General features: G+C 62.8%; 64 protein-coding genes and 2 tRNA genes (2 of these 66 cut by a window edge). 41 read left to right on the top strand and 25 right to left on the bottom strand.

Going from position 1 to position 54,008, the window contains the following annotated elements; genetic code table 11:
* From N5D20_RS05325 to N5D20_RS05290, 8 genes are all read right to left on the bottom strand, one after another.
* Positions 1–216: the 5' end (the start) of a PFL_4669 family integrating conjugative element protein gene (locus N5D20_RS05325; RefSeq protein WP_011871436.1), read on the bottom strand. It extends 564 nt beyond the left edge of the window; 216 of the gene's 780 nt are visible here — the first part of the coding sequence; it begins with the start codon at positions 214–216; its stop codon lies off the left edge, out of view.
* Positions 217–547: 331 nt separating this feature from the next.
* Positions 548–1,798, bottom strand: a complete 1,251-nt coding sequence (locus tag N5D20_RS05320) for an STY4528 family pathogenicity island replication protein (RefSeq protein WP_011871435.1) — start codon at positions 1,796–1,798, stop codon at positions 548–550.
* A 3-nt stretch (positions 1,799–1,801) separates the two neighbouring features.
* A complete protein-coding gene (locus tag N5D20_RS05315; RefSeq protein ID WP_009876573.1) occupies positions 1,802–2,362 on the bottom strand; it encodes a DUF2857 domain-containing protein in 561 nt (186 codons plus the stop codon).
* A gap of 15 nt (positions 2,363–2,377) precedes the next feature.
* A complete protein-coding gene (locus N5D20_RS05310) occupies positions 2,378–4,042 on the bottom strand; it encodes a ParB family protein (RefSeq protein ID WP_009876572.1) in 1,665 nt (554 codons plus the stop codon).
* Entirely contained in the window at positions 4,035–4,295 is a 261-nt protein-coding gene (locus tag N5D20_RS05305) for a hypothetical protein (RefSeq protein WP_009876571.1), read from the bottom strand. Before N5D20_RS05305 ends, N5D20_RS05310 begins: the two co-directional genes overlap by 8 nt.
* Positions 4,279–5,154 carry a ParA family protein gene (locus tag N5D20_RS05300; protein WP_011871433.1) on the bottom strand — a complete coding sequence of 292 codons (876 nt, stop codon included), beginning with the start codon at positions 5,152–5,154 and terminating at the stop codon, positions 4,279–4,281. The genes N5D20_RS05305 and N5D20_RS05300 overlap by 17 nt, the downstream gene beginning before the upstream one ends.
* A gap of 42 nt (positions 5,155–5,196) precedes the next feature.
* Positions 5,197–5,409: an AlpA family transcriptional regulator gene (locus tag N5D20_RS05295; protein WP_009876569.1), complete on the bottom strand. Its 213-nt coding sequence runs from the start codon at positions 5,407–5,409 to the stop codon at positions 5,197–5,199.
* A gap of 118 nt (positions 5,410–5,527) precedes the next feature.
* Entirely contained in the window at positions 5,528–6,274 is a 747-nt protein-coding gene (locus N5D20_RS05290) for a hypothetical protein (RefSeq protein WP_011871432.1), read from the bottom strand.
* A gap of 725 nt (positions 6,275–6,999) precedes the next feature.
* Between N5D20_RS05290 and N5D20_RS05285 the strand changes: the two genes are divergently transcribed.
* From N5D20_RS05285 to N5D20_RS05235, 11 genes are all read left to right on the top strand, one after another.
* Positions 7,000–7,323: a helix-turn-helix domain-containing protein gene (locus N5D20_RS05285; RefSeq protein ID WP_009876567.1), complete on the top strand. Its 324-nt coding sequence runs from the start codon at positions 7,000–7,002 to the stop codon at positions 7,321–7,323.
* A 4-nt stretch (positions 7,324–7,327) separates the two neighbouring features.
* Entirely contained in the window at positions 7,328–7,822 is a 495-nt protein-coding gene (locus tag N5D20_RS05280; protein ID WP_009876566.1) for an arsenate reductase ArsC, read from the top strand.
* A 10-nt stretch (positions 7,823–7,832) separates the two neighbouring features.
* On the top strand, positions 7,833–8,903 hold the full coding sequence (gene arsB / locus N5D20_RS05275; protein ID WP_011871431.1) for an ACR3 family arsenite efflux transporter: 1,071 nt from the start codon (positions 7,833–7,835) through the stop codon (positions 8,901–8,903).
* Positions 8,904–8,905: 2 nt separating this feature from the next.
* Positions 8,906–10,138, top strand: coding sequence for an MFS transporter (locus N5D20_RS05270; RefSeq protein WP_009876564.1), 1,233 nt, complete (start codon positions 8,906–8,908; stop codon positions 10,136–10,138).
* Positions 10,135–10,557: an arsenate reductase (glutaredoxin) gene (gene arsC, locus N5D20_RS05265; protein ID WP_009876563.1), complete on the top strand. Its 423-nt coding sequence runs from the start codon at positions 10,135–10,137 to the stop codon at positions 10,555–10,557. Before N5D20_RS05270 ends, arsC begins: the two co-directional genes overlap by 4 nt.
* The gene (gene arsH / locus N5D20_RS05260) at positions 10,550–11,272 is read left to right on the top strand and encodes an arsenical resistance protein ArsH (RefSeq protein WP_011871430.1); all 723 of its coding nucleotides are present in this window, start codon (positions 10,550–10,552) and stop codon (positions 11,270–11,272) included. The genes arsC and arsH overlap by 8 nt, the downstream gene beginning before the upstream one ends.
* Positions 11,273–11,671: 399 nt before the next feature.
* Positions 11,672–11,747: transfer RNA gene (locus tag N5D20_RS05255), tRNA-Gly, on the top strand.
* A 66-nt stretch (positions 11,748–11,813) separates the two neighbouring features.
* Positions 11,814–11,887: transfer RNA gene (locus N5D20_RS05250), tRNA-Cys, on the top strand.
* A 376-nt stretch (positions 11,888–12,263) separates the two neighbouring features.
* Complete coding sequence (locus N5D20_RS05245; RefSeq protein WP_279914228.1) at positions 12,264–12,962, top strand: abortive infection system antitoxin AbiGi family protein; 699 nt, start codon at positions 12,264–12,266, stop codon at positions 12,960–12,962.
* A gap of 66 nt (positions 12,963–13,028) precedes the next feature.
* Positions 13,029–14,144 (top strand): site-specific integrase, encoded by a 1,116-nt coding sequence (locus N5D20_RS05240; RefSeq protein WP_279914227.1) that lies wholly within the window; start codon positions 13,029–13,031, stop codon positions 14,142–14,144.
* Between the two features lie 118 nt (positions 14,145–14,262).
* Complete coding sequence (locus tag N5D20_RS05235; protein ID WP_279914226.1) at positions 14,263–14,934, top strand: hypothetical protein; 672 nt, start codon at positions 14,263–14,265, stop codon at positions 14,932–14,934.
* 55 nt (positions 14,935–14,989) lie between these two features.
* Here N5D20_RS05235 and N5D20_RS05230 read toward each other — a convergent pair whose 3' ends face one another.
* The gene (locus N5D20_RS05230) at positions 14,990–15,256 is read right to left on the bottom strand and encodes a hypothetical protein (protein WP_279914225.1); all 267 of its coding nucleotides are present in this window, start codon (positions 15,254–15,256) and stop codon (positions 14,990–14,992) included.
* Between the two features lie 406 nt (positions 15,257–15,662).
* Here N5D20_RS05230 and N5D20_RS05225 point away from each other — a divergent pair, with 406 nt between their 5' ends.
* Complete coding sequence (locus N5D20_RS05225; RefSeq protein WP_279924992.1) at positions 15,663–16,076, top strand: hypothetical protein; 414 nt, start codon at positions 15,663–15,665, stop codon at positions 16,074–16,076.
* A gap of 119 nt (positions 16,077–16,195) precedes the next feature.
* Here N5D20_RS05225 and N5D20_RS05220 read toward each other — a convergent pair whose 3' ends face one another.
* The gene (locus N5D20_RS05220) at positions 16,196–16,849 is read right to left on the bottom strand and encodes a hypothetical protein (RefSeq protein WP_279914223.1); all 654 of its coding nucleotides are present in this window, start codon (positions 16,847–16,849) and stop codon (positions 16,196–16,198) included.
* A 190-nt stretch (positions 16,850–17,039) separates the two neighbouring features.
* On the opposite strand from N5D20_RS05220, the gene N5D20_RS05215 reads away from it, so the two are divergent.
* Positions 17,040–17,258 (top strand): hypothetical protein, encoded by a 219-nt coding sequence (locus N5D20_RS05215; protein WP_279914222.1) that lies wholly within the window; start codon positions 17,040–17,042, stop codon positions 17,256–17,258.
* 8 nt (positions 17,259–17,266) lie between these two features.
* Here the strand turns inward: N5D20_RS05215 and N5D20_RS05210 are convergent, their stop codons facing one another.
* The 9 genes from N5D20_RS05210 to N5D20_RS05170 form a co-directional block, all read right to left on the bottom strand.
* Positions 17,267–17,485 carry a hypothetical protein gene (locus N5D20_RS05210; protein ID WP_279914221.1) on the bottom strand — a complete coding sequence of 73 codons (219 nt, stop codon included), beginning with the start codon at positions 17,483–17,485 and terminating at the stop codon, positions 17,267–17,269.
* A complete protein-coding gene (locus tag N5D20_RS05205; RefSeq protein ID WP_279914220.1) occupies positions 17,478–18,176 on the bottom strand; it encodes a hypothetical protein in 699 nt (232 codons plus the stop codon). The genes N5D20_RS05210 and N5D20_RS05205 overlap by 8 nt, the downstream gene beginning before the upstream one ends.
* The gene (locus N5D20_RS05200) at positions 18,173–18,565 is read right to left on the bottom strand and encodes a hypothetical protein (RefSeq protein ID WP_279914219.1); all 393 of its coding nucleotides are present in this window, start codon (positions 18,563–18,565) and stop codon (positions 18,173–18,175) included. The genes N5D20_RS05205 and N5D20_RS05200 overlap by 4 nt, the downstream gene beginning before the upstream one ends.
* A gap of 7 nt (positions 18,566–18,572) precedes the next feature.
* Positions 18,573–19,061, bottom strand: a complete 489-nt coding sequence (locus N5D20_RS05195; RefSeq protein WP_279914218.1) for a hypothetical protein — start codon at positions 19,059–19,061, stop codon at positions 18,573–18,575.
* Complete coding sequence (locus N5D20_RS05190) at positions 19,058–19,297, bottom strand: hypothetical protein (RefSeq protein ID WP_279914217.1); 240 nt, start codon at positions 19,295–19,297, stop codon at positions 19,058–19,060. The genes N5D20_RS05195 and N5D20_RS05190 overlap by 4 nt, the downstream gene beginning before the upstream one ends.
* On the bottom strand, positions 19,294–19,620 hold the full coding sequence (locus tag N5D20_RS05185) for a hypothetical protein (protein WP_279914216.1): 327 nt from the start codon (positions 19,618–19,620) through the stop codon (positions 19,294–19,296). The genes N5D20_RS05190 and N5D20_RS05185 overlap by 4 nt, the downstream gene beginning before the upstream one ends.
* Positions 19,617–19,889 (bottom strand): hypothetical protein, encoded by a 273-nt coding sequence (locus N5D20_RS05180; RefSeq protein WP_049417593.1) that lies wholly within the window; start codon positions 19,887–19,889, stop codon positions 19,617–19,619. Before N5D20_RS05180 ends, N5D20_RS05185 begins: the two co-directional genes overlap by 4 nt.
* Before the next feature lie 15 nt (positions 19,890–19,904).
* Positions 19,905–20,153, bottom strand: coding sequence for a hypothetical protein (locus N5D20_RS05175; protein ID WP_279914215.1), 249 nt, complete (start codon positions 20,151–20,153; stop codon positions 19,905–19,907).
* Positions 20,154–20,227: 74 nt separating this feature from the next.
* Positions 20,228–20,377: a hypothetical protein gene (locus tag N5D20_RS05170; protein ID WP_185749965.1), complete on the bottom strand. Its 150-nt coding sequence runs from the start codon at positions 20,375–20,377 to the stop codon at positions 20,228–20,230.
* A 719-nt stretch (positions 20,378–21,096) separates the two neighbouring features.
* Here N5D20_RS05170 and N5D20_RS05165 point away from each other — a divergent pair.
* Positions 21,097–21,636 (top strand): DUF4124 domain-containing protein, encoded by a 540-nt coding sequence (locus tag N5D20_RS05165; RefSeq protein WP_125894680.1) that lies wholly within the window; start codon positions 21,097–21,099, stop codon positions 21,634–21,636.
* 39 nt (positions 21,637–21,675) lie between these two features.
* Here the strand turns inward: N5D20_RS05165 and N5D20_RS05160 are convergent, their stop codons facing one another.
* The 3 genes from N5D20_RS05160 to N5D20_RS05150 form a co-directional block, all read right to left on the bottom strand.
* On the bottom strand, positions 21,676–21,840 hold the full coding sequence (locus N5D20_RS05160) for a hypothetical protein (protein ID WP_279914214.1): 165 nt from the start codon (positions 21,838–21,840) through the stop codon (positions 21,676–21,678).
* A gap of 121 nt (positions 21,841–21,961) precedes the next feature.
* Complete coding sequence (locus N5D20_RS05155) at positions 21,962–22,516, bottom strand: hypothetical protein (RefSeq protein ID WP_279914212.1); 555 nt, start codon at positions 22,514–22,516, stop codon at positions 21,962–21,964.
* A 225-nt stretch (positions 22,517–22,741) separates the two neighbouring features.
* The gene (locus N5D20_RS05150; RefSeq protein ID WP_049423629.1) at positions 22,742–22,972 is read right to left on the bottom strand and encodes a hypothetical protein; all 231 of its coding nucleotides are present in this window, start codon (positions 22,970–22,972) and stop codon (positions 22,742–22,744) included.
* A 68-nt stretch (positions 22,973–23,040) separates the two neighbouring features.
* Between N5D20_RS05150 and N5D20_RS05145 the strand changes: the two genes are divergently transcribed.
* From N5D20_RS05145 to N5D20_RS05025, 25 genes are all read left to right on the top strand, one after another.
* On the top strand, positions 23,041–23,571 hold the full coding sequence (locus N5D20_RS05145; protein WP_049423631.1) for a hypothetical protein: 531 nt from the start codon (positions 23,041–23,043) through the stop codon (positions 23,569–23,571).
* A 73-nt stretch (positions 23,572–23,644) separates the two neighbouring features.
* Positions 23,645–23,803 (top strand): hypothetical protein, encoded by a 159-nt coding sequence (locus N5D20_RS05140; protein WP_221740461.1) that lies wholly within the window; start codon positions 23,645–23,647, stop codon positions 23,801–23,803.
* Positions 23,804–23,978: 175 nt separating this feature from the next.
* Positions 23,979–26,393: a DUF5906 domain-containing protein gene (locus tag N5D20_RS05135; RefSeq protein ID WP_279914211.1), complete on the top strand. Its 2,415-nt coding sequence runs from the start codon at positions 23,979–23,981 to the stop codon at positions 26,391–26,393.
* Between the two features lie 342 nt (positions 26,394–26,735).
* Entirely contained in the window at positions 26,736–27,380 is a 645-nt protein-coding gene (locus N5D20_RS05130) for a hypothetical protein (protein ID WP_197574851.1), read from the top strand.
* Positions 27,377–29,302, top strand: coding sequence for a phage terminase large subunit family protein (locus N5D20_RS05125; protein ID WP_279914210.1), 1,926 nt, complete (start codon positions 27,377–27,379; stop codon positions 29,300–29,302). The genes N5D20_RS05130 and N5D20_RS05125 overlap by 4 nt, the downstream gene beginning before the upstream one ends.
* Entirely contained in the window at positions 29,299–29,616 is a 318-nt protein-coding gene (locus N5D20_RS05120; protein WP_197578046.1) for a hypothetical protein, read from the top strand. Before N5D20_RS05125 ends, N5D20_RS05120 begins: the two co-directional genes overlap by 4 nt.
* A gap of 79 nt (positions 29,617–29,695) precedes the next feature.
* A complete protein-coding gene (locus N5D20_RS05115; RefSeq protein WP_279914207.1) occupies positions 29,696–29,911 on the top strand; it encodes a hypothetical protein in 216 nt (71 codons plus the stop codon).
* A gap of 1 nt (position 29,912) precedes the next feature.
* Positions 29,913–31,403 (top strand): phage portal protein, encoded by a 1,491-nt coding sequence (locus N5D20_RS05110; RefSeq protein ID WP_279914206.1) that lies wholly within the window; start codon positions 29,913–29,915, stop codon positions 31,401–31,403.
* Between the two features lie 2 nt (positions 31,404–31,405).
* Entirely contained in the window at positions 31,406–33,382 is a 1,977-nt protein-coding gene (locus tag N5D20_RS05105; protein ID WP_279914205.1) for a prohead protease/major capsid protein fusion protein, read from the top strand.
* A gap of 22 nt (positions 33,383–33,404) precedes the next feature.
* Entirely contained in the window at positions 33,405–33,770 is a 366-nt protein-coding gene (locus tag N5D20_RS05100; protein ID WP_049442274.1) for a DUF2190 family protein, read from the top strand.
* A gap of 79 nt (positions 33,771–33,849) precedes the next feature.
* On the top strand, positions 33,850–34,281 hold the full coding sequence (locus N5D20_RS05095) for a structural protein P5 (protein ID WP_279914204.1): 432 nt from the start codon (positions 33,850–33,852) through the stop codon (positions 34,279–34,281).
* On the top strand, positions 34,278–34,616 hold the full coding sequence (locus tag N5D20_RS05090; RefSeq protein ID WP_279914203.1) for a hypothetical protein: 339 nt from the start codon (positions 34,278–34,280) through the stop codon (positions 34,614–34,616). Before N5D20_RS05095 ends, N5D20_RS05090 begins: the two co-directional genes overlap by 4 nt.
* A complete protein-coding gene (locus N5D20_RS05085) occupies positions 34,613–35,104 on the top strand; it encodes an endopeptidase (protein ID WP_279914202.1) in 492 nt (163 codons plus the stop codon). The genes N5D20_RS05090 and N5D20_RS05085 overlap by 4 nt, the downstream gene beginning before the upstream one ends.
* Positions 35,101–35,424, top strand: coding sequence for a hypothetical protein (locus N5D20_RS05080; RefSeq protein ID WP_279914201.1), 324 nt, complete (start codon positions 35,101–35,103; stop codon positions 35,422–35,424). Before N5D20_RS05085 ends, N5D20_RS05080 begins: the two co-directional genes overlap by 4 nt.
* Before the next feature lie 55 nt (positions 35,425–35,479).
* The gene (locus N5D20_RS05075; protein WP_279914200.1) at positions 35,480–35,899 is read left to right on the top strand and encodes a hypothetical protein; all 420 of its coding nucleotides are present in this window, start codon (positions 35,480–35,482) and stop codon (positions 35,897–35,899) included.
* A gap of 13 nt (positions 35,900–35,912) precedes the next feature.
* Positions 35,913–36,713, top strand: coding sequence for a hypothetical protein (locus tag N5D20_RS05070; RefSeq protein ID WP_279914199.1), 801 nt, complete (start codon positions 35,913–35,915; stop codon positions 36,711–36,713).
* A 71-nt stretch (positions 36,714–36,784) separates the two neighbouring features.
* Positions 36,785–37,435, top strand: a complete 651-nt coding sequence (locus N5D20_RS05065) for a hypothetical protein (protein WP_279914198.1) — start codon at positions 36,785–36,787, stop codon at positions 37,433–37,435.
* Positions 37,428–41,177 carry a Laminin subunit alpha-2 gene (locus tag N5D20_RS05060; protein ID WP_279914197.1) on the top strand — a complete coding sequence of 1,250 codons (3,750 nt, stop codon included), beginning with the start codon at positions 37,428–37,430 and terminating at the stop codon, positions 41,175–41,177. Before N5D20_RS05065 ends, N5D20_RS05060 begins: the two co-directional genes overlap by 8 nt.
* Positions 41,177–41,593, top strand: a complete 417-nt coding sequence (locus N5D20_RS05055) for a hypothetical protein (RefSeq protein WP_279914196.1) — start codon at positions 41,177–41,179, stop codon at positions 41,591–41,593. The genes N5D20_RS05060 and N5D20_RS05055 overlap by 1 nt, the downstream gene beginning before the upstream one ends.
* 3 nt (positions 41,594–41,596) lie before the next feature.
* Complete coding sequence (locus N5D20_RS05050; protein ID WP_279914195.1) at positions 41,597–45,196, top strand: hypothetical protein; 3,600 nt, start codon at positions 41,597–41,599, stop codon at positions 45,194–45,196.
* 6 nt (positions 45,197–45,202) lie between these two features.
* Positions 45,203–46,201 carry a hypothetical protein gene (locus N5D20_RS05045; RefSeq protein WP_279914194.1) on the top strand — a complete coding sequence of 333 codons (999 nt, stop codon included), beginning with the start codon at positions 45,203–45,205 and terminating at the stop codon, positions 46,199–46,201.
* A 68-nt stretch (positions 46,202–46,269) separates the two neighbouring features.
* Entirely contained in the window at positions 46,270–46,515 is a 246-nt protein-coding gene (locus N5D20_RS05040; protein WP_279914193.1) for a hypothetical protein, read from the top strand.
* Between the two features lie 656 nt (positions 46,516–47,171).
* Positions 47,172–48,326: a hypothetical protein gene (locus tag N5D20_RS05035; RefSeq protein WP_279947548.1), complete on the top strand. Its 1,155-nt coding sequence runs from the start codon at positions 47,172–47,174 to the stop codon at positions 48,324–48,326.
* On the top strand, positions 48,316–48,549 hold the full coding sequence (locus N5D20_RS05030) for a hypothetical protein (RefSeq protein ID WP_043402219.1): 234 nt from the start codon (positions 48,316–48,318) through the stop codon (positions 48,547–48,549). Before N5D20_RS05035 ends, N5D20_RS05030 begins: the two co-directional genes overlap by 11 nt.
* 147 nt (positions 48,550–48,696) lie before the next feature.
* A complete protein-coding gene (locus tag N5D20_RS05025) occupies positions 48,697–49,488 on the top strand; it encodes a DNA adenine methylase (RefSeq protein ID WP_279914191.1) in 792 nt (263 codons plus the stop codon).
* A gap of 3 nt (positions 49,489–49,491) precedes the next feature.
* Here N5D20_RS05025 and N5D20_RS05020 read toward each other — a convergent pair whose 3' ends face one another.
* Entirely contained in the window at positions 49,492–50,157 is a 666-nt protein-coding gene (locus tag N5D20_RS05020; protein ID WP_279914190.1) for an SOS response-associated peptidase, read from the bottom strand.
* A gap of 359 nt (positions 50,158–50,516) precedes the next feature.
* Between N5D20_RS05020 and N5D20_RS05015 the strand changes: the two genes are divergently transcribed.
* Together N5D20_RS05015 and N5D20_RS05010 are read left to right on the top strand one after the other, a co-directional pair.
* Complete coding sequence (locus tag N5D20_RS05015; RefSeq protein WP_279914189.1) at positions 50,517–51,014, top strand: hypothetical protein; 498 nt, start codon at positions 50,517–50,519, stop codon at positions 51,012–51,014.
* Positions 51,015–51,084: 70 nt separating this feature from the next.
* A complete protein-coding gene (locus N5D20_RS05010; RefSeq protein WP_279914188.1) occupies positions 51,085–51,687 on the top strand; it encodes a hypothetical protein in 603 nt (200 codons plus the stop codon).
* A gap of 122 nt (positions 51,688–51,809) precedes the next feature.
* On the opposite strand, the gene N5D20_RS05005 is transcribed toward N5D20_RS05010, so the two are convergent.
* On the bottom strand, positions 51,810–53,657 hold the full coding sequence (locus tag N5D20_RS05005) for an AIPR family protein (protein ID WP_279914187.1): 1,848 nt from the start codon (positions 53,655–53,657) through the stop codon (positions 51,810–51,812).
* Positions 53,658–53,872: 215 nt separating this feature from the next.
* On the bottom strand, positions 53,873–54,008 hold the 3' end of the coding sequence (locus tag N5D20_RS05000; RefSeq protein WP_054171414.1) for an NUDIX domain-containing protein. The gene runs 269 nt beyond the window's last position; the window shows 136 of its 405 coding nt (coding positions 270–405); its start codon lies beyond the right edge, outside the window — the gene reads right to left on this strand; the stop codon is at positions 53,873–53,875.

Below are 54,008 nucleotides of genomic sequence, written 5' to 3'. Positions count from 1 at the left end.
CAACATCCACCAGTCGCTGTACGGGTCATCCTGTTCCGAGCCGCGCTTCATCTTGTTCATCACGGCGATGTAGCCGTTCAGGCCGACGATGCCGGGTCGCCCCTCGGCGGCGGCGCGGCCATGCCAGATGCGCGATGCGTGGTGGGTGTGAAGCGTCAGCGACATCGCGCTGCGCAAAGAGCCGAGATTGAGTTGCAGAGGTTCGTTGGTTGCCATGGTGTCCGCTCGCTTGGGAAAAGGAGCGGTCAGGATCGGCATGCAGCGGAAGGCAGTCAGTCAACAAACCGAAATGAACTGGTCCCCGGTTGTCGTGGTGGTGGCGGCCCGCAATGCGAGCTATCCCCAGGGGATAGCTCCATCAAACGCCACAGAGCGCTGCTCGCGCAGATGGTGGGTGCGCTCAGGAACCGGACGCCACTGCAGCACCGTGGACAGAAGCACCCAGCCTGTGTCTTTCGGTGTTACGCCTTGCATCACATCTATCCCCAGGGGATAGCTCTACTGACGGCCACGGGCGTCTGCTTCACGCCCTTGTCGCTCGTCGCGCTCAGCTACTGCGCAGAAGGTCGCGCAGCCGGTCGATGTGCTGCCGGGCTACCTCGGGCGGAACTACATTGCGCGGTGGCTCAGGCGGTGCATCTCGTGCAGGGGCAGGTGGCGGTGCTGACCCAGCTTGCCTGGCCCATGCGTTGAACTCGCCACGGATGGCACGTTGGATGATGCCGAACAGGTAGCCTGCCGGGTTGCGGATGGTGCTGCCACGACAGCGATCCGCCCATTCGTCCAGCACGGCCTGGCGTAGCGGGGCATCGACCTGCTGCAATGCCACCATGGCGCCGGCCTGCTGTTCATCTTTCAAGCCGAGAAAGCGATCAGGCAGACGAACTCCCGGCATCGCGCGCGCCTGCCCACGCTCACGCGCGGTAGTACGTACTTCATTAATACGACTACTACGTACAGTACGGTCCTGTTTCGGATTCCGAAGAGCGCCGTCTGCTGCGTGTTTTGGCCCTGCTTCGGAATCCGAAGAGGGCCGATCAGAATTCCGAAGAAGGCTCGGCGCCCCTTCTTCGGAATCGTGAACCGTGTCCTCCTGTGGATAACTCTCCTGCGACCCAATGCCTTGGCTTGCGAGGCGTTCGGCAAGGACCTGCAGCCGCGAGGGCAGCATGCGGCCAGACAGCAGCGGGTCTTCGGCGATCTCATTGAGCGTGTGCAAGCCCACGACCTGAACGGCCCTGGCCGAATGGCCCAGGGCTTGGCTGACGAGCTGCAGGTAGTCCGGGTCGAGCTGCATCGCCTCGAACGGGGTCAGGGGCTCATCGTGCAGGACGTAGAGGTTGCCGAGGATGCGCCCGGTCTTGGGGTCGCGCCTGCGGCGCACGAGACTCAACCAGCGCGTCAGGCGCAACAGCGTCAGCGCCCGTGCCACGGTCTCGTGGGAGGCCTGTCCGGCGCAGGGCATTGACGCGAGCCACGGGCGAAGTTGCTCATACGTCGGAAACGCCGTGACGCCATCCTCGTTGAGCATCATCCGGAAGACTTGCCAGGCATTGCGTTCCAGCGGCGTCAGGCGTCGGTCGAGGAACAGCCGTCGCGGCACGCTCTCGTGCCGATTTCCACTGAACAGGAAACCGTCGCCGGTTGCAGACACAGGAGACGTCGCGGATGCGAAGGCGGGAGCCGGTGCTAGTGGGCGAGGTTTCGGTGCAAGGTCTTTCAGCGCGCTGTCGAACAGATCAGCGAGGGCGACCGGACCTTGGCGTGGTGCTCGTGGTGCAGCGTCGTCCACGGCCATGATTCAACCCAGTCCCTGATCGATCCAGTTCTTGATCGCAGCCCAGACCACCGACAGCGGCAGCTCCATGCCTTCGGCGAGGTCCATTGCCGCATCAAGAACCGAGGTCTCATCCTCCAGCTCGACGTTCCTGCTGCTGGTCACGACCTTCCAGCGCCGCCACAGCTCGGTGTCCTGCTCCTCGTCCAGAACCGGATGGCGCCCCTTGCGTTTGGGCAGGCCGAGAACTTCGCGCCGAAGTGCGACTTCCTGATGTGTCAGCCCGTAGAAGCGGCTCACCATTTCGGTACTGGCACCCAGGCGCAGCATGCGATCGACGGTGGCGATCTCCTTCTCCACGTCCTGCGCCTGTTTGAGCAATCGCCGGAGCACTTCCCGGTTCACCGAGACAGAGCACCAGGAGACGTTGGCATTGGCCAGCACGCTGATCAGCGCCGGATGCTTGAGCGCATCCAGCTCTTCCTCGCCGAACCCCATCGCCTTGCAGCGACGCAGTTGCCCGTTTCGTAGGTCGTAGAGTGCCTGCGCGATGACGGCCTGGTTGAGTGGGTTCGGTGCGGACATGCAGGCCTCCCTCGCTCAGATCCCAGAACCGACAGCGCCGGCTTCCAGATCCAGCAGGCGCCGGGCCAGCCGCAGCAGACGAAACAGCTTGACCAGCGCGGTGTCGCTCAATCGCCGGGCCCCGCCGTCACGACGTTGACCCTGGCCGTGCAACAGCGCTGGCAGGTCTGTGATGAGTTGCCCGCTGTCCAAGCCGACGCCGGCTGGCTGCTGACCGGCCAGGGAAACCAGTAGTGCGAGCACGGCGCGTGCGAGCGGCGACGAAGCCTGGGCTGGGGCACGACACGTGAACCCGATGCCATCAGAACGATCCTCGACACACGCGTCCAGGTCGGCCTCGCCCGCGATCTCGCGCGCGAACTGCGCGATGTGGATGCGCAGGCGGTCGGGTGTGTCGAGGCCAGGGTCGATATACCAGATGTCCGAGATGGGATAGAGGCCACCGGCCTGCACGGGAATCGACTGCAAGACGTTGGCCGAGAAGTCGGGCGGCAGCGCATCGCCCAACTGGTCGGCGACCATGCGCTGGATGGACTGGAGCCGCTCCGTCGTGGGTGCCGGAGAGATGATGTGCTCGTCAAGCAGACCGCCATTCGCTGCCGCAGGGCTGGCTGCGGATGCCTCGCTCGGGGCCCCATCGTCCCGGGGCCTTGTCGGCGCGTCGGCAGAGTGGCCCGCAGAAGGTGCAGTTGTAGTGGGGGGCGGTGCCGGTTCGATCGGCGGCCGTGCGATGGCCCCAGGCTCGGGCAATGCCGGCGGCGCCGATGGCGGGGTTGGGTCGCTGACCAGGGCGCGGTGGCGGCTCTCGGATTCGGTCAGGTCCAAGGCGAGCACGTCGTAGTCGATGCCCAGCAGCTCGGACATCTGACCGATCAACTCGTCCTGCACACGCGGCGGCGAGAACTCGTCGGGCTGGACATCAAATTGCGACAGCGCCTCCAGAAAGAAGCTGTCGAAGTCCAGCGGCAGGGAGCGGCCTTTGGCATAGTGCTCCCACGTGCGTTCGCTGGCTTTGCGCATGACCGACAGCCGCTCGACCTGGTGGCGGCCGAGGCCCCCGTATAGGACGGTCGGGATCGCGGGCAGCAGGTAGCGCACCGCGTCAGCCATGCGGCTGATGTGCGACTGCTGGACTGGGAAGCCGTCGGCGGCCAGGCGGCGGGCCAGCTCGGACTGGCTCAGGGTGGTGCCGCTTTCAGCCTCATAGAACTCGCGGGCTTTCTCGACGCCCAGGGCGCGCTCGATGAACGTGAGGCCGCCGCGTAGTTCGTTCTCGGCGAGGTGCCCGGTCAGGGCGACGATCTCTCCGCGCGCAGGCCACGGCCGGAACAGGCACGATATGCGGAAGAAGCGTTCGTCCTTGGTCTCCGCCCAGAGTTCACGCAGGATCGCCAGCCTGGTGTTGCCGCCGTTGCGGATGATGTAGTGCGCCTCGCCAGGACGGCGTGTGATCGCTGGCGCCGCGTCCAGGCCGCGCTCTCGGATGGAGGCCTTGATTTCATCGTAGGCCGAGTTGCGCTTTTTGCGGGGGTCGTGGTCGTAGGGCCGCAACTGGTCCAGCGTCACGACCATCGGCGTGTCGGCGATCGGGTCGCTCAAGGCCGTGGCCGATGGCCCACTGCGCTCGAACCCGGCGGCAAGCAGCTTGCCGGCCATGTCCTGGGAGGTCATCTCAGCCATGACCACATCCCTCGGCGTTGACGGCCCGGGCCATGCGGGCCTCGCGCTCGGCGCGGCGGATCTGTGCACGGGCGTTGAGATCCGCCCGGTAGTCGCTCGCTGTTGAGCTGGTGTAGATGGCGGCGCAGCCGGCCTTGGTGAACTTGAGGTGTCCGCCCCGTGTGCGCTTGACGTGCCAGCCTTCGCTCACCGCAAACTCAATCAGGGCGCGCAGCCGTTTGTGGCCGCGGGCCAGTTCATGTGCGTTCGCCATGTGACCTCCCGGTTTCAATGGAACGAGGAGGACGGCCGGACACGAGGGCAAATCTGTCTTGCCACTGTGGGAACAGTTCGCCGGCGAGCGCGCGCATGGTGTCGAGCGCGGCGGGCGCAACTCTGCCCGGCGGCTGGCGATGCTCGACGCGATGCACCGGCAGGCCGCGGGTTGCGGCGCGCGGATAGGCCTCGATGGCCGGCACGTCGGTGCCCAGCACGCATATGCCGGCATGGTCCTGGAACAGGTCGCGCAGCGCCTGCTGGATCATCCGTGCATTCGCGGACACGGGGTGGACGCGATTGATGAGCAGGTGCAGGGATGGCGGTTCGATGCCGAGGTGCCGGTATGGCGCGATGTCCTCCAGCAACTGCATGGTGCCGCGTCGCAGTTCGCGGGCAGCGAGAATTTCCGGGGTCACGGGCGACAGCGCCAGGTCAGAGGCGAGCACCGCCATCTCCAACAGCACCGAGCGTGCACCCTGGGTGTCGATCAGCACCAGGTCATAAAGCGGCGCCAGCGCCGGCAGCAGGTGCCGCAGTCTCAGGCGTCCGTCTGGCGCGTGCAGTAGCAACGTGTTCAGTTCACCCCGGTGATCGTTCGAGAGCACCAGGTCCAGGCCCGCGATGATGGTGCGGGACACCAACTGATCGAGGGCGCGTTCGTTGAACGCCAGCAACTCATAGATACCGCCGGCAGCGCGGTGTGCCAGCTCGTAATAGGACGACAAGGTCGGCTGCACGTCGAGATCGAGCAGCAGCACACGCAGCCCCGCGTCCGCGGCGAGGCCGCCGAGGTTGGCGGCCGTAGTCGTCTTGCCTACGCCGCCTTTCGTTGAAATTATGGATACGACCTGCATGGCGCTCTCCGTTTGGCGATGGGAAAATCGAGGGGGAGCGGGTCAGGTCCGGTTGTTGAGGCGTTCGGCGATCCACTGGTCGATCTCGACCGAATCCCAGCCCACGGCGCGCACGCCCAGGCGCAACGCCTGCGGAAACTGGCGCTTCTTCATCAGGTTGTAGATGTGGGCGCGTTTGAAGCCGGACTTCGCTTCAACTTCATCGAGCCGCAGGATGCGGCGCTCGTGCGGTGGCAGTACAGGTATTTGCGACATGGCGGTCACTCCTGAACGCTCAGTAGCGTTTGTTGGCGTGACCTCTATTCAATAGACATGGCTGCGGAAAAACATTGCAAATGCAATCTCCGCGACTGCACATACAAGATGGAAGAATTCACGCGGCTGCGCTACGGACATTCTTCCTGGCATTGGCGAACTTGCCGTTCAAGGTTCGCTCCGTGATGCCCATGGTGCCGCCATAGTGGGCGAGCAATGCGGTGACGATGGCCTCCTGCGTCTTGAAGCTGGAGTACGGCACGCCGGATGGGGATTGGCTCAGCATCAGCGTCAGCATGCCGCCGATGATGTTCAGGTATGTAGTTTCCGCCCGATCACTGATCACGCACTGCTTGGGAGCCAGCAGTACGGCGGACTGCTTTAGCAAGACTTCGTGTTGCTGTTGCAGTTCGCGCATCTCGCGTCGGCTATGGTCCAGCGCGGCCTGCAGAGCCAGCCGTTCCAGCAGGATTGCCTGTCCTGTCTCGATGGTGATGAAGGGATGCACCATGCGCTCGCCGCGACTGAACAGAAATCCCGGCCGATGCTCGGGATAGTGGGTGCGCATCCACCGCTTCAGATCGACATGGCGGACGGTCAGATCGAGTGAACTCACCAGATCTGGGTCATTAAGTGTGATCCCGTTCTTGCCGAAGGGTAGTTCGGCGTTGAGGATACCGTCGTAGATGCGTTCCGAGTACAGCCGACACTCGTTCCATCGCGGGCAGTCCAACATCTGCGGCAGACAACGCGGTGATGCGATCGATGCGACGATCACCGCTTCGTACCGCAACAACCCAGCCCACCGTATGGCAGCTTCGATGGGACGATAGAACACCTTTGATAGTGGTGGCTCCTTGTGCATGTTTTCGTCTCCTTTCGGAAGCGCTACATCACCGGCTCCTTCTTGCCCCACCAAGGGGCTGTTTTTTCGTTATGCCTGTGGCTGATGCCTGGGGCGATGCCCTGGAACATGGACGGAAGAGATCATGGCACCCGTCACAGGTGGTTCTCTCTTGCTCGATATGCAAGAATTGACCAGTTGCCGGTCCGTCGAGTAATAAGGAAGAAGCACGCTCGACAATTGCGCTCACGGTGCCAGCGTCATGGGGTGCGTCAAGCACATCAAGACCGATTCGATATGGTCTGATATCCCCACGGTTTCACAAGGCGCAGGGGATTGCATCCGCTGCTCCACGTCCAGAGGGACCTGGAGAAATCCGCGCATGTCATGCTTGTTTCGGCATCCTGATATATCGACATAGCATCTTGCGGCGAAGCATTTTGCTTGGTTCAATCCAACGCACTTTGCGTTCACGCGCCTGCGGTGTGGGCCAAACATGGTCACATCGCATCAGGATGCAGTGCAGTTCTATCGCCCGCTAGGCATCCTGCCTTCCCTTGAACTAGTCCGTGGTGCGAGAAGGCATCCGCCGCTCTTGATAGAAGCATCTTGCTGCCGCGATGACTTTGATGGGCGTGATGCGCGGAACATAGTCCAAGAACTCGACGGCGGTATGCCGCGAAGCCATGAATGACTTGCCCGCTGATTCTTATCCATTAATTCAATAATTGTTGTACTATCGAATCATGAACGAAGATCAAGCCGTTTCCGCCCTGAGCGCCTTGGCGCACACCCAGCGCCTGCGTGTGTTCCGCGCCCTGGTCGTCGCCGGCCCGGAAGGACTCACGCCCAGCGTGCTGGCCGACCAGCTCGACGTGGCCCGCAACACCTTGTCCTTCCATCTGAAGGAACTGGCCCACGCCGGCCTCGTCAGCATCGAGCAGCAAGGCCGCAACCTGATCTATCGCGCCGAATACGACCACATGAACGGCCTGATCGGCTACCTGACCGAGCATTGCTGCCAAGGCGGAGTGTGCGAGGTTTCCGAATCCACCCGCTGCGACTGCTGACGCCATGACCGACACGATCTACAACGCATTGTTCATTTGCACGGGTAATTCCGCCCGCTCCATCCTTGCCGAAGGCATGCTCAACGAGCTGGGCAAGGGCCGCTTCCACGCTTATTCGGCGGGCAGTCACCCCAAGGGCGAGGTTCATCCGCTGGCACTTGCCACGCTGGAGCGGCTGCACCTGCCGACGACCGGCTACCGCAGCAAGAGCTGGGACGAGTTCGTGGCACCGGGTGCGCCGGTGTTCGACTTCATCTTTACAGTTTGCGACAACGCTGCTGGGGAGGCTTGCCCGCTGTGGCCGGGCAAGCCGGTGTCGGCGCATTGGGGCGTCCCTGATCCGGCAGCCGTCGAGGGCACTGAGGAGCAACAGCGCAAAGCGTTCCTCGACGCCGCGATCACGCTGCGCCGACGCATTGAACTGTTCCTGTCGCTGCCGCTCCAGCGCCTGGACGCCATGTCGTTGCAGCGCGAGCTGCGCGACATCGGCCGCCAGTAAGGGCGGCGCGATGACTACAGAAACCGAAGCGGCCGGTCACGCGCCGGCCGCATCTGCCATGAGCAGCTTCGAGCGCTATCTGACCCTGTGGGTGCTGCTGTGCATCGTTGCCGGCATCGCGCTGGGCCAGTTCGCGCCGGGCGCGTTCCAGGCCATTGGCCAGCTGGAAGTCGCCCAGGTCAACCTGCCGGTGGGCTTGCTGATCTGGGTGATGATCGTGCCGATGCTGCTGAAGGTGGACTTCGGCGCACTCGGCCAGGTCAGGCGACACTGGCGCGGCATCGGCGTCACGCTGTTTGTGAACTGGGCGGTCAAGCCGTTTTCGATGGCGCTGCTGGCGTGGATCTTCATCCGCCATGTCTTCGCACAGTGGCTGCCGGCCGGGCAGCTGGACAGCTACATCGCCGGGCTGATCCTGCTGGCCGCCGCGCCCTGCACGGCGATGGTGTTCGTGTGGAGCCGGCTGACCGGCGGCGATCCGGTGTTCACGCTGTCGCAGGTGGCGCTGAACGACACCATCATGGTGTTCGCCTTCGCGCCCGTCGTCGGCCTCCTGCTGGGCCTGTCGTCGATCATCGTGCCATGGGCCACGCTACTGGTGTCGGTCGCGCTCTACATCGTCATTCCTGTCATCCTCGCGCAGCTCTGGCGCCGGGCGCTGCTGCGCCGGGGTCAGGTTGCGTTCGACCGGGCGCTGGAACGTATTGGCCCGCTGTCGATCGCCGCGCTGCTACTGACGCTGGTGCTACTGTTCGCCTTTCAGGGAGAGGCCATTATCCGGCAACCGCTGGTGATCGCCATGCTGGCGGTGCCGATCCTGATCCAGGTGTTCTTCAATTCCGGGCTGGCGTACTGGCTCAACCGCAAGGTAGGCGAGAAGCACAGCATCGCCGGCCCCTCGGCACTGATCGGCGCGAGCAACTTCTTCGAGCTGGCCGTGGCCGCCGCCATCAGTCTGTTCGGCTTCCACTCGGGCGCGGCGCTGGCCACCGTGGTTGGCGTGCTGATCGAGGTGCCGGTGATGCTGCTGGTGGTGCGCGTGGTCAACCGCTCGCGCGGCTGGTACGAGCGCCAAGCGTAATCATGGACAACACCATCCCGCGCTCTCGCGGCTGGCTGATTCCCTCGCTCGGACTGACGCAGATCGTCGCGTGGGGGTCGATGTTCTACGCCTACGGCGTCCTGATGCAGCCCATGCAGGACGAACTCGGCCTGTCCAAGCCCGCCATCGTCGGGGCTTATTCGGTGGCCTTGCTGATCTCGGGACTGCTTTCGACCGCGGCCGGCAGCATCATCGACCGCATCGGTGGACGTCTGCTGATGGGAAGCGGCGCCTTGCTGGCCGCCGTCATGCTCGCGTGCCTCTCGCGGGTACACAACGCGACGGAGCTTTACCTCGTGTGGGCCGGTATCGGCGTGGCCATGAGCGCGACCTTGTACCAGCCGGCCTTCGCGGTCATCACGCAGGTCCATGGCAGCAACTATCGCCGGGCGATCACGCACCTGACGTTGTTCGGCGGTTTCGCCAGCACGGTATTCTGGCCGCTGACGCAAACGCTGTTGCAACACGTCGGCTGGCGCGAGGTCTGGTTGATCTATGCGGCCGCGAACCTGCTGATCTGCCTGCCCATCCATGCCAGCCTGCCAAAGGGACGCGGCCCGGCACACGGCACACCCCCAGCGCGGACGGAAACCCGATCCCGCAATCTCACCGCGGTCATGCGCGAACCGGTGTTCTATCTCGTCACGGCGGCTGTGACGCTGAATGCACTGGTGTTCGCGGCGATGTCGCTGCACATGATCCCAGTCTTGCAGGCACATGGCATCTCTGCCGCAAATGCGGCCTGGGTCGGTGCGCTGATCGGGCCAATGCAGGTACTCGGCCGTGTGGTGCAAGCCACGGTCGGCAAGCGGGCCAGCACGCGCCAGGTCGGCATGGCGGCCATCAGTCTGCTGCCGCTGTCATTGCTCCTGCTCTTTGCTTCCGAGCAGTGGCTGCCGGTGTATGTCGTGTTTGCCGCGCTCTACGGCATCGGCAATGGCGTCATGACGATCGTACGAGGCGCCTTGCCCGCCGAGCTGTACGGTCGGGCCGCTTATGGCGCCATCAGCGGCGCGATGGCGACACCCGTGCAGATCGCAGTGGCCGCCGGCCCCTTCGTGGCCTCGCTGCTGTATTCCGCCGGCAACGGCTATCCCGGCACGCTGCTGGCCCTGACCGGCATCAGCGCGGCGGGCGCGATCCTGTTCGGCTATGTGATCAGGCATCTGCGCCAGCAATCCATGCTTCTCTCGAACGAAGGCACCTCGACATGAGCCACATCACGATCTACCACAATCCCGATTGCGGCACGTCACGCAACGTCCTCAGCCTGATTCGCAACAGCGGCGAGGAACCGGCTGTCATCGAATATCTGAAGACACCGCCCGACCGCGACATGCTGAAGGCGCTGATCGCCGCGATGGGCATCCCGGTACGCGCGGTGCTGCGCGAGAAAGGCACGCCGTATGCGGAACTCGGCCTGGGAGATCAGAAGTGGAGCGACGAGCAATTGATCGACTTCATGCTCCAACATCCGATCCTCATCAACCGACCTATCGTGGTCACGCCGCTGGGCACGCGCCTGTGCCGCCCGTCGGAAACAGTGCTCGACATCCTGCCGCAACCGCAGCGCGGCGCGTTCAACAAGGAAGACGGCGAGCCGGTAGTGGATGTGGAGGGCCGTCGTGTCTGAATCCCGTCTCGACCTGCCGAACATCGACGCCGCATTGCTCCAGCCGCCGGACATGGAACGGCTACTGGCACCCGAACGTTCCACCCATGCGCCACGCTTCCTGCTGCTCTACGGCTCGCTGCGCGAACGCTCGTTTAGCCGACTGGCCGCCGAAGAGGCAGCCCGCGTGCTGCGGGCGTTGGGCGGCGAGACGCGGCTGTTCAACCCGTCGGGCCTGCCGCTGGTGGATGACGCGACCGAGGATCATCCCAAGGTCAGGGAACTGCGCGAACTCGCGCAGTGGGCCGAGGGTATGGTGTGGAGTTCGCCGGAGCGCCATGGCGCGATGTCCGGCCTGATGAAAACGCAGATCGACTGGATTCCGCTGTCAGTCGGCGCGGTGCGTCCGACTCAGGGCAAGACGCTGGCAGTGATGCAGGTGTCGGGCGGCTCGCAATCTTTCAATGCTGTCAATCAGATGCGCGTGCTGGGCCGCTGGATGCGGATGCTGACCGTCCCCAACCAGTCCTCGGTCGCCAAGGCGTATCAAGAATTCGATGAAGCGGGACGCATGAAACCGTCGGCCTACTACGACCGCATTGTGGACGTGATGGAGGAACTGATGAAGTTCACGCTGCTCACGCGCGATGCGTCGCCGTATCTGGTGGACAGGTATAGCGAGCGCAAGGAAAGCGCCGAGGCGTTGACCAAGCGCATGCAGCAGGCGGTAATCTGATAACCCCTGATTCCATTCGCCTATCGCCGCACGACGGCCTTGGCCACTGGAGGCCCCATTGCATCGCGACAGCATCGTAGGGCGGTGCGACTGCGAAAAGAGCAGTCCTTGGACTTCAATGGAAGTCGTTGGATGAACTTTGTTGCCGAGGGCGAAAAACAAGGCTATAATTGAGTTCTTCACTGATCACCACAGTGAAGAAAGTGATTGGGAAACAGAGACTTAGCGCTCTAGTGCATGACTCGTTTCCCGCTCCAGATTCTACAGTGCTCCGGTAGGGGCCTTGTTTTTCTCCCGCCACGGCAAGGCGGGGCACGTTGGGCCACAAGGCTTTACGCGCAGTCAGAAAAGTGAAATCGCTGGTGTGTTTTCCGGATTTCCGGTAGCATGTCGGCTTACGCGGGAATAGCTCAGTTGGTAGAGCGCAACCTTGCCAAGGTTGAGGTCGCGAGTTCGAGTCTCGTTTCCCGCTCCATGTTCCGACAGGCCCCATCTTGGGGTTTTGTCTTGTCAGGGCTCCGTTCCTGGCGCGCAGTACGTTGGCCTCATGGCAGAGTGGCTATGCACCGGATTGCAAATCCGTTTACAGCGGTTCGATTCCGCTTGAGGCCTCCAAATAAACCCCTGATTCGTCAGGGGTTTTTCTTTGTCTGGCGCTTGTCAGCGACCTGCTGTAGCCCCTGATCACGGCCCGAAATCATCGATCTGCCACCTGTTCTCGCGTGGCATACTCGCGTTAACATGTTCGTTGTGCGATTACGCGAGTTCGCCTTCAGCCAACGTGGGAGAGAGTGGCGCTTGGGAACTTGCTGGGTTGTGTTGTTGGTTGGTTCATATTCGTGTCCACCTCATCGCCATTGGGAACAACTTGCAGGAGGGGCGATGGAGCGTGGCTGCGGCAATGGAGCCGATGGATAGTTGACGTCTTATAGAACAAGGAAGAGTTGCCGTGGCGCTGAGTTCAAACTGTCTGATTCACTTCACTGATTCTATGAAGAACCTGCTCGGTATCATCGAGCATGGCTTCAAGTTGAAGTACTGCAAAGAGACGTTCTCCCTGCTTGGAAGGGAAGAGTCCTTGCACGTCCCTATGGTTTCGTTTTGTGACATACCGTTCTCGCAGATAAAAAACCATATCAATAGCTACGGCTGCTATGGCGTTGGTCTTAGTAAGGAGTGGGCGATTAGGAATGGTTTGAATCCTGTGCTGTATGTTCAGGATAACTCCATGTTGGCGAAGAGTTACTACGCCCTAATGACCTTCCTTCATGCCAAGGAAGAAGCGGGTGAGATCGATAAAGCTCCTCGTAGAATGGGTGTAGATATCGTTAGATACATCAAGAACTACGAAGGGATGCTGGCGAGGAAGAATCGGAAGCCCGTCCGATATCGATTCTCGGATGAAAGAGAATGGCGGTACGTTCCTGAGTATTCGGATAAATACGAATCCGTTTATATCCCTGAAGACTTTGTTGTGAAGACGGCAGTGAGGGCAAATGCAGATCTGCGCGGATTGAGCCTCACTTTTGAGCCGGACGATATTAGTTACATCGTCATCGCGCGCGATAGTGAAATAAGAACGGTTGCAGCTCATCTGAATGAAACGAAGTCAGATAGGTACACGGTCGCGCAGGCCCAGCGTCTTATGACAAGGATAATCACTAACGAGCAGATTCAAGGCGACTTCTAAGTTGACTGGCGGTGTCTTTATCAACCCATGTGTTGTTCGCGTGAGGCAACCCAAGAGTACGAGGAAATGGCTACTAAACGACGCCGTGGAGATTCCTGGCAATACACCATTCGGCGAGCAAAGCTTCTGGATCAGCCTGTTTACCTTAGCTTCCGATCGGAAGGCGAAGGCGACGAGTACGTGCGCCGCCTAGAGGCGCTGCTCGACCGTGGCATCGTGCCGGAGGAGTTAGTCAACACCAAGGCGGCGGCGAAGGATCTGCGCAGCCAAGTAAGCGAATATCGAAGCGCGCAGCACATCTCGGTCGATGATGAGCAGCTGCTGCCCGTCCTGCTCTCGCGATTGCCAATCGGCGTCACCTTGCCGCAGCTGACTTTTACGTGGGCGACCGAGTGGGTCACCACCATGAAGCGTGAGCAGAACCTCGCGCCATCAACCATCCGGCACTACGTGGGTGCCCTGTCGCGCGCCCTGGACTGGCTGGCTGCCCACGGCGCGCTGCCAATGAATCCTCTGCGACTCCTGCCTCGGGGTTACTCCACATACACGGCTGATGACAAGATCGCTGTGAAGCGCATAGATGGGGAGGCGAAAACCGACCAGGAGCGCGATCGCCGCCTGGAGCTGGGTGAAGAAGAACGCATCCGCGAGATCCTAGCCGGCGCAAAGCCGCCGGGGCGGCAGCGGCCGCTCGATCTGCCGCAGCGGGAGGCGCTGATACTGATGTTCGATATGGCACTGGAAACTGCGATGCGGATGCGCGAGATCTACACGCTCGAGCGCTCCCAGATCGATGTGACGCGACGCACGATATTCCTGGAGAAGACCAAGAACGGGAGCAAGCGCCAAGTGCCTATGACCTCGACGCTACTCGCCAGGATGGCCGCGTACGAGGGTGACTTCGGCGGACGGCTATTCCCGTTCTGGGAGGGCGAGCGTAGTCCACTGGCCCTACGCCGTGTATCCAGCAAGCTGTCTCGCCAGTTTGAGCGCATCTTCGTCGCGGCCGGGTGTAAGGATCTAGGCTTCCATGATCTGCGCCACGAAGCGACGAGTCGACTATATGAAAGGACCTCGCTGACGGACATCCAAATTGCGAAAATCACTGGGCATCGTGATCCGCGACAGTTGAAGCGGTACGCTAATCTCCGCGCCTCCGATCTGGCAGATCAGCTCTGGTAACGCGCCGACAAGAGGATCGCGAACATCAGGTCGCTCAGACAATCGTCTAAGCGTTTAACTCAGTGCCGGGCGGAGCCACCGCCTAGAATGCGCAGAAATTTCTCCGGGGGGGGAGCGAATGAAGGTCCTCAAAGCTTTGACCTGTATCTTGACAGCCAGTGTCGGTGTGGGCCTCGTCTGGTTGTCGGTTTGGCTGTACATGAACCGCGTTTTCGCAGATCCGACAGCATTGCCGCCCAAGGACGCTCTAGCCGCCCAGGCCGCCTGGGCGCAAGCCATTCTGTCGGTCTTCGCTGTCCTGGCCGCAGTCTGGGTGGCGCGGGGGCAGGCCAAGCAGAGTCAAAAACTAATTAGTGATGAGTTGGCTCGCGTACGAGAGAAAGAAGGGCGAGAATCAGCTGAGAGGCAGAGCTTGGCCTGCACGGCGCTTCAGAGCGTCTTCAATGAACTCACGCGAGTCATCGCGCTACTCTGCGAAGATGACTACGAAAAATGGGCTGAAGCTCTGATGTTGCTGCGGTCCGGTTCTTCTCAAGCGACCAAGGATTTTCAGCGAGTTGCTCCGGTGCTCAACAGTACACCGAGTGGCGCCCTTCACTGCTTCAATATTGAGCAGTCGCTTCAGAGGTTCGAAAACGCTATGGCAGAGTACTTCCAGCCTTTGGTGACGCGGGATGAATTCGGTAGGCTCGTATTCGGGGAAATCACCGATCCTGGCGTAGCAAAGGAAGTGGCCGCAAGAATCCAGGGCGATGAAATGGCACTCTTGGAACAGATTGCAAGGTTGTAGCGCCGAGCCGACTCTACAGCAGATGTACGCCCGGCACGCTTCATTGGAGGTCTGCTTAACCTTGCGATCGCTGCTGATCGGCCTGCTCGTATGCGCGAAGGTCCGGCAGTTTCGTGCGGCGCGACTTGCTTGCACGTTTCGTCGGGCCTGGCGCGGATGAGTTGGCTGCAGGTCGGTTGCCGATCGCCGATTTCTTTCGCTCGGCGGCCTGCCTGCGTCCTTCTGAGCGCAGGAATTCGATCAGGTCCTCGCGCAGCATGACCGTGTGCTTCTGATTCAAGCGCACAGCCGGAACTTCGCCTTTGTCGACAAGTTCTTTCATTGCCTCCAAGCCAAGTCGCATTATCCTGGCTGCCGCTTCAAGGCCGAGGGTATCCTCAGTGTCGCAGGCAGTACCCGTTTGACGTTCATTACCCATTGTCGGCCTCAGCAGAACAATTCTCCATGTCAGAATGTCGATTGTTCAAAAGCGGGGGTGGCGAATGAATAGCTGGATAGGATGGGTTGAGTGCGGACCACTGAGCTCCACCTGTGTTGTCGATTGGGGGCCGGTCACGACTTTGCTTGCAGTCCTGGTCGCTCTCGGAGTTGGTGTCGCGCCTGTGATTCGAGATCGTGCGCAGCGTACGCGGCTTGCCAGGATGGTAGCCAGAATATCTGTCAGTGAATTGGAGCTTCTCGAGCAGAGGCTTCTTGTTTCTGCTGGTGTCATTAAGAAGTCGGGCAACATGCTCGATCACTGGAAGCATAAGGAAGTTAAGAGGCTGCTCATTCAAGTTTCCGCAGATGGTGTTACCGCTCTGATTCCACACGTGCACAACATCAGCGAGGATTTGGAGAGGCGTCTTGCAAAATGCATAAGTCTTCTGCGCGCGTTCGAGCGTTCCACTGCAACTATTGAGAAGACAAGGCCGTCGCAGCTTTTTGTGATGGGTGAAGATGGGATCTACTACTCCGGCTTGGCGAAGGAGCTGGCGGAACTCAGACGGTCGCTTTGCACGTGGACCAAGTCTGAATTCGAGGACTTGGCAGAGTCGGTTAAAGACGGTGTCATCGAATCGATGAACCGTGCGGCAGAGGAAAGAGAGAACTTTCGAATGCATAACCCTCCAAGTCGTGACCATTTGATCGAGCCCTCGTAGCGAATGGTGGAGTTCGTTACTGTCCATAGGACCCCTCATCGACGCGTCCGAGGCAAGGCGTAGGCGCTTCGCTGGCTGGCGAAGCTCCTGCAGATATTGGAATTGGAGAGCTTCTCCAATCATGCGAACAGGTCCAATTGGGCCGGCAACGGCGGCGGTGGGGCAGCGACGGCCAAGGGCGCGGACCTTACGCGAATCAGACACTCTCCCTCGCCACGCATCTGCCACGGCCTGCCGGCGATGGGCACAAGGTCGTGGCAGCTACCACCACCGCCCACGCGGTCCTTGATCTTCACCTGGTAGTAGTCTCTGCCACCGAACTGTGTGTGGTGCCCCGGATGCGGCCGCACCGAGACGACAGTGAAAACCGGGATCAAGCGATGCCACTCGCTGGCCCGCACTTCATCGTCGTAGTGCCACGATCCATCCAGATCGCGGTTCATCGAGATAACCTGGTCGCCCGCTCTGAAAGGCTCCAAGTTCTCGACGTTGCCGTGCGCAGACTTGTGGATCGGAGGGAAGAAATCGCGGATGGCGAAGAACAACCCGCGGCCGTTCGCGTCGGTGAACTCGGCAATGGGGAAGTAGGCAACGGCGATGCCGCCTTCCTGAAGCAGGTAAAAGGCGGAGCCGCACCGGGTCGGCCCGGCCGCCTCCTGCTTCCGCAGCGACTGACGCGACCAGCCGCTTTCCAGCAGGTCCAGGACGACGCGCTCTGCGAGATCCATTCCGATCTCCCGGTGCATCACGCGATCACGTTGTGCTTCAGCCATGAGCGCACCTCCGCCAGCACCAGCGCAGCCCTGCGCGCGGCACGCGCCTCTGATAGCCCACAGGGTGGCCGTGCGGGCCGCAAACCCGGCCAGGGCGAACACGTGGACCATTGCAGCGGTGAGCAGGCCGTCCGCCATTGACCAATGAGCGGCTTACGGCGACCATCTCCGAACCAGCAAGGAGCGCGTGATGAAGCCAGAGATCCAGAGTGATTCGTTGAGCACCAGCTACTACGGCCAAGACATCTACGTTGAGGCTTCGCAGCCCGCAGGCGGGAAGGCATTTGTGCACCTCGTACAAGCCGGTGAGTTCCCTGAGATCAACAACCCCGACTGCGGCGAGCACGACACGCTCGAACAAGCCCTGCACGCCGGTCTGCGGTTCGCGACGTCCTTGATCGACAACTAGCGCTGTGCTCATGCGGCGTCCGCCGGCGGCAACGTGACTGGGTCTAGGTTGGTGACGATCAAGACGTAGAAGGGCGGCGGACTGACGCTGAGGCCGCACATGCGGACCTGCGCGGTGGTCTTCAGCACCGTGCCGCCGCCGGCGAACAGGTTGACCACGATTTCGTTGGGGCGCAGGCGGGAGACCTGTGGCGGCGGGAAGTTGAAGGAGCGGGAACCGTCAGCCATGTGCTGCCTCCCAGGCGATGATCGCCTCGGCAGCAAGCGGTCGCACGAACCATGCGGCTGGGCCATCTTCGGTATCACCCAGCCAGACCAGGCGCCAATCTGCGCCGGGGCCAGTGGGCTGCCACGCGCGCATCTCATCCCAGTAGCGATGGTCTCCGGTCTCCACGGCTTCTTCGGTGAAGTCGCCAAACGTAACCTGCAGGTCGAAACCCTGCGCAAGCAACAACGGTCGCAGCGATACCTCGCGACCGTCGGCCCACACCGGCACGTCCGGATGGCACGGGATCTCGCCGTCGGCATTGCGCGCCGGGAGTCGACTCGGGTGATACAGGCCGCGCCATGGGTCGGCCGGATCGGCGACGGTCCGCGCCTGATTCCTGACCAGCTCCAGCAGCTCGATCGCCTGCGCCAGCCGGGCGCGGGTGGTGTCGCAGAGTGGCATGTCGCCGTCCTGCATGCTGCTGCGCAGAGTCGACACGTACGCTGTTACAGCGGCTTCGAACACGCGCAGATCCTGCAAACGCGGCAGGCGGTGGTGGAGATCGCGCAGCGCGGTCTGGGCCTGCGCGAGGGTAATGGCCTTCGCCTGATTTGGCAGCCACACCGCCTCGACAGCGATCGCGCTGATCGTTTCGAATGCGTCGCGCAGAACGGGGCAGTTCGTGGGGAGAGTGACAAGTTTCTCGGTCATCGGCGGGCCTGCTCGAATTGGGCGTCGGTGTTGACGAACGCGCCAGCGAGCGGCGCTACCTGTGACGCCTGCTCGGCGCCAGCGGGGCGAAGGGGGAAGGGCGCGGCGTGGCGATAGCGGCGGTTGGGGTCCGATGCGAACTTGCCGCCTTCGATGCGGATCACCTGGTACTCAGGGAACGCCTCATCGGGCAGCGCTTCGCGTGCCTCTTCCATCAGCGCGACAAAGCGCGCCTGCCATTCGACCGGCATCGACTGCAGGGTGCGTCGCGGCACCACGTGATAGGCGGCGCGACTGAGGCCGAAGGCATGCCATGCCGGGCCATCGGAATTGGTGCTGCCGGGCCTGCCGGGCTCGATCACGGTAGCTGCGTGCGATTCGCTGCTCATGCGGGCCTCAGTCAATGTCATGGGCTGCCACGCGGTCTGCATAGCTGCCGTGGTTGGCGGCGTGACGGCTCATGAGCGGGCGAAGTGGTGTGTGCCCCAGCACCTCGATGTGCCCGCCCGCTGCGAGGAAAGCGTCCAGGTCCTCGGCAAGCTGCTGCCGGTCGAGTTCCCGGTGTCGGATCGTGGTCGCCGCGTCACTGACGCCTGTAAGCGGACCTGGCGTGCTGATCGGCTGCACCCGGACAGCTGTCGCGCGCAGCGGGGCGATCGCATGTTGCGTGTGGCTGGATAGACGCCAGATCCCGCGCACGCCCGAGCGGTGGCATATGGCCTGGCCGCTACGCGCCAACCCCTTCAGTGTGTAGCCGATGGCCTGGTGGGTGCTGTTGATGCGGCCAGCGGTCTTGATCTGCTCGACCGTGGCGCCTTGCGGGAACATGGACAGGACCCTGCGCACTTCGGCCGCGCGGCCGGTCTGCTGCGGGCGGGCGCTCATGCGCGGGCCTCCGCGAGCAGCTCGCGCATAGCCCAGCCGTGGTGCATGACTTTGGAGGAGCTGTCCGCGACAGCGTAGGGGTTCTCGGTCAGGACCAGTGTGTTATCCAGCGGATAGCTGCTGTGCCCATCCCAGTCTTCAACAACGGCCTGCAGGCCGAAGTGTTCGCGCAGCTCCTGCGCGTTGGCGTTTTTGCCGCACAGATGCGGCCCGTAGATCACAACAGAACGGCTCATGCGGGGATTCCTCGCGTGCGGCGCGTAGCGCGGTTGATGGGGGAGATCGACCGAACACGCACGCCCTGGCGGTCGAGCCAGCGGTGCGCGGCCTGTGCGGCCAGTCGGTTGAGGGGAAACGTGACGCCGCCGAGGGTGAGCGAGTGGTGCGATACCCCCACGCTCCGGCTGGCGCTGGCGGCGACCTTCAGGAGCGACTCGCGCGGTGCGGAGGTGTAAAGACCGGCCCATAGCCAGCCCTGGCACACCATCAGGACGAGCGACTCGCCCTGATGGCCGGTGGCGAATTGCTGTTCCACGGGCATCGTGGTCTGAACGCTCATGCCGTCAGCGCCAGGTCGCGCGCCTTGGCGATCTCGGCCTCAGCGGCAGCGAGGCCGAGATCGGTCAAGGTCGCCTTGCGCGGCAGCTGCGGGTCGTCGTACCGGATCAGCACGCGCTCATCCAGCCAGTTCATGACGCGGCGCGTGAACAGCTTCTCGGGTCGGTTGCGGGGCGCAAAGCCGTTGGCGGTACGGTGGAGTGTGTGATCCGAAGCGCCATGCGCTGCTAGCAACGCGGCTTTTTCCTTCGGCTTCAGTGGAGCGGCCATGGGCAGTTCTCCTGGTCAGGCGGCGATGGGCGTGGAGGGGGACGCTGCGGCGATCTCGGCCAGCACCTCGCCGCGATGGCGGGCGAGCAGGGAGATCGGGATGCGCAGGTGGGCAAGACTCGGATCGGTCCAGCGCAGCTCAGCCAATGCGGCCTTTTCCATCGGTACCGGACGGGTGGCGAGGCCACACCGGTGGCATTCGATATGCAGCAGCGGTGGGCAAGGAGCGCCCAGGCGGTGTCCGGTCGGAGCGCCTTGGGTCACCACGATTTGCGGTCGATGGCCGGGCCAGCACAACGGCACGGAATCGGGGAGCGGGCGAGCGGTCTGGCGCATGGTTAGCCCCTCACCGAGGTGCTGAGCGCCCAGCGCGCCTTGGCCGCATCACGGTCGCTGTGCGCCTGCTGGATCTCGGCGATGCGCAGCGGTACGACAACCGCGGCCAGCAGCGCGACAGCTGCCCAAGCGAGGCGGAGGCGCCGGTTCATGCGGCACCGCCCTGGACGCGGGCGATGGCTCGCTGGCAACGAGGGCACGTCACCGGCTGCGATTCGCACACCGTCCAGCCGACAGAGCGGCGACCAGGCTGTGCGCCGCACATTGCCTTGCCTGCGAATCCAAAGCTGCGGCGCACCTCGGCTGCGGGGACCGCGTGCAGATTTCTGCCCTGCCCGCGCTCTAGGCCGTTTGTGCACCTGCCGGCGAGTTTCGCCGCCACAACATCGACAGGAGCGCTCATGCCCGCACCTCGGCCGACATATCGCGTGAGCACGCTTCCAGGCGGAGGCTGGCGACGCCCATGCGCCGGGAGCGACGGAGTTGGTTGCGGCTGTGTTCGCCCTTGCTGCGAGCCCACAGGGTCCGGGCGGTGCTGTGATCGCGTGCTGCCACGGCCCGCAGGGCCTTTACGGCCAACAGGGGCAGCAGGCAGGGGCTTGGATCGGCGTAGCGATGAGACATGGCGCGCTCCTGTTCGAAGGAGGGCGCCGGCGGGTCAGTTGCCGAGGGGGCGGCTACTGCCGGTCAGGGGGGGGGGGGCCGGCAAGGCGGCGACCCGCCGGTCGCCCGCCGGTCGTTGGCCGGCGAGGCAATTTATCCCACAGCTAAATTGTCATTGCAATAGCTGTGAGCTAAATTTTCGTCAGGGGCTGAAAAAGGGAAGGGCACGCCTGATAATTCCTAGGCATACAGGGCCAGGGAGGCTGCGATGTTTAACAGGTTGGTGATGCTGGGGGTTGCGCTTGCAGTTTCACCTTGGGCTTCGGCAGAGGTGTTCAAGTGCAAGGGGGCAGCCGGGGAGACGGTCTACTCGCAAGCCCCGTGTTCCGCAGGCGCAGCGCCGATGAAGCTGCGCTCCAATCGAGCTTCAACAGAGAGTGCGGGCGAGGCTGCTAATCGTGCGGCGGTGTATCAGACGACAGAGCTTGCAGATGCTGGCATCTCCGAACGGAACTGCTTGTCCTCGGAGCAAAGTAGGATTTACGGCCCGGTCAACGCCCGTGGGCAGGATGTGTCACGTCAGATCGCTGCGCTAAACCGTGAACTGGCTACTGCAAGGAATAACCTTGCCGGCGCAACTTATGCGTCTGGGATAAGGTCTCAGATTGCTAGCCTGCAGCAGGCCCAGACAGCCGACAGAATCTCTGCAGATAGCCAGATGGCCGAGGCCAGGAAGCGATGCGGCGACGCTCGTGCTGAGCGAGAACGAGCCACGCGGGAAAAATACTCAGGTGCCGGCACGCCATAGGTGTGGGCGCGTTGCGCGCCCACTTGCTTTGATTCAGGGTCACGCGTCCTGGATGGAAACATCTCGGATGAAGCCAGCTTCATCCAAAGGAACTCCGTCCATGCAGCATTCTCTGGCGGCTTCCATCTCCCGATGCAGACGCACCAGCGCGTCGTTTTCAAGGCAATCGATGCCTGGCGTGTTGAATGTTGCCTGGTCGATCAAGCAGCCCAAGTTGTAGTGATCCCGGAGCCAGCGGATACGCCGGAGAATGCTGTCTCGCGTTACGTTATCTATGGCTGATGGCCTAGGTGCTTCGACTAAGCGAAGCTTGGGCTTTTGCCCGTCACGCCTTGCGACGCGTTGCGCGATCACCTGAGCCAATGCTTCGAGCGTCCCGGCGGCCGGGGGTTCCTTCTTCTGCTTCTCCATCCTTCTCCCTGAGCCTTTGTGCAAGCGCCTTGCTGAAGTCAATCAGGTTGTCGGGAGTTACCGTTGCCTCACCCCGCTGGTATAGGTACTCGTAGGCATAAGCCAGTGGCGTACCGTCTTCTTCATTGCTGAAGTCATCAATCCCAAGGTTGGCGAACGTTAGCCTCACGAGCCTGATCGCGGAGGCGATGATCTCAGGGTCGATTCGCAGATCCTGAGAACCAGCAGGGGCCCCAGCACTGGCGTCGTCGTCGGACCTCGGCTGGTCCAGCCAGCCATGGGATAGCCCGGCCGCGCGTTCGATCTTGCGCGCAACGTCATCCCCCATCTTCTTGCCGCTCAATAGCTGGTTCAGATAGGAAGGCGCCATGTCCAAGTGGATGGCGATCGCTTTTTGCGTCCCCAGCTGTGGTTTGAGCGTGGCGACCAGGGCCTGGAGGTTGAGGTGTCTGGCGGTGATGGCATCCATACGGCAAGCGTAGCTAGTAGCTAAACGTCGAAGTTGCGCTGTGTGCTTGACATTAACGTTTAGCTCGGGGCTAAATATTGGCCCTATGGACCTACTCACCTTCATTTCGGACCCCGAACGTAAGCGGCGCCTCGCTGCCTTGACCGGCAGTTCTGAGGGATACCTGTGGCAGTGCGCGACCGGTTGGAGGAACAAGAAGCCCAGCCCGATCCTGGCGCGAAAGATTCAGCTGGCGTCAGTGGAGATCGGTGGCGAGCTTGGCTGCGAGCCTTTGGCTCTTGCTGCGATCCGCCCTGACATCTGGCCGGCTGAGACGGCATGAATCGGTCTACATACAAGAGCCTTGCGCGCCGGGGCGAACAGGACCGCTACGACGCCGCCGATGCCGGATGCGGCGTCGTAGGTTCGGATCGCGGTGAAGCGCATGCGCTGCGGGAAGCTGATGATCTCTGCCATGGCGCCAATGTTGCCCCGGCCGCAATCAGCCTTCCCACGATGATCGTTGGCCCGTTTCAGGGGGACGCATGACCTGCCTCCGCTCTGATCTTTACTGGCGGGATGCCCTGCACAACGCAGTGGCCCGCGCCCCAGGCGGTCTGCAGGATGCGGCCGCACACATCAGCAAGCGTAGGGGCAAGTCGATCTCGGCAGAGACCCTGCGCAAAAAACTGCGAGGCATCGATGGTGAGTCTATCTCCATGGAGATGGCCGAGATCCTGACGGACTACCTGCAGCAGTTCGTGGTCACGCAGGAGATTGCCACCGACTGGGTGTGCTCCCTCGCAGGTCAGTACGACCTGATGGTGGATTACGTACCGCCGCCACCCGAGGGTGGTTGGCCGAACGAGCTGGCCGCGATCCAAGCAAAGCTGCTGGAGCTGCACAAGCTGACCGGCGCGCTGGCTGGCGCCGGTATCGACGCTATGGCCGACCAGCGCTTGACCGTCCCCGAGGCGGATCGAATCCAGGACCTATCGCGCGACGTGCGCAGGCTCTGCTACCGACTGGAGCGCAACGCCTGCCGTGCTGCTGGTAAGCAGGGGATGGAGGACTGACGTGGCAACCCACCACGCCCATCGATCCCGATATCGACGGCGTGGCATAGCCAGCGCAGCTGCGCGGCAAGCAATGGAACTGGCCGCCTTGGCGCTGACTGACGCGGTGCCCGGTTTGGTAGGTGAAGAAGCATTGGCAGAGCGCGAGCGCATTCGCCAGCGACAAGAGCAGCAAGACAACCGGCAGCACTGTCTGCCTTTGGGGAATCCAGATGTACCAAGCAAGCATTGATTCGGCCCCATCCCCCCGGGTGGCTTGTGAAAGGCCGCGTGCTCCCCGCGCTACTGAATCCGCCTTGGCATTGCGAGCCATTCGCGATACCAGCGATGGGTCCTCCCTGGACCTGACGGACGCGGGTATTCCGACGCGCATTTCCTGGGTAGATAGCGGCTCGGGAAACTACTGAATGTCTGAGAACTATGGGGATGTGCTGCAGCAGCTGCAGTCCGCTGGCCTGCTGATCACCGAACTGGACACCACCGGACGCATGGTCCGTTGTCGCGTCGAGGGCTCACGCGAGCGCCGCGGCTGGTACGCGCTCCACGAACTGAACACCTCGGCTGGCGAAGTGCTGGTCGTCGGCACATACGGCGTCTGGCACGGCAACGAGAACGGCGCAACCAAGGTCGATCTGCGCAAGCGCGACAAGACCTTCTCCGATGAACAGCGCGAAGCGCTGCGCAATCGGCTGGCCGAGGACCGCCGCCGTGCGGAATCTGCCCGTCAGACCCAAGCGAAGCGGGCTGCAGAGCGGGCGTCGTCCGCCTGGGCCAAGGCCAATGCAGTTGGCGAGGCTGATTACCTGGTCAGCAAGGGCGTGCAGGGTTTCGGCCTGCGCTATGGCACGACGGGCGCCGCACTTGTTCCGCTGCTGGACGTCAACGGGCAGGTGCACGGCCTACAGGTGTTGCGCAGCGCGAAGCTGGCGGCGGCAGGACGCAAGCCGGCCAAGGAGTACTGGCCGGCAGGCATGGTCAAGAAGGGCCACTTCCACCTGATCGGCGGAAGTCCCCAGTGGATCTTGCTGGTGGCCGAGGGCTATGCCACTGCGGCCACGTTGCACATGGCGACGGGCTACCCGGTGGCAGTAGCGTTCGACGCCGGCAACATGCTGGCCGTCGCCTCGGCACTGGCGAAGCGTTATCGCGGCATCAAGATGCTGCTGTGCGCCGATGACGACGTGCTGCAGAAGTGCCGACACTGCAAGAGCCGCCTCGTCCTTGCCGACCATCCGCAGTTCTGCCCCTCCTGCGCGCAGCCTCATGGCGCATCGAATGCAGGTCTGCTTGGTGCCGAGGCCGCAGCGCTGGACGTGGGTGGAGCGGTGCTGCATCCGGTCTTCGCAGATGAGTCGGGCAGGCGTGAGCGCTTCATCGACAGCGGCCGCAAGATCAGCGACTTCAACGATCTGCACGCCCAAGAGGGCCTGCATGTCGTGCGGGCGCAGGTCGAGGCCCGTCTCACGGAGCTGTCCTGGCGGGTGCCAGCAGAAAAACGCGCGCCTTCCATCACCAGCAACGGGGGCGAGGGGAATGATCGCCTGGCACCGATCCACTCGCTGAGCGAGTTGCTTGAGCGCTTCGCCCTGGTCTATGGGCAGGGCGGCACGGTGTTCGACCACAAAGAACACATGTTGGTCGCACTGGGCGACATGCGCGATGCCTGCGTGCGCAAGGAATTGCACCGGGCGTGGATGGAGCATTCGGATCGGTCCATCGTGCGGGTACGCGAAGTTGACTTCGACCCCTCGTGCGAGAAGCCAGGGGTGACATGCAACCTCTTTGCCGGTTGGCCGACCGTACCGCAAGAGGGCAACTGCGACCGGCTGCTGCAGCTGCTCTGGCACATGTGCGGCAACGAAGCCAACCAGAAGGCGCTGTACGACTGGGTGGTCAAGTGGCTTGCTTACCCGCTGCAGCATCCTGGCGCCAAGATGAAATCGACCATCGTCATTCATGGTCCGCAGGGCACCGGCAAGAACATGTTCTTCGATGAGTACATGAAGCTCTACGGTGACTATGGGCGCGTGTTGGACCAGGCGGCGCTGGAAGACAAGTTCAATGACTGGGCCAGCCGCAAGCTGTTCCTGCTGGCCGACGAAGTGGTCGCACGCACCGAGGTGTACCACCTCAAGAACAAGCTCAAGGCGTTGATCACGGGCGACCGCATCCGCATCAACCCGAAGAACATCCAGGCCTACGAAGAAGACAATCACGCGAACCTGGTGTTCCTGTCCAACGAGGCGATGCCGGTCGTGCTGGAGGAAGATGACCGGCGGCACGCGGTGATCTGGACGCCAGACAAGCTCAGTCAAGAGTTCTACACCGAGGTGCTGGCCGATATCCGCAATGGCGCCACGGCGGCGCTGCACCACTATTTGCTGCAGGTGGATCTGACCGGCTTCACCAATGGCACCAACCCGCCGATGACCCAGGCGAAAGAGGAGCTGATTGGCCTGAGTCAGGATAGCCCGCAGCGGTTCTTGGACGAGCTTTACGGCGACGACATCCCCGGGCTCAAGCCCATGCCGGCGCTCTCGAAGGAGTGGTACGAGGTCTATAAGGCCTGGTGTGCGCGAGAGGGCCTGCCGCGCCCGGCGCCGTCACCAAAGTTCATCAACGCGCTGGTGCGCAAGCGCCAGATCACCCATCCCGACCGGGCGCGCAAGCGCTACCAGATCGAGCAGAGCGTGAACGGACCTCACGGCTTCCTGATGCTCGGCAACTGCACCGTGCCTGACGGGAAGACAGAGGCAGCATGGCTGGGAGACCAGGTCGTGTCCTTCCGTCGCATGTTCTCCGACTACAAGGGGCGTGCGTGATCACTATACCCATCAATGTGCGGTGCGTGCGGGATGTGCGGGCCGATGTGCGGGCATTGAATTGCCGTGAATCTCTTGCAGCAGTAGGCGTGTGCGGGACGTGCGGGACTCGGCCTACATGGGCGGGCGCGGGCGCGAATGGGCGTCATGCCGTCGCACCACGATGCGCCTCGCGTGCGTATATGGGGGGGCGCACATCCCGCACACGCCGCACACGGCTTGTGCCACAGCCATTCAGTGGATATCGCATCCCGCACACGCCACCGCACAGCCCGCACATGCTCGCGCGCGCGCGTTTTTCCGCTTTAACGATCTTCGAAGGAAATGGAGTAGGGGGTAGCAATGGCTGAGGATGACGTGACGATCACTGGCAAAGAGCTGGCCTCCCTGATCGGCTGCAAGCCATCCTACGTGGTCGAGCTGAGGAAAAAGGGGAGGGTGGTGGTGGGTGCTGGCGGAAAGGGATTCCTGAAGACCGCCTCCCTGGAGCTCTACGCTCGTACCACAGATCCGGTCTATGCCGGCGTAGCCCAGCGCCACGCCGATGAGCGTGGCAGCTCGCTGGTGGGGAGTGGGGAGGGTGCCAATGCTCTCGCCCCCGACATCGATGACGATGAAGAGGATAGCGACGAGGACGATTCCAGGCCCTCACGGGCCGGCCGGCCGCAGACCCCGGATTCCGCGCGCAAGGCCAAAGCGCTGGCCGACAAGGCCGAGACCGATGCGCACATGGCCCACATCGCGCTGCAGAAGGAGCTGGGGTTGCTACTGCCGCGCGCGGACGTGGAGGCATTCCTGGCTGAGCACGCCACGACGTTCCGGGGAGCGATGGAGCGCCTCGCCGATACGCTGGCGCCGCAGCTCGCTGCGACACTGGATGAGGCCGGGTGCCGGCGTTTGGTCTGGGATGAGGTGAGCCACGCCCTGGAAGAGCTCAGCCAGGGCTTCCGCACGCTGGCAGCCAAAGCTGCGGAGGCTTCGGAATGATGCAGGCACAGCACTGCCTGGCATCGGTGTTGGCCCGCTCGCTGCAGCCGCGACGGCCCATGAGCGTGTCGCAGTGGTGCGATGAGCACATGCGCCTGTCCACAAAGAGCGGTAGCAAGCCCGGGCGCTGGGTGACCGATCGCAACCCGCCGTTGCGGGAGCCGATGGACAACATGTCTGCCCGCAGCCCGGTACATGACCAGGTCTGCATGTTTCCGATCCAGTTCGGCAAGAGCCAGTTAGCGACGAACGCGATGGCCTACTGGATGGACTATGCTCCAGGGCCGATGATGTATGCGCTTCCGGGCGAGGTGTCCATGAACAAGTGGATTGCCCAGAAGCTCAATCCGATGATCGAGGTCTGCGCTGCTGTAAAGAAGGCGCTGACCAGCACCGCTAGCCGCGACAGCGCCAACCAGCGCACGTTCAAGGATTTTGCCGGCGGCCAGCTGTTCGTGGAACACATGGGCAGCCCGCAGCGCCTGAAGTCCTCGACGGTGAAGTACCTGCAGGTGGATGAGATCGATGAGGCGCCGCAGCAGCTCTCCACTGGCGACGATCCGGTGAAGATGCTGGACGGCCGCACATCGTCTTTCCCGACCACCTACAAGCGGCAGTACATCAGCACCCCGGGCATCGCCGGACTTAGCCGGATTGCGAAGCTGTACGAAAAGAGTGACCAGCGCCGGTACCACGTGCCGTGTCCCCACTGCGGCCACTTCCAGGCGCTGCAGTGGAGTGGCCTGGTGTGGTCGCCCGACAAGAGTCGCGCGTGGTATGCGTGCTGCGAGTGTGGCGTCGCGATCGAGGAGCACTTCAAGACTGAGATGATCGCCAAGGGGCGCTGGGTCGCTGCCAATCCTGACTCGCCGATCCGCGGCTACACCATCAACTGCCTGTACTACCAGTTTGGCTTGGGTCCACGCTGGCTGGACCTGGTCAAAGAATGGCTGGAGGCGCAGGGCGATCCAGCTTCGCTCAAGACCTTCGTGAATGACCGCCTGGCCGAGACGTGGGAAGACCCCGCAATGCGGGCAGTCAAACACAACGTCATCAAGGATCGTGCCGAGCCCTATGCGCTTCGCTCGGCTCCGCAAGGTGTGCTGGCTATCACCGTAGGTGTGGATACGCAGGACAACCGTCTTGCTATTCACGTCGTCGGCTGGGGGCGGGGTATGACCGCCTGGACGCTGGACTATGTGGAACTGCAGGGCGATCCAGCCGAGGAAGCGGTGTGGGTAGCCCTGACCGATTTGCTCAACCGCGCAATCGAGCGCGAAGATGGCGCGCTGCTACGGCCGATGGCAGTGGCCATCGACGCTGGTGGCCACCGCACCGAGGCCGTAAAGAACTACGTCCGTCAGCGACGCATCACCCGACCAATGTGCATCTTTGGTGCTGTACCCAACAACGCTCCTGTGCTGTCCAAGGGCAAGCTGGCTGACGTCACCTGGAAAGGCAAGACTGACAAGCGCGGCATCACCATCAACCACGTGGGGACCGTTGCAGCCAAGCACTACCTCTACAGCCGTTTGTCGGCCGACGCCGAGCGCAAGCCCGAGAATCGCATGGTCCACCTCAGTGACCAGCTGCCCGAGGAGTTCTTCCCGGGCCTGGTGTCGGAGGTCTACAACCCAGTCAAGAATAGATTTGAGAAGAAGGTGACCCGAAACGAGCCGTTGGACACATGGGTGTATGCCTACGCGGCGACCCATCACCCAGAGGTCCGTATCAACCGCTTCACGCGTTCCGATTGGGACCTTCTGGAACAACGGCTGGCTGCGCCGCCAAGCGTGAGCGTTTCACGCGAAACGCCATCTGCTGCGTCGGAGGCCGACGCTCCCACTGATTCCCGTGAAACATCGAGTGTGCCTCGCCGGCAACGGCCTGCGCAGCCTCGCGGCATGGGGAGGCAGTGGTGAGCAGGAACACAGTCCGAAACAAGGTGCGAATCAGTGAGCTAACGGAGGAACTCGCGGTCGGCGCCGCGCTGCGCCTGCGATGTGACAGCGACGATATACGCAGCGTTGTGGAGGCCGTGGTGGCCTATCTTGTCGAGGAGTACCCAGCCCAGGATCTGTACATCCCCGCCAGCATGCAAAGCAGTGCCTACCCTGTGGATGAGATCCGGAAAGGAATGCAGGAACAGGAGTCAGTACGGTCGCTGTGTAGGAGGTTCAGGATCGACAGACGGACGCTGTACCGCTTGCTTGATGAGCCTTGCGCGAATGAGTAGGGGGTGCGGGTGAGTTCCCCGAGACTCACCCGCACTTGATCAGGAAACTGGCATCCATGATCTCGCGGATGCCTCACTGATGAGCTGGACCAAAGACGATGTGCTGAGGCTGAAGGCCGCCATCGCCAGCGGCCAGTTGTCCGTTCGTCATGGTGATCGTCAGATCACGTATCAGTCCGTCGAAGCAATGTTGACCGCATTGGACCGCATGGAGGCTGAGGTTGCCGCCACGACGGCTGGACGACGGAAGTCGGCCACGCGCCGTTACCGCTTCACGACGCTGAGGGGCTTCTGACATGGCGGCCTCGCTGCTCGACAGGGTCATCGGCGCCATTTCTCCGCAGGCAGCCCTGAAGCGTCACCGCGCCAGGGCGACGCTGGAGGCGGTACGTGCCTACGAGGGCGCCTCGCGCACTGACGGTTGGCGTGTTCGTAGGGCGGGAGCCAGCGCGAACACCGATCATCTGGCAGACGCCCGCGAGCTGCGCAACCGCGCTCGGGCACTGGTGCAGAACGTACCGTACTGCGCGCGGTCTCTCCAGGTGCTGGTGAGCGCAACGATCGGGACCGGCATTACTCCCAAGGCCGAAGGCCCAAACGCTGCCGCGCTGGACATCCTGTGGGGCCGCTGGGCCGACGTGGCGGACGCGGATGGAAAGTCGGACATCTACGGCCTTATGGCTACCGCGTATCGTGCGATGGAGCAGGACGGCGAAGTCATGATTCGCCGCCGCACCAGGCGTCAGTCGGACGGTCTCGCGGTCCCGCTGCAGCTTCAGGTGCTGGAAATCGACTGGCTGGACGGAAACAAGAACGGCTCTGCGCCGGGCGGTGGTCAGGTGATCAACGGCATCGAGTACGACGCGATTGGTCGGATTCGCGGCTACTGGCTATTCGGGGCGCATCCCGGTGAGGCTGTGCGTGGCTCTATGCGCTTGAGTAGTTCGTTGGTGCCGGCGTCGGACATCATTCACCTCTACAACCCTGTCCGCCCCGGGCAGGGACGCGGCATTACGCGCTTCGCACCGGTGATCGCGCGAGTGCGCGACCTGATGCTGTACGAAGACGCCGAGCTGGCGCGGAAGAACCTGGAAGCCCGACTTGGCGTGATCGTCAGTGGCGACATCGATTCGATGTCCAACGCGGACGATGACGGCCCTTCCCAGCTCGGCTCAGATCGTGACCAGGTCACCGACCTTGGCCCACTGCCCAGCGGTGGTGTTACCCACATCACCGGTGCCACCGCCTTCCAGACAGTCGAGCCTAAGCCTGCAGGCGGCTACGTTGAATACTGCAAGTTCAACGCGCACATCATCACTGCTGGAGTCGGTGTTCCGTACGAATCTGCCACGGGCGACATGCGCGAAGTGAACTTCTCCAGCGCCCGCATTCGGCAGATGGAGTTCCGGCGCGACTGCGAACAGATGCAGTGGCTGGTACTGGTCCCTCAGATGTGTAAGCCGATCTGGCGCTGGTTCGACGAAGCAGCCGCGCTCGGCGGCGGCGTGCGTTCCACGGGAAGCACTGCCGACTGGAGCACGCCTCGCTGGGACTACGTCAACCCCAAGCAAGACATCGAATCAGAAATTGCAGCGATGGGTGCCGGTCTCAACTCGCCCAGCGAAGCGCTGCGTCGGCGTGGCTACGACCCGGACGCGGTATACGCCGAGATGGGCAAGGACTTCAAGCGGATGAAAGAGACCGGCGCGCTCGAGCTGATGACCTTCCTTCAATCCAGTGGCGCCCGGACCGGCCTGGTCGACGCCTCAACAGCCAACGAGGAATGACCATGCCCCAGCCAATCCAGGCTCCACAGCAGGACGGTACGACGCGCCTCATGCCACCTCAGTTGCGTGAGGCCGAGTTGCAGCCAACCAGCTTCGATAGTGAGGCGCGCACGATCGAACTTCAGTGGACCGCTGGTACCCGTGTGCGGCGCTACGACTGGTGGAACGACACCTACTACTGGGAGGAGCTGGTCGTTGATGAAGCGGCCTGCAACATGGAGCGTCTGTCGTCCGGTGCTGCACCGGTCCTGGACAGCCATAACACTTGGGGCATCGGCTCTCAGATGGGCGTGGTGGATCGCGCCTGGCTCGCTAATGGCGAAGGCCACGCGCTTATTCGCCTCTCCGGTCGCGAGGAGCTGGCCGGCGTCATAGCCGATATCGGAGCTGGGATCATCCGCAACATCTCGGTTGGCTACACAGTGCAGCGCTATGAGATCGAGCGCGCCGTCAACCCCGGCGATCTGCCGATCTACCGCGCGGTGGAGTGGACGCCGAGTGAGATCAGCTTCGTCACTGTGCCGGCCGATCCGGCAGCAGGTACCCGCAGCAATCAACCCGCACAGGGAACCCCCTGTGTATTCACCCGTAGCGCATCGTCGCAGGAGCACACCATGCCTCAGCCCGCCGCCCGCGCCGCCGAACCGGCGGTCCAGCAGGAACCCATCAACAACGCCCCAGCTCCGGCAGCGCCGGCCGCAGCACCGGCACCGGAAGGTGATACGCGTGCAGCCGACATCGTGGAGCTGGCAACCCGCCACGGCCAGACCGAACATGCAGCTGGCTGGATTCGCGCTGGTCACTCGGTCGATCACGTGCGTGGCCTGATCTTGACCACGCTGGAGCAGCGCGACGCCGCTGCTGGCGGCAACATCAACCGTATCAGCGTCACCGAGGACGAGCAGGATCTGCATCGCTCCGCTGTGACGCATGCGCTGCTGCACCGAGCCCAGGTGATCGATCCCGCAACCAAGCGGATCTTCGCGCTCACCGGTGACAATCCGGTGCGCGGCCTGACCCTGATGGACCTGGCCCGTCGTAGCCTGGAGCGTTGCGGTGTTCGCACCGATGGCATGGCGAAGCTGGAGCTGGTGGGCCGCGCGTTTACCCAGAGCGGCAGCGACTTCCCGGTGCTGCTGGAAAACACGATGCACAAGGCACTGCAGGCTGCCTACGCTGTCGCGCCGGACACCTGGTCCCGCTGGTGCGTCACCGGCACGGTCAGCGACTTCCGCGAGCACTCGCGCTACCGCATCGGCAGCATTGGCAACCTCGACAAGCTGACCGATGCCGGCGAGTTCAAGAACAAGAAGATCCCGGACGGCGAGAAGGCAACCATCACCGCCGGCACCAAGGGCAACACCATCAATCTGACCCGCCAGGCGATCATCAACGACGATCTGGGCGCGTTCCTCGGCCTGGCCACGGCCTTCGGTCGTGCCGCAAAGCGGACCATTGAAGCCGACGCGTATGCGTTCCTCGCCAGCAATCCGAAGCTGGATTCCAACAAGACGCTCTTCCACGCCGACCACGGCAACATCCTGGCGGCAGCAGTGCCGAGCGTCACCTCGGTCGACGCGATGCGCGTCCAGCTGGCCCAGCAGAAGGACGTGGGCGGGAACGATGTGCTGGATCTGTCGCCGGCACTCTGGCTCGGTCCGACCAAGTACGGCAGTGCCGCGCGTGTCACCAACAAGGCCGAGTACGACCCGGACGCTGAAGGAAAGCTGCAGCGCCCGAACGCGGTGCAGGGTCTCTTCCGCGACATCGTCGACACAGCGCGCATCAAGGACGACAAGTGGTACCTGTTCGCCGATCCGAACGACTGTCCGGCCATCGAGGTCGCATTCCTTGATGGGATCACCGAACCCTTCCTGGACTACGAGGAAGGCTTCACCGTCGACGGTGTGCGCTGGAAGGCCCGCCTCGATTTCGGCATTGCCGCCCTCGACTATCGCGGCGTGCAGCGCTGCGGCTGATCCCCAACTGGAGCACTGAGACATGGCACAGAACTTCGTATCCGATGGGGACGTGATCCCCTGGACCAACACCACCGAACAGCAGGTTGCATCGGGTCAGGCGGTTGTCGTCGGTCATCAGCTGGGGGTTGCCCTGGTCAACATCGCCGCCGGCGCGACGGGCAGCGTAGCCCTGGGCGGCGTGTTCACGCTGCCGAAGGTGCCTACGGCGGTCTTCGAGCAGGGTGAAAAGCTGGTGTGGAGCGCAAGCGCCAAGGCAGTCGACGGTAGTTCCGCGACCGCCGTGGCCGGCGACATCACCGGCGCGGCGTTTGCCTGGGCTGCCGGTTCCACCGGGCAGACGACCGCCGAAGTCCGTCTTTCGCCCGGCAACGCGACCAAGGCGTAATCGACAGGCCGGCACCGCTCACAGATGCCCGGGTGGCGTGAGCGGTGCCGGTTCTTCCACAGCGACATCGGGGAATCGCATGGGCACCACCAGCACGCCGCGCGGCGTACGCAACAACAATCCTGGCAACATCGACCGCACCAGCACGCCGTGGCAGGGTGAGGATCGCTCCGTCGCCGCTATCGCGCGCGAGCAGCGCTTCTGCGTGTTCCTGACACCGCAGGCCGGGTTCCGCGCCCTGGCGAAGACTCTGCTCACCTACCAGCGCAAGCACGGCCTGCGCACCGTGAAAGAGATCATCGGGCGCTGGGCGCCTCCGGTGGAGAACGATACTGGCGCCTACGTCCGGCAGGTAGCCACCGCAGTAGGTGTGTCGCCGTCCGAAGTCATCCGCCTGGACAACCCGGTGACATTGGGGCGCCTCGCGACCGCCATCGCAAAGCATGAGAACGGTGGCATGTACTGGAACGCCGACGTGGTTGCGGCAGGTATCGCCGAGGCGTTGAAGTGACCGGGGGCGTCGACGGGAATGGGGCTCCTTGGTGGCTGGCCGCCAGCGCAGTCGCGCTGTGGCTGCTCCGGGAAACGTGGGGTGCGGTTCTTGCGCGCCGCAAAGAGCGCACCGAAACCGACGCCAACGTAGATCTGCTCAACGGGCTCGTTAAGCGGGTGAAGTCGTTGGAGACCTCCCAGGCGGAGGTGGTCAAGCAGTACAACGAAGAGGTTCGCTTGCGCATGAAGGCGCAAGAGGATGCTCATCGGCTGAGGCTTCGCGTCATCTCGCTGGAGTCCGCGCTCAAGCAGTTGGGAGTGGTCGTCCCTCCCGTCGAGGAGCCTGTGGCATGAATCGGGTGCTTTTGGCGCTGCTGCTTGGCTTGAGCGTCCTGGCCATCTGGCAAAGGGGTTCGGTTGCCCAAGCGCACCGGGCTGCCGACATCGCCTCCGCTGCCCGAGACAAGGCTCGCGATGAGCGTGATGCCGCCATGACGGCACTGGCCGAGGCGAATGACGTGCTTGCAGCGGAACGCGCAAGCGCTCAAGCAGCCAATCATCTGGCTGCCACATATGAAAAGGAAAAGGACGATGCTCAAAAAGCCTCTGATCGCCTTATCGCTGATCTTCGCGCTGGCAACCAGCGCCTGCACCAGCGCTGGCAAGCGACCGTCGCCACCGCCGAGCTGTCCGCAGCCGCCGCTGCCGCCAGCCAGCCTGATGGTCGAGCCGACGACCGAATTGAGAGTGCGGGCCGAGCTGTTGGCGCCGCAGCCCAGTGCGACGCACAAGTGAGGGGGCTTCAGGCTTATGCACTGCTGTGCTCGGGAGGTAGTCGATGAACGAGCTGGATTTCCTGCGTGACATGGATGCGACCATCCACGGCGCATTTTCCCTAGCCGGCATGGTCTCGACTTCGAAGGTGACGTCGGAGAAGAGCGGAACCGTGACCGATGGCGTGCGGGTCTACGTCGACCGCGATGTGGAGACCATCGGTGAGCTGCGCCAGTTCGTCTCCGGGCGCGTGGAAGTCTCATACCTGCGAGCTGATATCGAGGTGGAGCAGGGCGACCGCGTCGAGGTCGCTGGCGAAGTCTTCGTGAACATGAAGAAACTCAGTGACGACGGCTCCCGCAGCCGGTGGCTGGTGCGTCGTGGCTGAGCGGCCCGAACCTCTTTCCTGGCAGTTGGTCGAGTTCTTGCGCGGTCGAGTGCAGATGATCCGAGCCAGCGCCGGATTCCTCACCGACATAGGCGCGGGACTGATCGTGGTCGACGATGCCGAGCTGGATGAGGAGCAGTCGGGACCAGCCACGCTCATTTCGGTCCAACAGCTGTCGCGCACCGGCGGTGGGTCTGCCCAGGTCAACTCCGACGCCTCGGTCACGATTGAGTTTGAGGTGCCGCGAGAGAGCGGTGCGGTGAACCCTCGGCTGCTCGTGCACCGCGCCAGGTACGACCTGATTCGCGTGTTGACCTTCAACGACAAGCAGCTGCCCAAGGGCATTACCAAGTTTGAGTTGCTTCAAAGCCAGATGGCAACCCTGGAAGACGACGCAGGGCATTCCGCCGTCGTCGCTCAGATCACCGCGCGGGCTGGTCTGACCGAGACCTTTGAGCCCGTCCCTAACCTGTAGGAGCAGCACCACCATGGCACAGCCCAAAGTCCGCAAGTTCGCAGGCGATCTGCGTTTCTGGGAGCACGGCGCGAACGGCGCCCGTATTCCCGTCATCCCGGAGCCGGCCGACAAGTTCGGCAACCAGCCGCTGGAGCAGTCGTCGCTGACGTTCAGCTACGAAGCCGGCGACTCGGTGGAGATCAAGAGCAAACGCCGCGACGCGCGCTATCAGCAGATCATCCACAAGGATTCCAACCCTGGTGTCACCAGCGTCTCGATCACCTCGCTGGAAGTGCCGCCGGCCATCCTGGCCCGCATGCTGTACGGCACGCTGGTGGCCACCCAGGTCGCCGCCGGCACCGCGACGGACGTTTCCGTGACTGTGGCTAGCGTGGACACGCCGGTGAAGCTGCCGCACAACTTCCTTCTGGCCGATACCGAGCCGGCATTTAAGAAGGGCGCGGTCGACCTGGTCAAGGGCACGGATTACACCCTCGACTCGGCGCATGGCCTGCTGATTCCGAAGTCCGGCGGACAACTGCAGGCTGGCGATACCGTCGTGGCGAACTACAAGTACGACGCATATCTGGAAACCGCCATCAGCGGCGGCACCACGCCGAGCAAGTCCTTCCAGATCCTGGGCGACATGCAGGACCGCATCAGCGGCGACGAAGGCCTGCTGACTATCCCGAACGTCGACCTGACCGTTGATGGCGACGTGGACTGGTTCAGCGATGAGCCGATTCAGGTGACCCTGACCGGCCCGGTGATCTTCCAGGCCGGCGAGGCCGATCTCTACACCTTCAAGATCGCCGCGCAGTCGGCGGGCTGAGCGTGCCGGTGACCCCGGCGAGGGGAGGGCGCCGGAAGGGCGCCCTCCCGGTCTGAAACTGGAAGGGCACAGTGGCGTCCAATCGCAACAACAACCTGCTCAAGTACTACGTCAGCGGCCGGCGGGCAAAAGGCTTCCATGGCCTGACCGACCTGGCTGGCGAGGTGCTGAACCGCTACGACCTGTCTGTGCAGCGTGCCTTTGTTGGCCTGCAGCGCCGGGCCGGGCCGGCTACTGCGCAGGAGGTCCGTGCCTCTTACAACATCCGCGCCTCTGCGCTTCGTGGGAAGTATCGAGTTGAAACGGGCGAGCGCGGCTACAGCACCGGTAAGCGAGGCAGGGATGACTTCCTTTCGATTTGGGCCAGCACGCGGCAGATCTCGCTGATCGAGTTCGGTGGTCGCTGGGCCGGTCGCAGATCCCGAGGTGCCACGGCCGGCATTGGCGTGGGCGAGTCGAAGACCTACGACGGCGCCTTCATCGCCACGATCAAAGGCCGAAGGGCCATCCGTGTGCGCAGCTGGGATCGGGCGCAGCAGAAGCGCTACGGTCGCGGCCCGGTTCGCATCCTCCGAGGGCCCAGTCCGTTCGAGATGCTCTCGGGTGCTGATGGCAACAGCCGCGCCCTGGAGGCCCGTCGCCGGCTGATCGAGCGCTTCCACACAACCTACCTGACAGAACTGCGCCGCCAGTGGCGCGTTAACGGAAGCTCCAATGGCTGATCGGCTGGAAGAAGCAATTCGGGTCGTCATCGAGACTCAGGGCCGCGAGGGTGTGGACGAACTGCGCGCGGCGTTCGGCGACCTGGGGGACGTGTCGGTCGAGACCGCAGGCAAGGCGACGAAGCTGCTCGACTCGCTCACCGGGCTGAACGAGGCGGCGGCGAAAGCGGATGCCTTCGACGGCATGCTGGCCGATCTCGCGGAGCTGGAAAAGCAGTTTGATGACAATCAGAAGGCCGCGCTGGCGCTCAGCCTCGGGATCGGGGAGATGGAGAAGCCCTCCCGCGAGGTACTGGCAGCCCAGCGGGATCTTCGTAAGGAAGGCGAGCGCCTGAAAAAGGCGCTCAACGAGCAATGGGACGCCGTAGGCAAAGCCGACGACGAGCTTTCTTCGCTCGGCGTCAACACCGCGAACCTGGCCGATCACCAGCAGCGCCTGCGTATCGAGGCGACCCGCAGCGCGGGAGCGCTCACTGAGCAGGCCCGGGCCGCTGCGGCAGAGGCCGAGGCGGGGCGGCGGCGCAAGCAGCAGATCGAGGAGGGCGAGGCTGCCTTCCGCAAGCAGGCTAACACCAGCAAGGCGGCCGCGAAGTCGTTGGCTGAGTACAGGGAGCGCGCCGCTGATGCCGCCGCCGGCAGCGGCGACCTGGCAAACGCCACGGAGAGCACGGTCAGCTGGTTCGGCAAGCTCAAGGCGGTCGCCGCTGGTGCGATCGCGTTCGTCGGCCTGAACCGAGTGGTTGATGGCATCAAGGCCATCGTGAAGGAGGGTAGCGACGCTGAGCAGGAACTGGCTCAGCTGGAAGCGGCCTTGCACGCTACGGGGCGCACCAGTGAGTTCACCGCGCAAAGTCTGGCCGCCATGCGCCAGCAGCTGCAGAGTGGGCTGTTTGACGATGGGCAGATCAGCGCCGCCCAGGTGCGTCTGCTGTCCTACACCAACATCGTGGGCGAGCAGTTCCCGGCAGCGATGCAGATCACCATCGACCAGGCCCAGCGGCTGGGTATGTCGCTGGAGCAGTCTGCCGAGGTCGTAGGCAAGGCTCTGCAGACGCCGTCGAAGGCAATGGAGAGCCTGAGCAAGCAAGGCTTCACGCTGGATGACAGCCAGAAGTCGCTGATCAAGAGTCTGGAAGCGACCGGCCAGGTGGCTAAGGCTCAGGCGATCATTCTCGACCTGCTGGCCGAGTCGTATGGTGGTGCGGCTGCAGCGGCCAAGGTGGGCACCATCGCCGGCCTGTGGAAGACCGCCACCGATCGCTTCAAGGATTGGAAGCAGGAGGTCGCAGATCAGGGGGTGCTGACCTACTTCAAGGAACAGCTCACCACCCTGCTGACCACGCTGGATCGATTGGCCGCCGATGGCAGCCTATCGCGCTGGGCCAAGCAGACCGCCCAGGCCATCATCACCATGGCCGAGGCGGTGAAGGGCACGACGCAGTGGGTTGTGGACCACGCTCGCGTGATCGGCCTGATGGCTGCCGCATACGCGCAGTTCAAGATCGTGGGGGCCCTGATTCAGCTGAACGCATGGCGCGCCGCGCTGATCGCGACGACGAACGCGCAAATTGCCAACAATGCGGCGGTCGCCAGCGGCAGCCGGGGCATCGGCCGGTTCGGAGCGTTGCTGCGCGGATTGCCGAAGGCAGTCCCCATTACTGTCGCCGTCCTGGGGCTCGAAGCGGCGATGGGCGGTCTGGATGTCCTCAAGACCGTGGCGCAGGACATTTGGAAGCAGCACGACCCGGCGCTGAGGCGTGCCGGTGAAGCGCAGCGCGCTTACATCAGCCAGGTCCGCGATTCGGCGCTGCAACTGCGTGAACAGGCAGTGTCCTTCGTTGCATACCGTGACGTGGTTATCAAGTCAGCCGAGGAAGTCGCCAAGCTGGGCGAGGCGGAGCGGCAGGCTTACGAGAAGCGCCTGTCCGGTCTGGAGCAGTACCTCACGGCGCAGGAAGGCTTCCTGCTGATGCAGCAGAAGGCCGGCGTCGCGACGGCTGAGCAGCTGCAGCAGCTGGGCCAGGTCACACAGAAGTTGCTGGAGGTGTCGACGGGCTTTGCGGCGCTCCGGAGTGGCGTCCAGACTGCTGCGGACGCGCTGACGAACGGCATCGGCCCGGCAGCACAGCTTGTGGTGCAGCAGTTGGCGGGGATCGACGGGAACGCCAAGCTCGCGAAGGAATCGATCGGCAAGGTGTTCGAGGGGCTCAACTTTGCGGACACGGCGAGCCTGGAGGCGGTCGGAGCGGCGTTGGGCTACATCGCCTCCCAAGGCGCTGCCGCAGAGCGCAATGTGCGCGATGGGTTGCTGGAGACGCTGAAGAAGCTCTCCGGGGAGGAGCTGCTCCGCTTCCAGGCATCGGCCCAATCGGCGTTTGAGGCAATGCCGCAAGGCGCCACCAATGCCGCCGCCGTGCTGCAGACCACGCTTGTTACTGCGATGGAGCGGCTTGGTGTTTCCGCATCGCGCATGGGCGTCAGCTTCAGCGCTGGTGGTAAGGATGCGATCGCCGCTTTCGGTGCGGTGGCTGAGAGCGCGATCGCGACCGGCGTCCAAATCGAGACGGCCTTCAAGGCAGCGCTTGGCAAGGTCGCGACGCTGGACGAAGCACGCACACTGGGCGCGCTGCTGGAATCGGCAGGGCGGCAGGGTAAGGTCGGCTTCGATGCGGCCGCACGTTCGGCCGCCGCGCTGAACGCTCGCATTCGCGAGATTCAGGTTGCCATTGACCCGCTGGCTGACGAGTTTGCCAGGCTTGGCATCCAGTCCCAGGCGTCGCTCAATGCAACGCGCGACGCCGCCAAGAGCGCCTTCGAAGCGATCCGAGACGGCGCGGCGCGCGGCAAGGCCTCTGTGGAAGACGTTCGTCGCGCCTTCCGTGCATATGCGGACGCAACCCGTGCTGCAGCCGCAGACAGTGACCAGTGGCGCCGGGACAACGTCGACAGCCAGCTCGCGGTTCAGGAGTCGATCTACGACACCGAGCGCAGCATGCAGCGGCTGGGCGACGTGAGCGACGTGGCAATGCGGCAGCTGCAGGACGGTGCCAGCCGCAGCCGCGAGCGGCTGGAGGAGGTGCGCGAGAGCGCGGGAGGTGCGGCGGACCAGGTTGACCGGGTAGGGAGTAGCTCCGAACGAATGGGCAAGCAGATGGGGCAGGCCGGGGCCGCTGCGCAAGGAATGGCGTTCAGCATTGGCGAGGTCTCCGAATCGGCGTTGCAGGCGATGCGCAAGCTCAGCGGCCCCAACCCGCTTGTGCAGTTTGCCAATGCACTGAACCGCGTTACTGACCAGCGCAAGAAGTTGGCGGAGTACAAGGCCGAGCTTCAGGCGACGACCGAGGCGGAGGATGAGCTTTCCAAGGCAGCGAAGGAGCGACTGGCCGGCCAGTTCGACTACGTGGGCAAGGGTGAAATCGCAGAGGTGGCGCAGCTGGAGGCCCAGGTCATGCGGCAGCGGCAGCAGCGAGACCAGGAGGCCGCCGCTGCACTCGCCGAGCGCCGCAAGCAGGCCGATGCTGAGGCAGAGGCGCAGGCGAGGGCAGACGCCGCTCGTATCGGCAGCAACGGCAGCAATGAGCAGGTCATTGTCATTGACTGGAAGTTGCCTTCGAAGGAAGTGGTGGCCGGTGCCACCGCAGCCGAGGTGCAGCAAGCACAGCGCCTCGCAGGCCTCGTCGCTCCGCTGGTCCTACGCCAGGTTCAGCAAAGCAGGGCCGTTTCCGTGCGAGGGCGTAGCTGATGACCCGCATTGTTCTTGCCGGAATCGAACTGCCGGCGGACCTTCAATGGACCGATGAGTTCACGGCCTGGAAGGTTGGGCAGCAGGCGCGCACAAGCCTGACGGGTGCCTTGGTCGTCCAAGAGTCTGCGCGACAGGCCGGGCGGCCGATCACGCTTCAGACCACCCGGGACGGTACTGCCTACGTCGGCGTCGTCAGTCTTCCTGTTCTACGGGCGCTGCAGGCCAGTGAGAGCGAGGCTCGCCTGGCGCCGCTGGATCTGGTCATGCCGGCCCACAACAGCGGCGAGCGGTCATTCCAGGTGCGGTGGCGCCGCACGGATGGGCCGGCCATCGAAGTCGATCCCACCCGCTTTGCTGTCCCCGCGCTTGATGCGGACCTCTTCTCCATCACCCTTCGCCTCATGACGGTGTAATCCATGACGATTCTTGCTACCGATATCAAGCTGCGACAGTCGCAGCGCTTGACAGATAACCCTGACGGCGGTGGCCGCATGGTTCAGACCGAAATCATTGATGGGGCGATGAACAACCTCTTTCCGGATATCGGTGATGAGGAGCGGACCACTGGCCGAACCACCCTCCGCAAGATGTTTGTGCATGTGGATACACCGGCGCCAGACGTGCTGAAGGATGCGATCGCGGTGCTGATTGATCCTCCGGCAGACCCGCGCGTGACCGTCACGATGTTTGCCACCGGCTCCTACAGTGACGTGCGCCTCGACGCTAAGAACCGCGTCGAGAGCTACATCACGCGAGGCACAGAGTCCCGCTTTGTCCTGCTGGGGAACCACTTCAGCGGCCAGATGACTATCCAGGTCTACGCGATGAAGGACGCGCCGAGCCCCGACATCAATGACAACTTCTCGCTGCTGACCCTCGCCAGCTCCGAGCATGAACCGGCCGAGCAGTACGTGCGGGTCAAAGGCGTGCTTTCCCGTACGACACGGACTTTTACCGATGACCAAGGGGCATTTGAGCGGGATGTCTTGGTGATCGAGCTGGTGAACGCGTTGCTGCGCGATTTCTACGGCCAGGAGGTGGTGCGGTACTCGGCCACCAAGCCCGCGACCAGGATCTACGAGACCAACGTGGTGGAGGCGACCAGCTATCACAGCGTCAAACGCCTCACCGCCGCTGGGAAGCCTGGCGATCTCGCTGTGCAAGTCGATACCCCGTACGTGTCCATTGTTCCTACCTCCACGGCCGAAACTCCGGTCAGTGACGTGCTGGCCGGCATGGGCACCATCAGCCAGGTCCCGTCCGGCCCTGCCGGCAGCCTCGGCCAGACCTTCAGTGCCAGCTTTGCTGCTGGCGTGCCGGTCAGCCGATACCTCGGTACTGGGTTGGTGGTGGGCGCAGTAAGGGTGGTTGCAGGCAGCGTCGAACTCACCGACGACGGTACTGGCGGGCTCGCTTCCGCCGTGGCGACGCCCTGGAGCGGTACGGTCGACTATCAGAGCGGGGTCGTAGCGTTGACCCACGCGAGCGGCGTCGGCAGTACCAGTGTCAGCATCACCGCGTCCCCGGCGGGCTCCATCCCCATGCAGGGCTTCACAGACGAGATTGAGGTGACGCAGAACAACCAGGGGATGGTCTGGCTGTTCCAGCTGACCCCGCTGCCGGCCCCGGGTACGGTGGTGGTCGACTACCGCGCCCTGGGCCGTTGGATCAGGCTCACCGACAACGGCCGCGGCCGCCTGCTCGGCAAGCCAGGTCAAGGCACCGGAACCATCAACTACCAGACCGGCTCTGTCGTGGTAACCGCAGGCGCGCTGCCGGATCTGAAGAGCAGCATCATCTCCAACTGGGGCACTCCAATCATCGCGGAAGCCAGGGTCGGCGATACTGCAATCCTGCCGCCGGCGCTCCGCTTTGTGCTGGGGGAGGGCTCGGCGGTTCCCGGGACGGTGCAGCTGACGCTGCGAGTGGGCGGCGCCAATGTGGCGGTCACCGACAACGGGAACGGCGGCTTGCTGATCGGCGGGCAGGTCCGTGGACAGATCAGCTACTCGACCGGCGAGATCTCGCTCCGACCGCTGAATCTGCCTGATGCGGATAGCCAGCTCTCGATTAATTATGACTGGGGGCAGCCGCTCCACGCAGCGCCGCAGCCTGTTCCGGACTCGGCCGGGATCGTCTCGTTCACCCTGCCGCAGGGACCGGTGAGGCAGGGCACAGTGATTCTCGACTGGCTTGTGAGTGTGCGGCGCGATCGCGATGACCTGTCGTCGGCCCCTCAGGCGATGCGGGTCATCGCTAAGGATGATGGCGCAGGCAACCTGGTGGGCGTTTCGGTTGGGGACACGGCCTTCAGCACCGTGCTCGGCGCCGTGAATTACAGCACGGGCGCGGTCTCGCTGCAGGCGGGAAAGTTCATGGTCCGTCAGGTTTCCTACCCGGTGTACGAGATCCGCTCCGGGCGTCTGAAGGTGGTTGGCTACGAGCGGCTGGACGTGCTGGCGCAGTTCTCCGCCGGCAGTATCGTTTCAGCCGGTTGGATGCTCGCCGGCGAGGCCGCCCAGTCCGCGCAGGAGGTCATGCCGCTGCCTGCGGTCCAGCTGCAGCTCACTCCGACCATCAGTGACAGCATCGTTCCGGGCAGCGTCCGCTTCGCATTCCGTGGGCGCACCTACGTTGACCGTAGCGGCGGGCTGTATCACTCCATCGATCCCACCACTGGTTCGGGCATCTACGCAGGGACGATCGACTACGCCGCAGGTGTGGTGAATCTGGTGCAGTGGCTGGCAGGCGGCGAGAACACTGTCCAGATCCAATCGCTGCTGACACGCATCGCCGATCCGGGCGTGGCGGTCAGCTTCTTCCGTGCGCCCGGTTCACCGCTGCGGCCAGGCATGTTCACTCTGCGCGCGACCCGCATCGACGGTGAGCTGCTCACGGTGACTGCGGACATCAACGGTGTGCTGTCAGCTGCGGAAATTCGTGGCAAGGTCGATTGGGAAAGTGGTGTGGTCAAGGTTCAGTTCGGCCAGCTGGTGCCCGTGGCCGGGAATGAAGGCAAGCCCTGGTTTGATCCCGATCAGGTTGAGGGGGATCAGGTCTGGAGGCCGACCCTCGTGCTGCCGGGCACGATCTATATGGGCGCGGTCGTGTATCGATCGATTCCGCTGTCGGAGGTAGTGATCGGCTTGTCGTCAGTGCGTCTGCCCAGCGACGGCCGTGCGCCGGCGTTCAAGCCGGGGCAGACCGTGCTGATCCACCACACGGCCAAGCACGTGGTGCCATCGCCGCAAGCGGGACAGCTGGTCGCCTTTGGTCGCGGCAGGATTGCAGGCATCGAAGTACGCGACGCGGATGGGCGTCCGGTCGACGCCGCCTGGTTCACGGCGGATCTGGACGTTGGCAACCTGCGCTTCAGCGACCCGCTGAACTTGGCTGCATACGCGCTACCGCTGACGATCAGCGAGCGCGTCGAGGACCGGCGCCTTGTGGTTCAGCCCCAGATCACCGGCGAAATCGAGATCAACACCTCCCTGACGCACGACTATCCCGTGGGGGAGGCGATGATCAGCACCGCACTGCGCTTGGGCGAGGCCAACGGGTCGCTGGACCTGCAGGCGCGTGTGGTGAGTCTGTTCGACCAGGCTGCATGGACCAACGTGTGGGCCGATTCCCCGAGCGGCAGTGTTGCGCCCGGAACCTACAACGACACGGACTATCCGCTCGCTGTGACGAACAAGGATGCGATCACTGAGCGTTGGGCGGTGCGGTTTACCAGTGCAACCCAGTTTGAGGTGATCGGCGAGACGGTCGGCACGATCTCTGCAGGAAACACCACTACGGATCTTGCGCCCATCAATCCTCGCACCGGGCAACCGTACTTCGTGATGAAGAAGGAGGGTTGGGGAACTGGGTGGTCTACGAACAACGTCGTTCGCTTTAACACCGTGGGTGGTTTGGCGCCCGTATGGATGATGCGCACGACGTTGCCCGGCACGCCGGAGGGCGCGACCGACTCCACCCGTTTCCAGGTCATTGGCAACATTCCAGGTGAGTAACCATCTATGAGTCTTGTACCAACCGTTTACGAAAGCACCGATCCGGGCGCGCCGCAGCTTACCGGTCAGGTCGGCAGTCTGACTGCGCTGTTAGATGCCGTGCTGGTCGATGGCTATGGGGTCGGGGCAGAGCGCAAGAGTGGGGCCGGCTGGAGCCGTGTCTTTAGTGCCGCGAATGTTCGGGCTTACCGGGGCAGTTTGACCACCGGTAGTGGCTACTACCTGCAGGTCGATGACACGGCGTCTGTTGGCAACGCCAGGCATGGATGGGCTAGGGGATACGAAGCAATGACTTCCGCACTGGCCGGAAGCAATCCCGTTCCAACTATTGCTCATCGTGCAAATGGCATCCTGCTACCAAAATCTACAACTCTTGACTCCGTTGCAAGGCGTTGGAGAGTGATCGCGAACGAGCGGTTCGTGTACTTGTTCGTTGACACCAGAGGCGCCGGAAGCCTGTTCTGCTGGTTTGCCGGCGATTGCATCAGTTACAAACCGGGTGACGCGCACATTTTCGTTGTTTCTTGTGTGAATACGAGCTCATGGACGGGTGGCTATTCGGATAATGCTTATCTGCTGACTTGGCTTCGTTATGACTACGCACCAGATCCGGCATCGTGCAGCTTGTTTATCGCCAGGGCTCATACCGGTGCTGTCGGGGCTGTTCCGTGCGTACACTTCGGCGCGCTGCAGCCAGGGACGATGTTTGGCGGAACCGGCGGCGGCGCGTATCCAAGTGGCATCAATCAGGGGCTGGTCTATGAGCCCGCGCGTTTTACGAGCATCGCCTACGGTCCGCGCGGTGAACTCCCTGGCTTGCTAGCGCCCATGCAGAACATCGCTGGGACAGATTATCTGCTGGATGGGCAGATCATCGAGGGTCTCAATGGTGAAGTGACGGACCGCGTCATGGCGGTGCGGACGAATCGTGCATGCAACATTGACACGGGGACTACTTGGCGAGGCGCGGTGCTGATTCGTATCAGCGGGGGCTGGGGGGAATGAATGCTCTGGGGCTAACGATGCTCGTTTCGAGACCGGTCGACGTCTGTGGGCGTGGAGTAATTGGAGGTATGGGGCCGGATGCTGATGGTGTCGACGGCCGGTTGCGCAAGCTCAATCAGCCGTTTCGCGGCAAAGTGTTGGTAATTGAGCGCAGTACGTTGGTTTGCTGTGCTTCAGTGATGAGCGACGCCAACGGTCAGTGGCTTGTGACCGGGCTCTCGCCGGACTGTCGCTTCATGGTGATCGGTGTCGATACCACCGGTGGCGTGAACTCCGCGATCCAGGATTGGGTTCAGCCCTACGTCGAAAGCTGATGGCCGATCCTACTCCTTTACGCCTGCGGCTTAATCTGGGTCCCTTCGTCGAGGCGGACGCGCGGCGAGCTGGACTCAATCTTGGACTGTACTGGGACGATAACGCTCCGGAGCCGGTCATCCGGGGAATTCGCAGGGCTGCTGCAATGGCTTGGGCGCCGGCGGGGCGGCTAGGCCGGCTGTCTTCGATCCAGTGGCAACGGTCAAGCGCCGTCGATGTGGTTGTCCGTCAGTGGTGGGCTAAGTCGCCTCAAGCCCGGCGAGAGATCTCTGCCCGTTGGGGAATGAGCGGTTTGATCCAAGGAGAGACGGGGTTTGTGTGGCGAACAGGCATGGCCCCGGTTGGTGGCAAGTGGCGGGCGGGGTGGGGCACCCTTCCCCTTGCAAGCCGCCATGCCCTGTACGCGTGGCACTCCTCTATGCGCCGCTTGACACGACTGACCGCGCTGCCTATTCGCTGGCTTGCAGTCGAGGAGAGCTCTCGAGGGTTGCGCTGGGGTAGTCGCCTTCCCCCGGCCAACGCCGCTCGCGCGATAGCGTGGACAAATCCAGTTGCCAGCCGAAGCGCCTTCCGGTTGCCCTGGGGCGCAGCGCGGCGAGTTCCTTGGGGCGTCCGCCCAACGCCTGGCCCGGGGCCCGACCCTGATCCAGATCCCATGTTCCCGCCTGGCAACCGTGTCGGCCTCAATCTCGGTTGCGCCGTGATTGGCGTGCCTGGTCTGGCTCCCCTGAATCTTGGTATCTCGGCGTGCTATGTGGTGCGCCCCCAACGTAGGACCTACGTCGTGATCAATGAGGTTTCATTTGTGCGGCTTCCTGATAGGGTGCCGATCGAGTTGGCCCGCGTCCTTCTCAGTGCGGGCCGTTCGGCTTGGGGCTGGACCTTTGACATCGAGTTGGCCGATGCCGATCAGCTGGGACTGCTCAAGCCCACGGCCTCGGGCCCGCGACAGTTCGAGCTGGTGCTGAACGGCTACGTCTGGACGGGCATCATCGAGAGCTTCCAGAAACAGCGCGAGTTTGCTGGGGGCGGTGTGCGTTTGAGTGGGCGATCAAGGACAGCGTTACTGGCACCGCCTTACGCCCCGACTCGCGTCAAGGCCACGACGGAAGAGCGCAGCATGGCCCAGCTTGTCGCCGAGGAGCTAGCGGACACGGGCTTTGCCAGTAGGTACGACACGGTTGATTGGTTGGTTCCGCCCGGCGCATGGTTCTATGACGCGAACACGCCGCTGGATGCGATCAGTGCGCTCGCAGGCGCGAGCGGCGGGGTTGTGCAGTCCCACCCATCGGATCCGGCGCTTGTCATCCGCGCCAGTTACCCGGCCAGCCCATGGGCGTGGCGGGAGACCATGCCAGACCATGTGCTGCAGGAGGACATCGTGCTGACCGAGAGTCTGCAGATGCGAAGCGCACCGCTCTATGACGCGGTGGTGGTCACGGGTGAGCTGGCGGGAAAGGGTGTCACCTGCAAGGTGCGCAAGGCCGGCGAAGCGGGCCAGCTCTTCGCGCAGCAGGTAAGTAGCCCCTTGATCAACGTCGCTGCTGCCGCAGCTGAGAGGGGGCGCAACATCCTCTGCGATCGCGGTGAGCAGGCGGCGGTGGACCTGACGGTGCCGCTTTTCCCGAGGCCGCTGAAGGCAGGGGAGATCGGGGTGATCTTGCCGCTCGACCTGGTACAGGTGCTGAGTTCTGAAGGAACCTGGCACGGCCAATGCGAGTCGATCCGTATTGAGGTCGTCGTGGATCAACAGGCTGTCGTGATCGAGCAGACAGCAACTTTGGAGAGGCATTTCACCGATGCGGACTGATTTGTGGGATCAATTCGGCGAACTCGTCAGCGGACGGCCGCGATTGTTGGCAACGGTCACTGCACACAATGCAGATGGCACCAGTAGCCTGACAACCTATGACGGCGCGCAGATGCGTGCCTTCGGTCAGCTGCAGCAGCCTATTCCGTACAACGTTTGGGTCAGTGGTGGCCGACTGCTGGAAGCCGCGCCCAATCTCCCGTTGGTAGAAGTAGTCGTCTGACGAAACAGGGCGCTGCCCAGATGCCGGCAAGCATCCAGGCAGCGCCGCAACACAGGTGATCTCAGCACCTGGCATTGGCCGTGGCCCCGTCGCCCTCGCGAGAGCGGCGGGATTGTCGGCTTCCCCTATCGCAAATACTGAGAACCCATGCCCAAGCCCATCATTTCCTGGCCGGGCGGCAAGCGCCGCCTACTGAAGCACCTCTATCCGCAGTTCCCAACCCACGACTGCTACGTCGAGGCATTTGCCGGCGGTGCCGCGTCGCTGCTGATGCGGCCATACCCGGCCCAGATGGAAGTGCTCAACGACATCAACGGCGAGCTGGTGTCCCTGTACCGCTGCGTGCGCCATCACCTGGACGAGTTCGTGCGCATGTTCCGCTGGTCCCTGGTATCGCGGCAGATGTTCGAATGGGCGCAGATGGAGCGGCCGGAGACCCTGACCGACATTCAACGCGCCGCGCGCTTCTATTACCTGCAGAAGCTCGCCTTCGGTGGCAAGGTGCAGGGACAGTCGTTCGGCGTGGTGACCGCTGGTGGTCCACGATTGAACCTTCTGCGCATCGAGGAGGAGCTGAGCGCTGTGCATCTTCGCCTGGCGAACACCGTGATCGAGTGCCTTCCGTGGCAAGAGTGCGTGCGGCGCTATGATCGACCGGGGACGCTGTTCTATCTCGATCCGCCCTACTGGGAGACTGAGGGGTACGGCGTCGAGTTCCCATTCGCTGAGTACGAGGCCATGGCCGATCTGATGCGCAACTCGGTCGGGCGCTTCGTGGTCTCGATCAATGACCACCCTGCCATCCGCGAAGTGTTTGCCGGCTTCGACCTGGTGCCGCTGCAGCTCGATTACACCATCGGTGGCGGGCAGGGCAGAGGGAAGAAGTTCGGGGAGTTGATCATCAAAAGCTGGGACGACAGCCAGGCCACCCTGCTGTAGGCATCACGCAATCTGCTGGAGCAGGTCTTCGCGATTGTTTCGTGGCGTGTTGACGGCGCGGCTGACCCTGTACGCCTCCATGGACGGAGGCGAGCTTGCCAATAGCATCGCCATGGCGTCGTCGGGGCTGGCGGCCATCCAATCATCGATCTGGGCGTCGTCCAGCCAGATCGGCATGCGGTCGTGGATGTCGGCCGAGACGCCGCTGCTGTCACCGGTGATGATGGTGAAGGTGCCCAGATTGCCGTCGGGCAGGAGAGGGCTGGAGTCTTCCCACAGGCCGGCGGCCAGGAGCGGCTGGGCCGCATGGATGAACCACGGGTCCTTCTTCTCATCGATCGGGCTGACCGACCACTCGTAGTAGCCGGCCATGGGGATCACGCAGCGGCGCTTCTTGAACGCCGCCCGGAAGGCGGGCTTGGTGGCCACCGTCTCGATGCGGGCGTTGATGGTCGAGCCCTGCAGGCCCTTGGCCTTGGCCCAGAACGGCAGCAGGCCCCAAGCCAGGCGGGTGACCTGCCGGCCTTCGCCGCGGTCCAGGATCACCGATGCGCGCTGGGTTGGCGCCAGGTTGTAGCTTGGCTGGATCTCTGCCAGGCCGGGGGCAAGGTCAGCCAGCCCCGGCTGGCCGAAGTCGATCACGGGGAGCTGGACGAATCGGCCGCACATGCTTGGACCGTAGCTCCAGTGGCGTGACGGAGGTGGCAGGAATATGCTCTGGTTCAACAACTGGAGGGCGTATGGGCATCATCGACTCGACTCACTATCGATTGACCTGCAAGGCCTGCGGAACCGTCGACACCCCAGCAGCGCATCAAAAAGGCTCTGCCTACTCCGGGGGTAGCTGGAGTGGCCCAGACTCCAAGGTCTTCTCCCTGCGGACCGAGCAGTCGTATGGCGAGGACGTCATTAAATCCGCCTCCTGCCCCTGCGGTGGTGAGGTTGAAGTGGTCATCACCCGAACTGGACCCTGACCAGTTCATGTGCCCGTCGCAACCTTTGCGACGGCCGGCCGTATCCTTCCGGCCATGCGTTCCTCCCACGGCTTCCGCACCGCCCCAATTCCCTCTGGCTGGGTCCAGACCGGTGAGCGCTGGGCGCTCTGGTACAACGGCCGCGAGACGGCCAGCGTCACGCTCGATGGCGGTCCTGGCGTCCGGCTATGGATGGAAGGCAAGAAGTTCTGGGACGTGAAGGAAGTACGGGCCGCCAACGTCCGGCAGGCAAAGCGCTACGGCGAGCGCTGGTGCGCGGCCAGGCTGTATCCCGATCTGCCCCTTCGTGAGGCCGTCGCTCGGCTGACCGACAGCACCCCGATCCAGCCGTTGCCGCCATTGCCCGGCCTGCCACCGACCCGCGAGCAGCAGCAACAAGCCCGGCGCCTGGCTGAGGCCGGAGCGAAGGAGGTCGAGCGGATAAAGGCGGCGCTGGAGCCGCGCAAGCCGCCGGTAGAGACGAAGCCCCGCCCGAGGGACGCACGCAAGGCGTGGTTGAGAGAAGGCCTGCAGCGGCTGCGTCATCGATAGTCAGCATGCCGCCATGATGGGATGCACGTGAAGTAGCATTGTCTTTCAGGCGATGCTATCGGTGCGACTTATGGACTGGGTTCTGATTATCAGTGCAGCTTCTACTGCCGGGAACCCTCCTGGTGTTTCTGGGGGAGTTGCGTGGGGCGCCCTGGTGGGCGTTGTCCTCGGATGGGCCCTGAAGGCAGTGTCTGACTTCTTATTGGAACGGCAGCGTCGTCGCGATGCGGCTGATGCGCGGCGGGAAAAACGTTTCGACGAGTTGCGCAGCCGGCGAATCGAGGCGGAGCGGTCGAACCTGTTGGCATTGCAGCCGATGGTTACGGACTTCATGGTGGCAGGGGCGATTTGCTCACGTGCCCCGAGGTGTCCGTCAGATGGCGGAGATCTGGTGGGAGAGGAATTTGAGGAGAAGCGAGAAGCGATGCGGGCTCAGGCTGCTGCCATGATGGCCATACGTGCCCGGCTACACGATCGGGAGATTGCGGAGCTTGCGGGGCGTCTTACCGCTGGCGGGCTGCACGCGGTTCAGCAGGCTTTTACCTCAGACAGTACGACGTACTGGGAGACGTTCATTCCGATAGCCAGAGATCTCCACAACGAGGTGGGTGCAGCCATTCGACGACTGGAAGACGAATCCATCCAGATTGTCGCGCCGCCGTCCGATGGCTGATGCCGCTCGTCGAGCTGGTTGGGGGTTGGCGTGGTGATGTGATCGCCCGCAAAGCTTCATCGCAGTGCACCTGGTTTGGGAGCGGGCTGGATTTCTCCAGCCCTGCCCTGCCATGCCGTGCTTCAGATGAGTGGAGCCGGGGTGGCGACCTTCTTCGCTGCCTTTTTGGCGACTTTGCGCTTAGGTATTGCTACCTTTTTGACAATCGGCGTAGCTGGTGTGGATGGCTCAGGCGTACCTACTGGCACCTTGAACTTGTGTTTTGCTGCACGAGCCATCACTGCGTCAAAAACGCTGCCCGATTCTGATGGATTCTTGAAGAGGATAGCCAAGTGTCGCCCCTCGTAATCCTTCTGCAAGACCTGTTCCGCATAGCCTGCTAGCGCTTCCATGAGTTCCCGGAAAGATGGGCCGACATGTGGTGCTAGTGCATTGAAATCGCTGACCGGCTTGTCCAGGTGCTTTCCCAGTCGAAGTGCAAAAGCAAGGCTCGCCAATATACGGTTTCCGTGCACGAGAACACCATGTTTTGGCCCTGACTTCTTGGGCAACTGGCTTTTGGCGCTCTCTATCCAAGCGTCAATTGCTCTTAGGCAGATTGCAGCATTAAACGCGCGCGAGCCTGTGGTTCCGGGATTGAAAATCGTGGTATATGGCGGCTTGGTAAGGTCTACGTAAAAACGGCCAAGACCCGTTTTTACCTGGACTGCCAAGTTTGATTTACCTAGTGCGCACGCTAGGGCAGACGTTACTTCAAGGACGTCGCAGCTGTTGGCCGAGGGAGAATACTCATCGCTACGCATGTACTGATAGTCGATGTGCTCCATCGCCATTTCTTCGCGGAGGCGGTGCTGTTGAGGATCTTGTGCAACAAAGTCGCGCGGTTCAATACGGTTTTGCAGGTTGTTTGCTTTGGCCACTTCCTCGCCAAATTTATCTGGCGCATGGTTGAGTAGAATTACTCTTACAGAAACCCGAACCTTGCCAAGAGAAGCCTCGTCCTCTATAAGGCCCAAGGTGCTGACAGTCTGCGCGCCATTCACGATTGACGCTCCAAGCAGCGAGAACACGCCTGCATCCCGAGTTGACCCCGCTGCTGGTGCCTGCGAAGTGTTCTCCGCGATGACGGTGATTCCGTTATTAAAGTACCAGAACCGTTCCGGTGCATCCTCCGCAGTCTGACGGATCTGGGCATTTACATCGGTGGTGCCCAAAGAATGACGGATATTAGAGGACAGCAGTCGCTTGCCGTGGTCTTTCCACCACTGACGAATCGTTAGTCCATCAACCAGACCGAAGTACGCGGGGTACGGTTCTCTCACGAAATGCCAATGAAGCATTTGGCAATCGAGAGACACATTTCCTCTTGCCCCGTCAGATGCGATAGAGCTGTACACCTCTTTGAGCCCGATGGTGGAAGAACTTGCGATCGGGGTAATTCCACCAGAGTTGACCTCCTCCTCAAACCTGGTGATATGCGCCGTAGCGGGGGGCGATAGGACGCTTGCTCCAGTTGAGGCGACAATTAAGTGGATAGTGGTTCCTGGCTCTTGGAGTCGCTTGGTAATATCGGCCACCTTGGACGCCAGGCGCGCGTGAAAGCCAGATGCATTAACCTCAATAAGGTCGAAAGCGCCCTTAATAAAGGACCCAATGTCCTTGGCGGCCGGTTCGCCAAATCCCGCATGTATCCACTTCGACTGAACCAAGATCACTCTCGCTTCGTCAGCCTCGTAATAAGCTGCGTCGATGCCGTTATCGTCTTGTCCGTCCCAGATACTCTTAACCGCGTCCTGTACAGAGCAGTCAGTTGCCATCTGCACTGCATGAGCAGCCAAGGCGCGGCTCAGGAACATATCGTCGTTCAGCTCGCCATGAGGGTTCAGCGCGCTACCAAATGTGGCCTTCAGCCGTGTCGCAATCTGAGAAGTGTGAAGTTTAGACATCCCTATCTCTACAAAGGTGAACAAGCGGACTTCGATTGTATGACATACCGCGCAAGCTGCTATGGGTGTCCGTACGGGTGTCAGCTTGAACTAAGCCAATGAATTTGCGGTATTATTTGCGGATTGCAAATCCGTTTACAGCGGTTCGATTCCGCTTGAGGCCTCCAATTGAAAAGCCCTGACCTCGGTCAGGGCTTTTTGTTTGCCTGGATGCCGGCACGCGCCCGGATCGATACCCGCTACAGCCGGGCCAGCGCCTGCACCGTGGCCTGCGTGAGCGGCTGGGGCAGAGCATCCAGCGCGAACCAGCCCAGCCCGGTCTGAACCCCCGGCTCCTGGATGGAGGCCTCGGCACCCGCAGCTGCCCGAGCCTCG

The organism is Stenotrophomonas sp. GD03877, assembly GCF_029840555.1.
In the GTDB taxonomy this organism is placed as follows: domain Bacteria; phylum Pseudomonadota; class Gammaproteobacteria; order Xanthomonadales; family Xanthomonadaceae; genus Stenotrophomonas; species Stenotrophomonas geniculata.
Note: the sequence above shows the minus strand (reverse complement) of the source record. Positions and strands in the feature narration are given on the sequence as shown.

Excerpts from the sequence above, each read along its gene's own strand:
- N5D20_RS05190 (WP_279914217.1), bottom strand. The coding sequence starts at position 19,297 with ATGAGCCGTTCTGTTGTGATCTACGGGCCGCATCTGTGCGGCAAAAAC.
- N5D20_RS05180 (WP_049417593.1), bottom strand. The coding sequence starts at position 19,889 with ATGGCCGCTCCACTGAAGCCGAAGGAAAAAGCCGCGTTGCTAGCAGCG.
- N5D20_RS05130 (WP_197574851.1), top strand. The coding sequence starts at position 26,736 with ATGGCTGAGGATGACGTGACGATCACTGGCAAAGAGCTGGCCTCCCTG.
- N5D20_RS05055 (WP_279914196.1), top strand. The coding sequence starts at position 41,177 with ATGACCCGCATTGTTCTTGCCGGAATCGAACTGCCGGCGGACCTTCAA.
- N5D20_RS05030 (WP_043402219.1), top strand. The coding sequence starts at position 48,316 with ATGCGGACTGATTTGTGGGATCAATTCGGCGAACTCGTCAGCGGACGG.
- N5D20_RS05290 (WP_011871432.1), bottom strand. The coding sequence starts at position 6,274 with ATGCACAAGGAGCCACCACTATCAAAGGTGTTCTATCGTCCCATCGAA.
- N5D20_RS05285 (WP_009876567.1), top strand. The coding sequence starts at position 7,000 with ATGAACGAAGATCAAGCCGTTTCCGCCCTGAGCGCCTTGGCGCACACC.
- N5D20_RS05220 (WP_279914223.1), bottom strand. The coding sequence starts at position 16,849 with ATGGCTGAAGCACAACGTGATCGCGTGATGCACCGGGAGATCGGAATG.
- N5D20_RS05080 (WP_279914201.1), top strand. The coding sequence starts at position 35,101 with ATGAACGAGCTGGATTTCCTGCGTGACATGGATGCGACCATCCACGGC.
- N5D20_RS05310 (WP_009876572.1), bottom strand. The coding sequence starts at position 4,042 with ATGGCTGAGATGACCTCCCAGGACATGGCCGGCAAGCTGCTTGCCGCC.
- N5D20_RS05205 (WP_279914220.1), bottom strand. The coding sequence starts at position 18,176 with ATGACCGAGAAACTTGTCACTCTCCCCACGAACTGCCCCGTTCTGCGC.
- N5D20_RS05100 (WP_049442274.1), top strand. The coding sequence starts at position 33,405 with ATGGCACAGAACTTCGTATCCGATGGGGACGTGATCCCCTGGACCAAC.
- N5D20_RS05210 (WP_279914221.1), bottom strand. The coding sequence starts at position 17,485 with ATGGCTGACGGTTCCCGCTCCTTCAACTTCCCGCCGCCACAGGTCTCC.
- N5D20_RS05165 (WP_125894680.1), top strand. The coding sequence starts at position 21,097 with ATGTTTAACAGGTTGGTGATGCTGGGGGTTGCGCTTGCAGTTTCACCT.
- N5D20_RS05015 (WP_279914189.1), top strand. The coding sequence starts at position 50,517 with ATGCGTTCCTCCCACGGCTTCCGCACCGCCCCAATTCCCTCTGGCTGG.
- N5D20_RS05135 (WP_279914211.1), top strand. The coding sequence starts at position 23,979 with ATGTCTGAGAACTATGGGGATGTGCTGCAGCAGCTGCAGTCCGCTGGC.
- N5D20_RS05045 (WP_279914194.1), top strand. The coding sequence starts at position 45,203 with ATGAGTCTTGTACCAACCGTTTACGAAAGCACCGATCCGGGCGCGCCG.
- N5D20_RS05280 (WP_009876566.1), top strand. The coding sequence starts at position 7,328 with ATGACCGACACGATCTACAACGCATTGTTCATTTGCACGGGTAATTCC.
- N5D20_RS05200 (WP_279914219.1), bottom strand. The coding sequence starts at position 18,565 with ATGAGCAGCGAATCGCACGCAGCTACCGTGATCGAGCCCGGCAGGCCC.
- N5D20_RS05225 (WP_279924992.1), top strand. The coding sequence starts at position 15,663 with ATGCTCGATCACTGGAAGCATAAGGAAGTTAAGAGGCTGCTCATTCAA.
- N5D20_RS05320 (WP_011871435.1), bottom strand. The coding sequence starts at position 1,798 with ATGGCCGTGGACGACGCTGCACCACGAGCACCACGCCAAGGTCCGGTC.
- N5D20_RS05095 (WP_279914204.1), top strand. The coding sequence starts at position 33,850 with ATGGGCACCACCAGCACGCCGCGCGGCGTACGCAACAACAATCCTGGC.
- N5D20_RS05150 (WP_049423629.1), bottom strand. The coding sequence starts at position 22,972 with ATGGCAGAGATCATCAGCTTCCCGCAGCGCATGCGCTTCACCGCGATC.
- N5D20_RS05115 (WP_279914207.1), top strand. The coding sequence starts at position 29,696 with ATGAGCTGGACCAAAGACGATGTGCTGAGGCTGAAGGCCGCCATCGCC.
- N5D20_RS05295 (WP_009876569.1), bottom strand. The coding sequence starts at position 5,409 with ATGTCGCAAATACCTGTACTGCCACCGCACGAGCGCCGCATCCTGCGG.
- N5D20_RS05070 (WP_279914199.1), top strand. The coding sequence starts at position 35,913 with ATGGCACAGCCCAAAGTCCGCAAGTTCGCAGGCGATCTGCGTTTCTGG.
- N5D20_RS05185 (WP_279914216.1), bottom strand. The coding sequence starts at position 19,620 with ATGAGCGTTCAGACCACGATGCCCGTGGAACAGCAATTCGCCACCGGC.
- N5D20_RS05170 (WP_185749965.1), bottom strand. The coding sequence starts at position 20,377 with ATGAACCGGCGCCTCCGCCTCGCTTGGGCAGCTGTCGCGCTGCTGGCC.
- N5D20_RS05305 (WP_009876571.1), bottom strand. The coding sequence starts at position 4,295 with ATGGCGAACGCACATGAACTGGCCCGCGGCCACAAACGGCTGCGCGCC.
- N5D20_RS05315 (WP_009876573.1), bottom strand. The coding sequence starts at position 2,362 with ATGTCCGCACCGAACCCACTCAACCAGGCCGTCATCGCGCAGGCACTC.
- N5D20_RS05155 (WP_279914212.1), bottom strand. The coding sequence starts at position 22,516 with ATGGATGCCATCACCGCCAGACACCTCAACCTCCAGGCCCTGGTCGCC.
- N5D20_RS05145 (WP_049423631.1), top strand. The coding sequence starts at position 23,041 with ATGACCTGCCTCCGCTCTGATCTTTACTGGCGGGATGCCCTGCACAAC.
- N5D20_RS05235 (WP_279914226.1), top strand. The coding sequence starts at position 14,263 with ATGAAGGTCCTCAAAGCTTTGACCTGTATCTTGACAGCCAGTGTCGGT.
- N5D20_RS05195 (WP_279914218.1), bottom strand. The coding sequence starts at position 19,061 with ATGAGCGCCCGCCCGCAGCAGACCGGCCGCGCGGCCGAAGTGCGCAGG.
- N5D20_RS05270 (WP_009876564.1), top strand. The coding sequence starts at position 8,906 with ATGGACAACACCATCCCGCGCTCTCGCGGCTGGCTGATTCCCTCGCTC.
- N5D20_RS05025 (WP_279914191.1), top strand. The coding sequence starts at position 48,697 with ATGCCCAAGCCCATCATTTCCTGGCCGGGCGGCAAGCGCCGCCTACTG.
- N5D20_RS05060 (WP_279914197.1), top strand. The coding sequence starts at position 37,428 with ATGGCTGATCGGCTGGAAGAAGCAATTCGGGTCGTCATCGAGACTCAG.
- N5D20_RS05075 (WP_279914200.1), top strand. The coding sequence starts at position 35,480 with ATGATCCGAGCCAGCGCCGGATTCCTCACCGACATAGGCGCGGGACTG.
- arsB (WP_011871431.1), top strand. The coding sequence starts at position 7,833 with ATGACTACAGAAACCGAAGCGGCCGGTCACGCGCCGGCCGCATCTGCC.
- N5D20_RS05140 (WP_221740461.1), top strand. The coding sequence starts at position 23,645 with ATGGAACTGGCCGCCTTGGCGCTGACTGACGCGGTGCCCGGTTTGGTA.
- N5D20_RS05300 (WP_011871433.1), bottom strand. The coding sequence starts at position 5,154 with ATGCAGGTCGTATCCATAATTTCAACGAAAGGCGGCGTAGGCAAGACG.
- N5D20_RS05040 (WP_279914193.1), top strand. The coding sequence starts at position 46,270 with ATGGGGCCGGATGCTGATGGTGTCGACGGCCGGTTGCGCAAGCTCAAT.
- arsC (WP_009876563.1), top strand. The coding sequence starts at position 10,135 with ATGAGCCACATCACGATCTACCACAATCCCGATTGCGGCACGTCACGC.
- N5D20_RS05050 (WP_279914195.1), top strand. The coding sequence starts at position 41,597 with ATGACGATTCTTGCTACCGATATCAAGCTGCGACAGTCGCAGCGCTTG.
- N5D20_RS05110 (WP_279914206.1), top strand. The coding sequence starts at position 29,913 with ATGGCGGCCTCGCTGCTCGACAGGGTCATCGGCGCCATTTCTCCGCAG.
- N5D20_RS05230 (WP_279914225.1), bottom strand. The coding sequence starts at position 15,256 with ATGAAAGAACTTGTCGACAAAGGCGAAGTTCCGGCTGTGCGCTTGAAT.
- N5D20_RS05245 (WP_279914228.1), top strand. The coding sequence starts at position 12,264 with ATGAAGAACCTGCTCGGTATCATCGAGCATGGCTTCAAGTTGAAGTAC.
- N5D20_RS05125 (WP_279914210.1), top strand. The coding sequence starts at position 27,377 with ATGATGCAGGCACAGCACTGCCTGGCATCGGTGTTGGCCCGCTCGCTG.
- N5D20_RS05215 (WP_279914222.1), top strand. The coding sequence starts at position 17,040 with ATGAAGCCAGAGATCCAGAGTGATTCGTTGAGCACCAGCTACTACGGC.
- N5D20_RS05035 (WP_279947548.1), top strand. The coding sequence starts at position 47,172 with ATGTTCCCGCCTGGCAACCGTGTCGGCCTCAATCTCGGTTGCGCCGTG.
- N5D20_RS05105 (WP_279914205.1), top strand. The coding sequence starts at position 31,406 with ATGCCCCAGCCAATCCAGGCTCCACAGCAGGACGGTACGACGCGCCTC.
- N5D20_RS05085 (WP_279914202.1), top strand. The coding sequence starts at position 34,613 with ATGAATCGGGTGCTTTTGGCGCTGCTGCTTGGCTTGAGCGTCCTGGCC.
- N5D20_RS05020 (WP_279914190.1), bottom strand. The coding sequence starts at position 50,157 with ATGTGCGGCCGATTCGTCCAGCTCCCCGTGATCGACTTCGGCCAGCCG.
- N5D20_RS05010 (WP_279914188.1), top strand. The coding sequence starts at position 51,085 with ATGGACTGGGTTCTGATTATCAGTGCAGCTTCTACTGCCGGGAACCCT.
- N5D20_RS05240 (WP_279914227.1), top strand. The coding sequence starts at position 13,029 with ATGGCTACTAAACGACGCCGTGGAGATTCCTGGCAATACACCATTCGG.